The 50,917-nt window shown below is 71.0% G+C and carries 45 protein-coding genes and 2 pseudogenes (1 of these 47 only partly in view); 18 read left to right on the top strand and 29 right to left on the bottom strand.

Annotated features, from left to right (window positions below):
* The 3 genes in view from V8J39_RS03860 to eno are tightly spaced (at most 34 nt apart) and all read left to right on the top strand, a layout consistent with a single transcriptional unit that may run on beyond the window.
* Window positions 1–69: the end of a Fur family transcriptional regulator gene (locus tag V8J39_RS03860; RefSeq protein WP_336459539.1), read on the top strand. The gene continues 360 nt to the left of window position 1, outside the view; only the last 69 of its 429 coding nucleotides appear in the window; its start codon lies off the left edge, out of view; the stop codon is at window positions 67–69.
* Between the two features lie 34 nt (window positions 70–103).
* Window positions 104–1,027 (top strand): DMT family transporter, encoded by a 924-nt coding sequence (locus tag V8J39_RS03865; protein ID WP_336459540.1) that lies wholly within the window; start codon window positions 104–106, stop codon window positions 1,025–1,027.
* A gap of 19 nt (window positions 1,028–1,046) precedes the next feature.
* Window positions 1,047–2,324 (top strand): phosphopyruvate hydratase, encoded by a 1,278-nt coding sequence (gene eno, locus V8J39_RS03870; RefSeq protein WP_336459541.1) that lies wholly within the window; start codon window positions 1,047–1,049, stop codon window positions 2,322–2,324.
* Window positions 2,325–2,381: 57 nt separating this feature from the next.
* Here the strand turns inward: eno and V8J39_RS03875 are convergent, their stop codons facing one another.
* Window positions 2,382–3,488 carry an NAD(P)/FAD-dependent oxidoreductase gene (locus tag V8J39_RS03875; RefSeq protein WP_336459542.1) on the bottom strand — a complete coding sequence of 369 codons (1,107 nt, stop codon included), beginning with the start codon at window positions 3,486–3,488 and terminating at the stop codon, window positions 2,382–2,384.
* 68 nt (window positions 3,489–3,556) lie between these two features.
* On the opposite strand from V8J39_RS03875, the gene V8J39_RS03880 reads away from it, so the two are divergent.
* Window positions 3,557–3,985, top strand: coding sequence for a cupin domain-containing protein (locus tag V8J39_RS03880; RefSeq protein WP_336459543.1), 429 nt, complete (start codon window positions 3,557–3,559; stop codon window positions 3,983–3,985).
* Window positions 3,986–4,156: 171 nt separating this feature from the next.
* On the opposite strand, the gene phoB is transcribed toward V8J39_RS03880, so the two are convergent.
* The 18 genes from phoB to V8J39_RS03970 all read right to left on the bottom strand — a co-directional run bounded on the left by phoB (window position 4,157) and on the right by V8J39_RS03970 (window position 26,429).
* Window positions 4,157–4,846, bottom strand: a complete 690-nt coding sequence (gene phoB / locus V8J39_RS03885; protein WP_336459544.1) for a phosphate regulon transcriptional regulator PhoB — start codon at window positions 4,844–4,846, stop codon at window positions 4,157–4,159.
* 1 nt (window position 4,847) lies between these two features.
* A complete protein-coding gene (gene phoU / locus V8J39_RS03890; RefSeq protein WP_336459545.1) occupies window positions 4,848–5,573 on the bottom strand; it encodes a phosphate signaling complex protein PhoU in 726 nt (241 codons plus the stop codon).
* 6 nt (window positions 5,574–5,579) lie between these two features.
* A complete protein-coding gene (gene pstB / locus V8J39_RS03895; RefSeq protein WP_336459546.1) occupies window positions 5,580–6,377 on the bottom strand; it encodes a phosphate ABC transporter ATP-binding protein PstB in 798 nt (265 codons plus the stop codon).
* Between the two features lie 21 nt (window positions 6,378–6,398).
* Window positions 6,399–7,760, bottom strand: a complete 1,362-nt coding sequence (gene pstA, locus V8J39_RS03900; RefSeq protein WP_336459547.1) for a phosphate ABC transporter permease PstA — start codon at window positions 7,758–7,760, stop codon at window positions 6,399–6,401.
* Window positions 7,757–9,211 (bottom strand): phosphate ABC transporter permease subunit PstC, encoded by a 1,455-nt coding sequence (gene pstC / locus V8J39_RS03905; RefSeq protein ID WP_442902562.1) that lies wholly within the window; start codon window positions 9,209–9,211, stop codon window positions 7,757–7,759. The genes pstA and pstC overlap by 4 nt, the downstream gene beginning before the upstream one ends.
* Before the next feature lie 155 nt (window positions 9,212–9,366).
* Window positions 9,367–10,383: a substrate-binding domain-containing protein gene (locus V8J39_RS03910; RefSeq protein WP_336459549.1), complete on the bottom strand. Its 1,017-nt coding sequence runs from the start codon at window positions 10,381–10,383 to the stop codon at window positions 9,367–9,369.
* A gap of 462 nt (window positions 10,384–10,845) precedes the next feature.
* Window positions 10,846–11,640, bottom strand: a complete 795-nt coding sequence (gene cobA, locus V8J39_RS03915) for a uroporphyrinogen-III C-methyltransferase (RefSeq protein WP_336459550.1) — start codon at window positions 11,638–11,640, stop codon at window positions 10,846–10,848.
* A gap of 8 nt (window positions 11,641–11,648) precedes the next feature.
* Entirely contained in the window at window positions 11,649–14,315 is a 2,667-nt protein-coding gene (locus tag V8J39_RS03920) for a molybdopterin-dependent oxidoreductase (protein ID WP_336459551.1), read from the bottom strand.
* Between the two features lie 157 nt (window positions 14,316–14,472).
* Complete coding sequence (nirD, locus tag V8J39_RS03925; RefSeq protein WP_336459552.1) at window positions 14,473–14,808, bottom strand: nitrite reductase small subunit NirD; 336 nt, start codon at window positions 14,806–14,808, stop codon at window positions 14,473–14,475.
* Window positions 14,805–17,249, bottom strand: coding sequence for a nitrite reductase large subunit NirB (gene nirB, locus V8J39_RS03930; protein WP_336459553.1), 2,445 nt, complete (start codon window positions 17,247–17,249; stop codon window positions 14,805–14,807). The genes nirD and nirB overlap by 4 nt, the downstream gene beginning before the upstream one ends.
* A 1-nt stretch (window position 17,250) precedes the next feature.
* Window positions 17,251–17,697, bottom strand: coding sequence for a globin family protein (locus tag V8J39_RS03935; protein WP_336459554.1), 447 nt, complete (start codon window positions 17,695–17,697; stop codon window positions 17,251–17,253).
* Window positions 17,697–19,358, bottom strand: coding sequence for an ABC transporter ATP-binding protein (locus V8J39_RS03940; protein WP_336460190.1), 1,662 nt, complete (start codon window positions 19,356–19,358; stop codon window positions 17,697–17,699). Before V8J39_RS03940 ends, V8J39_RS03935 begins: the two co-directional genes overlap by 1 nt.
* 5 nt (window positions 19,359–19,363) lie before the next feature.
* Window positions 19,364–20,437, bottom strand: a complete 1,074-nt coding sequence (locus tag V8J39_RS03945) for an ABC transporter permease (protein ID WP_336459555.1) — start codon at window positions 20,435–20,437, stop codon at window positions 19,364–19,366.
* 128 nt (window positions 20,438–20,565) lie between these two features.
* The gene (locus V8J39_RS03950) at window positions 20,566–21,930 is read right to left on the bottom strand and encodes a CmpA/NrtA family ABC transporter substrate-binding protein (protein WP_336459556.1); all 1,365 of its coding nucleotides are present in this window, start codon (window positions 21,928–21,930) and stop codon (window positions 20,566–20,568) included.
* A 287-nt stretch (window positions 21,931–22,217) separates the two neighbouring features.
* A complete protein-coding gene (locus tag V8J39_RS03955; RefSeq protein ID WP_336459557.1) occupies window positions 22,218–23,399 on the bottom strand; it encodes a CmpA/NrtA family ABC transporter substrate-binding protein in 1,182 nt (393 codons plus the stop codon).
* Entirely contained in the window at window positions 23,396–23,980 is a 585-nt protein-coding gene (locus tag V8J39_RS03960; RefSeq protein ID WP_336459558.1) for an ANTAR domain-containing response regulator, read from the bottom strand. Before V8J39_RS03960 ends, V8J39_RS03955 begins: the two co-directional genes overlap by 4 nt.
* A 99-nt stretch (window positions 23,981–24,079) precedes the next feature.
* Entirely contained in the window at window positions 24,080–24,754 is a 675-nt protein-coding gene (locus V8J39_RS03965; RefSeq protein WP_336459559.1) for a sulfite oxidase-like oxidoreductase, read from the bottom strand.
* A 37-nt stretch (window positions 24,755–24,791) separates the two neighbouring features.
* The gene (locus tag V8J39_RS03970) at window positions 24,792–26,429 is read right to left on the bottom strand and encodes an MFS transporter (RefSeq protein WP_336460191.1); all 1,638 of its coding nucleotides are present in this window, start codon (window positions 26,427–26,429) and stop codon (window positions 24,792–24,794) included.
* 889 nt (window positions 26,430–27,318) lie between these two features.
* On the opposite strand from V8J39_RS03970, the gene V8J39_RS03975 reads away from it, so the two are divergent.
* The gene (locus V8J39_RS03975) at window positions 27,319–27,507 is read left to right on the top strand and encodes a hypothetical protein (protein ID WP_336459560.1); all 189 of its coding nucleotides are present in this window, start codon (window positions 27,319–27,321) and stop codon (window positions 27,505–27,507) included.
* A 323-nt stretch (window positions 27,508–27,830) separates the two neighbouring features.
* Here the strand turns inward: V8J39_RS03975 and V8J39_RS03980 are convergent.
* The 4 genes and pseudogenes from V8J39_RS03980 to V8J39_RS23560 all read right to left on the bottom strand — a co-directional run.
* Window positions 27,831–28,418: pseudogene (locus tag V8J39_RS03980) on the bottom strand (ABC transporter ATP-binding protein); the annotation flags it as partial.
* A gap of 141 nt (window positions 28,419–28,559) precedes the next feature.
* Complete coding sequence (locus V8J39_RS03985) at window positions 28,560–28,700, bottom strand: hypothetical protein (RefSeq protein ID WP_336459561.1); 141 nt, start codon at window positions 28,698–28,700, stop codon at window positions 28,560–28,562.
* A 166-nt stretch (window positions 28,701–28,866) separates the two neighbouring features.
* Window positions 28,867–29,352: an ABC transporter permease gene (locus V8J39_RS03990; protein ID WP_336459562.1), complete on the bottom strand. Its 486-nt coding sequence runs from the start codon at window positions 29,350–29,352 to the stop codon at window positions 28,867–28,869.
* A 265-nt stretch (window positions 29,353–29,617) separates the two neighbouring features.
* Window positions 29,618–29,950 (bottom strand): annotated as a pseudogene (locus V8J39_RS23560) (ABC transporter substrate-binding protein); the annotation flags it as partial.
* A gap of 185 nt (window positions 29,951–30,135) precedes the next feature.
* Here V8J39_RS23560 and V8J39_RS03995 point away from each other — a divergent pair.
* From V8J39_RS03995 to V8J39_RS04015, 5 genes are all read left to right on the top strand, one after another.
* Complete coding sequence (locus tag V8J39_RS03995) at window positions 30,136–31,281, top strand: pyridoxal phosphate-dependent aminotransferase (RefSeq protein ID WP_336459563.1); 1,146 nt, start codon at window positions 30,136–30,138, stop codon at window positions 31,279–31,281.
* A 140-nt stretch (window positions 31,282–31,421) separates the two neighbouring features.
* Entirely contained in the window at window positions 31,422–32,063 is a 642-nt protein-coding gene (locus V8J39_RS04000) for a MarC family protein (protein ID WP_336459564.1), read from the top strand.
* Window positions 32,064–32,094: 31 nt separating this feature from the next.
* Window positions 32,095–32,679: a retropepsin-like aspartic protease family protein gene (locus tag V8J39_RS04005; protein ID WP_336459565.1), complete on the top strand. Its 585-nt coding sequence runs from the start codon at window positions 32,095–32,097 to the stop codon at window positions 32,677–32,679.
* On the top strand, window positions 32,679–33,362 hold the full coding sequence (locus V8J39_RS04010; RefSeq protein ID WP_336459566.1) for a M48 family metallopeptidase: 684 nt from the start codon (window positions 32,679–32,681) through the stop codon (window positions 33,360–33,362). Before V8J39_RS04005 ends, V8J39_RS04010 begins: the two co-directional genes overlap by 1 nt.
* A gap of 162 nt (window positions 33,363–33,524) precedes the next feature.
* Window positions 33,525–33,842 (top strand): hypothetical protein, encoded by a 318-nt coding sequence (locus tag V8J39_RS04015; RefSeq protein WP_336459567.1) that lies wholly within the window; start codon window positions 33,525–33,527, stop codon window positions 33,840–33,842.
* A gap of 161 nt (window positions 33,843–34,003) precedes the next feature.
* On the opposite strand, the gene V8J39_RS04020 is transcribed toward V8J39_RS04015, so the two are convergent.
* Complete coding sequence (locus V8J39_RS04020) at window positions 34,004–34,570, bottom strand: YSC84-related protein (protein ID WP_442902544.1); 567 nt, start codon at window positions 34,568–34,570, stop codon at window positions 34,004–34,006.
* Window positions 34,571–34,894: 324 nt separating this feature from the next.
* Complete coding sequence (hemB, locus tag V8J39_RS04025) at window positions 34,895–35,902, bottom strand: porphobilinogen synthase (RefSeq protein WP_336459568.1); 1,008 nt, start codon at window positions 35,900–35,902, stop codon at window positions 34,895–34,897.
* A gap of 211 nt (window positions 35,903–36,113) precedes the next feature.
* On the opposite strand from hemB, the gene V8J39_RS04030 reads away from it, so the two are divergent.
* Window positions 36,114–36,695, top strand: coding sequence for a component of SufBCD complex (locus V8J39_RS04030; RefSeq protein ID WP_336460193.1), 582 nt, complete (start codon window positions 36,114–36,116; stop codon window positions 36,693–36,695).
* Window positions 36,696–36,743: 48 nt separating this feature from the next.
* Window positions 36,744–40,262 (top strand): transcription-repair coupling factor, encoded by a 3,519-nt coding sequence (gene mfd, locus V8J39_RS04035; protein ID WP_336459569.1) that lies wholly within the window; start codon window positions 36,744–36,746, stop codon window positions 40,260–40,262.
* A 111-nt stretch (window positions 40,263–40,373) separates the two neighbouring features.
* On the opposite strand, the gene V8J39_RS04040 is transcribed toward mfd, so the two are convergent.
* The 4 genes from V8J39_RS04040 to V8J39_RS04055 form a co-directional block, all read right to left on the bottom strand.
* Window positions 40,374–41,618, bottom strand: a complete 1,245-nt coding sequence (locus tag V8J39_RS04040) for a multidrug effflux MFS transporter (protein WP_336459570.1) — start codon at window positions 41,616–41,618, stop codon at window positions 40,374–40,376.
* Window positions 41,608–42,255, bottom strand: coding sequence for a DsbA family oxidoreductase (locus V8J39_RS04045; RefSeq protein ID WP_336459571.1), 648 nt, complete (start codon window positions 42,253–42,255; stop codon window positions 41,608–41,610). Before V8J39_RS04045 ends, V8J39_RS04040 begins: the two co-directional genes overlap by 11 nt.
* Window positions 42,256–42,356: 101 nt before the next feature.
* A complete protein-coding gene (locus V8J39_RS04050; protein ID WP_336459572.1) occupies window positions 42,357–43,955 on the bottom strand; it encodes a class I adenylate-forming enzyme family protein in 1,599 nt (532 codons plus the stop codon).
* 76 nt (window positions 43,956–44,031) lie between these two features.
* Complete coding sequence (locus tag V8J39_RS04055) at window positions 44,032–45,117, bottom strand: PQQ-dependent sugar dehydrogenase (protein WP_336459573.1); 1,086 nt, start codon at window positions 45,115–45,117, stop codon at window positions 44,032–44,034.
* Window positions 45,118–45,337: 220 nt separating this feature from the next.
* On the opposite strand from V8J39_RS04055, the gene V8J39_RS04060 reads away from it, so the two are divergent.
* From V8J39_RS04060 to V8J39_RS04085, 6 genes are all read left to right on the top strand, one after another.
* On the top strand, window positions 45,338–46,522 hold the full coding sequence (locus V8J39_RS04060) for an ABC transporter substrate-binding protein (RefSeq protein ID WP_336459574.1): 1,185 nt from the start codon (window positions 45,338–45,340) through the stop codon (window positions 46,520–46,522).
* Window positions 46,523–46,625: 103 nt separating this feature from the next.
* Window positions 46,626–47,408: an ABC transporter ATP-binding protein gene (locus tag V8J39_RS04065; protein ID WP_336459575.1), complete on the top strand. Its 783-nt coding sequence runs from the start codon at window positions 46,626–46,628 to the stop codon at window positions 47,406–47,408.
* Window positions 47,401–48,111: an ABC transporter ATP-binding protein gene (locus tag V8J39_RS04070; RefSeq protein ID WP_336459576.1), complete on the top strand. Its 711-nt coding sequence runs from the start codon at window positions 47,401–47,403 to the stop codon at window positions 48,109–48,111. Before V8J39_RS04065 ends, V8J39_RS04070 begins: the two co-directional genes overlap by 8 nt.
* 3 nt (window positions 48,112–48,114) lie before the next feature.
* Window positions 48,115–48,519, top strand: a complete 405-nt coding sequence (locus tag V8J39_RS04075; protein WP_336459577.1) for a hypothetical protein — start codon at window positions 48,115–48,117, stop codon at window positions 48,517–48,519.
* Window positions 48,516–49,529: a branched-chain amino acid ABC transporter permease gene (locus V8J39_RS04080; protein WP_336459578.1), complete on the top strand. Its 1,014-nt coding sequence runs from the start codon at window positions 48,516–48,518 to the stop codon at window positions 49,527–49,529. Before V8J39_RS04075 ends, V8J39_RS04080 begins: the two co-directional genes overlap by 4 nt.
* Entirely contained in the window at window positions 49,526–50,851 is a 1,326-nt protein-coding gene (locus V8J39_RS04085) for a branched-chain amino acid ABC transporter permease (protein ID WP_442902545.1), read from the top strand. Before V8J39_RS04080 ends, V8J39_RS04085 begins: the two co-directional genes overlap by 4 nt.
* Window positions 50,852–50,917 lie beyond the last annotated feature (66 nt).

The following is a 50,917-nucleotide window of genomic DNA, read 5'->3' on the forward strand; positions in this document are numbered from 1 at the left end:
CGCAAGCTGGGCTACACGCTCACCGGCCACCGGATGGAGCTGTACGGCGTGCCGCTGAAGCGGCGCTGAACCCCACCCATCCGACGCCTGTCACGGACACATCATGGAAAACCTGCGCGGCATCCTGTTCATGGTGGCCTCGATGGCCGCCTTCGCGATCGAGGATGCCTTCCTGAAGGCCGCCGCCGCCGACCTGCCGGTGGGCCAGCTGATCTTCGTCAACTGCGCCTTCGGCACGGTGATCTTCGGCGCGATCGCCCGCGCGCAGGGCCACGCGCTGTTCGCGCGCGGCGCCTGGGGCGGGATGGCGCTGGTGCGCAACCTGTCGGAAATGTTCTCGACGCTGGGCTATGTCACGGCGCTGGCGCTGATCCCGCTGTCGCTGGCCGCCGCGATCATCCAGGCCTCGCCGATCCTGCTCACCCTCGCCGCGGCGCTGTTTCTGGGCGAGACGGTGGGGTGGCGGCGCTGGGCGGCGGTGGTCGTGGGGGTGATCGGCGTCTGGGTGATCCTGCGCCCGGGCGCCGAGGGCTTCGATCCCGACGCGCTCTGGGCGGTGGCGAGCGTCCTGGGCCTGACCCTGCGCGAGATCGCCACGCGCCGCGTCGCGGCCTCGGTCGGGGGGATGCAGCTTGCGTTCTCGGCCTGCGTGATGCTGACCGGCCTCGGGGTGGCGATGATGGCGGTCGAGGGCGGACCGGTGATGCCCGACGCGGGCGGCGCGGGGCTGCTGGCCGGGGTCGTGATCTTCGGCACGCTCGGCTATGGCGCGGTGATCGCGGCCGCGCGCACCGGCGAGATCGCGGTCGTCACCCCGTTCCGCTACACCCGGCTGCTGTTCGCGCTGATCATCGGCGCCGCGATCTTCGCCGAACGCCCCGACGCCGCCACGCTGACCGGCGCCGGGCTGATCATCGGATCGGGGCTCTACACGCTCGCCCGAGAGCGCAAGCGCCGGAAACTGCTTGCGCAAACAGCCATTCCCACCACTTCCCCTGCCGCGCCGGTCAGGCTAGACAACCCCTGACCCTTACGGAGGACGGCCCATGAGCACGATCATCGACATCCACGCCCGCGAGATCCTCGACAGCCGCGGCAACCCGACCGTCGAAGTCGACGTCACGCTGGAGGACGGCACGATGGGCCGCGCCGCCGTCCCCTCGGGCGCCTCGACCGGCGCCCACGAGGCGGTGGAGAAGCGCGACGGCGACAAGAGCCGCTATCTCGGCAAGGGCGTGCTGGAAGCCGTCGAGGCGGTGAACGGCGAGATCGCCGAGAACCTGGTGGGCGAGGACGCGACCGAGCAGGTGGCGATCGACCGCATGATGATCGAGCTTGACGGCACCCCGAACAAGGGCCGCCTCGGCGCCAACGCGATCCTGGGCGTTTCGCTCGCCGTGGCCAAGGCCGCCGCCGACTTCACCAACCAGCCGCTTTACCGCTATGTCGGCGGCACCGCGGCCCGCATCCTGCCGGTGCCGATGATGAACATCATCAACGGCGGCGAACATGCCGACAACCCGATCGACATCCAGGAATTCATGATCATGCCGGTCGCGGCGGAGAACATCCGCGACGCCGTGCGCATGGGGTCGGAAGTGTTCCACACGCTGAAGAAGGAACTCTCGGCCGCGGGCCTGTCGACCGGCATCGGCGACGAGGGCGGCTTCGCGCCGAACATCTCCTCGACCCGCGCCGCGCTCGACTTCATCCTCAAGGCGATCGAGAAGGCCGGCTATGCCCCGGGCGAGGACATCTACCTCGCGCTCGACTGCGCCTCGACCGAGTACTTCAAGGGCGGCAAGTACGAGATGAAGGGCGAGGGCCTGTCGCTGACGGCGGCGGAAAACGTCGACTACCTGGCCAAGCTCTGCGCCGACTACCCGATCATCTCGATCGAGGACGGCTGCGCCGAGGATGACTGGGATGGCTGGAAGCTCCTGACCGACACGATCGGCGACAAGGTGCAGCTGGTGGGCGACGACCTGTTCGTGACCAACCCCAAGCGCCTGGCCGAGGGCATCCACCGCGGCGTCGCGAACTCGATGCTGGTCAAGGTCAACCAGATCGGCTCGCTGACCGAGACGCTGCAGGCCGTCGACATGGCCCACCGCGCCCGCTACACCAACGTCATGTCCCACCGCTCGGGCGAGACCGAGGACGCGACCATCGCCGACCTCGCCGTCGCCACGAACTGCGGCCAGATCAAGACCGGGTCGCTGGCGCGCTCGGACCGGCTCGCGAAGTACAACCAGCTGATCCGCATCGAGGAAATGCTGGGCGAGACCGCCGAGTACATGGGCCGCGGCATCCTGAAGGCCTGAGCCGTCCCGTCATCCCGGAAAGGGGCGCCCCGGCGGCGCCCCTTTTTCATGGCCGCCTCAGGCGAAGCGGTCGGCGCGATAGGGCGCCAGCAGCGGGTCGCGCACCCCCCCGAGGATCTCGGCGGCCAGCATCTCGGCCAGCACCGGCGCCAGCGTGACGCCCGAATGGGTGCAGGCCACCGACAGGCCCGGCGCGATCTCGCCCACCGCCGGATAGCCGTCGGCCGGCATCGGCCGGATCCCCAGCATCGCGGCCAGCGGCACGACCGGCACCCCGGGCAGCAGCGCGCGCAGCGCGTCTAGCAGCAGCCCGGTCAGCGCGGCCGGATCCTCGGTGATCAGCCGCGCGTTCGGCCCCTCGCCGAAGAACACCTCGCCCGCGACCAGCCGCCCGTCCGGCTCCTGCCGGACATGGACATCGGGCGACAGCAGGATGTGCGACAGCACCGGCGCCACCGGCTGGCAGTGCAGGATGAACCCGGGGCGGTTGTCCATCGGCAGCGCCAGCCCCTCGGGTGCCAGCAGCGCGCCCGTGGCCGTGCCGGCGGCCAGCAGCAGGTGATCGGCCTCGAACCGGCCAAAGCCGGTCTCGACGCCCGTGACGCGGCCGCCGCGCTGCACCAGCCGTTCGACCCGGGCGCCGATCATCACCCGCGCGCCCCGCGCGGCCGCGGCCGACAGCAGCCGCCGCGCCGCGATCCGCGCGTCGACCGCCGTCTCCTCGGTGGTCAGCAGCGCCTCGGCGGGCGGCGCGGCCAGCGCGGGCTCCAGCGCCGCGATCTCGTCGCGCCCGATCACCCGGGCGCCGTACTCCCCGAACCGGGTCACCGCCGCCTGCTCGTCCGCCGCGCGCCAGTCGCCGCGCTGCCAGCTGATCGCGCCCCGTGCCGTCAGTCCAAGGCCCTGGCCCAATCCCTGCCCCGCGCCCGCGCCGCCGATCTGCCGGTCGAGCCGCCGCCAGGCCGCGATCGCGGCCTGGCGCAGCGCGAAATAGGCGGGCGTCGCCGGCGCATTGGCATTGATCCAGCCGAAGGACCGCGCCGAGGTGCCGCTGCCCGGCGGCGCGCCATCCAGCACCACGACCTCGGCCCCCGTCTCGGCCAGCCGCAAGGCGCTGGCCGCGCCGATGATGCCGGCACCGATGACGAGGATTTTCAGTGGCATGCCCGGCGCTCCTTCGCGATGATGGCCCAGACTGCCGCGCTGCGGCGCCGAACGGAAGGCCGGAAACGATGCGTGACGACGCCCGCGCCCTGATCGCCGCGCTCGACCTCGCGCCCCATCCCGAGGGCGGCTGGTACCGCGAGACCTGGCGCGCCGAGGCCGCCCCCGGCGCCCGCGCCGCCGGCACCGCGATCCTGTTCCTGCTGATGGCGGGCGAGCGCAGCCACTGGCACCGGGTCGACGCCTCCGAGGTCTGGCTCTGGCACCGCGGCGCGCCGCTCGCGCTCTCGGTCGCCGAGACCGCGGCCGGCCCCGCCCTCACCCGCCGGCTCGGCCCCGACGTGATCGCGGGCGAGGCGCCGCAGCTCGTCGTGCCCGCGACCCACTGGCAGGCGGCGGCGACGACGGGCGCCTTCACCCTCGTCTCCTGCGTCGTCGCCCCCGGCTTCGACTTCGCCGGCTTCGAGCTCGCCCCCGCCGGCTTCGACATCCCCTGACAGCCGAAGGGCGCAGCCCCTGCGCCGCGCCCCTCCTCGACTTTGCTGAAATATCCCGGGGGGAGGAGCGGCACGCTCCCGGGGGGCAGCGCCCCCCGTCCCCGCTCACCATCCCCGCTCACGGTCCCGAGGCCGACCGGACCTGTCGCGCCGCCCGACCGCCGCCCGGGCTCAGCCCAGCGCGTAGCCCGCGCCGCGCACGGTCCGGATCGGGTCCTCGCCGCCATGCTGCGACAGCGCCTTGCGCAGCCGGCCGATATGGACGTCGACGGTGCGGGTGTCGACGTAGATGTCGCGGCCCCAGACCCGGTCCAGCAGCTGCTCGCGGCTCCAGACCCGGCCCGGCTTCTCCATGAAGGTCGAGAGCAGCCGGAACTCGGTCGGCCCGAGCTTGAGCGTGTTCTCGCCGCGATAGACGCGGTGGCTTTCGGCATCCAGCCGGATGTCCTCGAATTCCAGCGTCTCGCCCTGCGTCGCGGGCCGGGTGCGGCGCAGCTGGGTGCGCACCCGCGCCATCAGCTCGTTCACCGAATAGGGCTTGATGACATAGTCGTCGGCGCCGATCTCGAGGCCGCGGACCCGGTCGCCCTCTTCGGAGCGGGCCGAGAGCATGATGATCGGCACGTTGCGCGTCTCGGTGCGCGACTTCAGCCGCCGGCAGACCTCGATCCCCGAGACGTTGGGCAGCATCCAGTCCAGCACGATCAGGTCCGGCGTCTCCTCGGCGACCAGCAGCAGCGCCTCCTCGCCGTTCTCGGCCATCGCGACCCGGAAGCCCTCGGCCTCGAGGTTGTAGGCCAGCACCTCGCGCTGGGCGGGTTCGTCCTCGACGACGAGGACCGAAGGGGTGTCGGCGGACATCTCAGTCCTCCCCGGCGCCCAGGTCGGCGGGCATCACGCTCTCGCCCTTGGGACGGGTGTCCCCGGGCAGCGAGCCGGTGACGAGGTAGATCACCTGCTCGGCGATGCCGGTCGCGTGATCGCCCATCCGCTCGATGTTCTTGGCGATGAAGTGCAGGTGCATGCAGGCGGTGATGTTGCGCGGGTCCTCCATCATGTAGGTGAGGAACTCACGGAACAGCGCGTTGTACATCTGGTCGATGTCCTTGTCGCGCGACCGCACGTCCTGCGCCAGCTGCACGTCGCGCTGGATGTAGCTGTCGAGCGCATCCTTCAGCAGCACCTCGACCGATTTCGACATCCGCCGCAGCGCGCCCGCCGCGCCCGGCACGTTGGTCATCTGCGCCAGCACGTCCGAGCGCTTGGCCATGTTCTTGCAATAGTCGCCGACCCGTTCCAGCGCCGCGGCGATCTTGATCACCGACAGCGCCGTGCGCAGGTCCGAGGCCTGCGGCGCCCGCAGCGCGATCAGGCGCGCGGCCTCCTCGTTCACCTTCAGCTCCATCTCGTCGATGGCGCGGTCGGCGCGGCGGACCTTCTCGGCCAGCTCGGGGTCGCGGGTCTCGAGCGCGAGGGCGGCATCGAGGATCTGCGCCTCGACCAGCCCGCCCATCTTCATGATCATCGCCTGCACGCCCTCGAGATCCCGGTCGAAGGCCGAGGCGATATGCTGTTTCATCGTGCTCATGTCAGGTCACCCGATCCGGCCGGTGATGTAGCTTTCCGTGCGGGGGTCGCGCGGATTGGTGAAGATCATCCCCGTCTCGCCGTATTCGACGAGGTTGCCGAGGTGGAAGAAGGCGGTGCGCTGGCTGACGCGCGCGGCCTGCTGCATCGAGTGGGTGACGATCACCACCGAATAGTTGGCGCGCAGCTCGTCGATCAGCTCCTCGACCTGGGCGGTCGCGATCGGGTCGAGCGCCGAGCAGGGCTCGTCCATCAGCAGCACCTCGGGGCTGGTCGCGACGGCGCGGGCGATGCACAGGCGCTGCTGCTGCCCGCCCGAAAGGCCGGTGCCGGGCTTGTCGAGCCGGTCCTTGACCTCGTTCCACAGCGCGGCCGAGCGCAGCGAGCGTTCGACGACCTCGTCAAGCTCGGCCTTGTTGCGGCACAGCCCGTGGATCTTCGGGCCATAGGCCACGTTGTCGTAGATCGACTTCGGGAACGGGTTCGGCTTCTGGAACACCATGCCGACCTTGGCGCGCAGCTGCACCGGGTCGACACGCTTGTCATAGATGTTCTCGCCGTCCAGCAGGATGTTGCCCTCGACCCGGCACGAGGCGATCGTGTCGTTCATCCGGTTGAGGGTGCGCAGGAAGGTCGACTTGCCGCAGCCCGAGGGGCCGATGAAGGCCGTGACGGTCTTGTCGAGGATGTCGACATCGACATCCTTGATGGCATGGGCGTCGCCGTAGAAGACCTGGACCTTCTCGGCCCGGATCTTGATGTCGGAAGCGGTCACGTCTCTCTCCACGAGTCTCATGTCGTTCATGGTGGGGCTCCTCCCGAACAATTACCAGCGGCGCTCGAACTTGCGGCGCAGCACGATCGCGACGGCATTCATCGCAAGCAGGAACACCAGCAGCACGATGATCGCGCCGGAGGCCCGTTCCACGAAGGCGGGGTCGGCGCGCTGGGTCCAGTTGTAGACCTGCACCGGCAGCGCCGAGGCGGGGTCGAACAGCCCCGAGGGCGGCGCCGCGGGGAAGTCGCGCACGAAGGCGACCATGCCGATCAGCAGAAGCGGCGCGGTCTCGCCAAGCGCCTGCGCCAGGCCGATGATCGTGCCGGTCAGGATCCCGGGCATCGCCAGCGGCAGCACGTGGTGGAAGATCGACTGCATCTTCGAGGCGCCGACGCCAAGCGCCGCGTCGCGGATCGAGGGCGGCACCGCCTTCAGCGCGGCGCGGGTCGGGATGATGATCTTGGGCAGCGTCATCAGCGACAGCACCAAACCGCCCACGATCGGCGCCGACATCGGCAGCCCCGCGAAGTTCACGAAGATCGCAAGGCCGAGAATGCCGTAGACGATCGAGGGCACCGCCGCGAGGTTCGAGATGTTGACCTCGATCAGGTCGGTCCAGCGGTTCTTCGGCGCGAATTCCTCGAGATAGATCGAGGCCGCGACGCCCACCGGCAGCGACAGCACCAGCACCACCACCATCATGTAGAGCGATCCCAGGATCGCGACGCCCAGGCCCGCGGCCTCGGGCCGCTGGTCCGAGGCGTCGGGGGCGGTGATGAAGGACCAGTTGAAGCTGAGCCCCATCGCGCCCTTCTCGCGCATCAGGTCGACAAGCCGCAGCTGCCCGACCGAGACGTTGGAGTCGGTCTCGGCCGAGGCCATCGAGACGCGGCCCTTGAGGTAGCCGTCGATGCGGCCGTTGGCCAGCATCCGCGTCTCGACCGTGGTGCCGATCAGGTCGGGGTCGGCCAGCACGCGGTTGCGCAGCTGGGCCGCGGCCTCGCGCGAGACGATGTCGCCCGCGTCCTTGGGATCGAGCCCCTCGACCGAGGCGATGCCGTTCGCGGCCATCCAGTCGGTGATCGCGGCGTCGATGATCTTGGCGTAGCCGATGGTGGTGACCTTGGCGAGGTCGGCGGGGTCGCGGGTGCCCTTCTTGTCCAGCACGGCCGCGTCGAAGGTGACGGGCACGGTGACGAAGGCCTGCCGGAACGACGAGGCGCCGCCGCCGAAGATCGAGACCAGCAGCACGATCAGCGCGATGACCCCGGCCGACACGGCGGCCAGCCCGTAGGCGCGGAAGCGACGCTCGGCGGCGTTGCGCGACCGGGTGCGCGCGTCAAGTTCGAGAAGCGAGCTTTTGCGGGCGGGACGCGCGGCGCCCGCGTGGGGAAGGCTGGCGTCGGTCATTCGTACTGCTCCCGGTATTTGCGCACGATGATGAGGGCCACGATGTTCAGCATCAGCGTCATCACGAACAGCGTCAGGCCCAGCGCGAAGGCGACCAGCGTCTCGGGCGTGCCGAAGTTGGTGTCGCCGGTCAGCTGGCTGACGATCTTGACGGTGACGGTTGTCATCGCCTCGAACGGGTTGAGCGACAGCCGCGCGGCGGCGCCGGCGCCCAGCACCACGATCATCGTCTCGCCGATGGCGCGGCTGGCGGCCAGCAGCACCGCGCCGACGATGCCGGGCAGCGCGGCCGGCAGCACGACCTTCTTGATGGTCTCGGACTGGGTCGCGCCCAGCCCGTAGCTGCCGTCACGCAGGGACTGCGGCACGGCGTTGATGATGTCGTCGGACAGCGACGAGACGAAGGGGATGATCATGATCCCCATCACCAGCCCCGCGGTCATCACCGACGACCCCGACGAGCCAAGGCCCATCGGCTGCGCGATCCAGTCGCGCAGCAGCGGGCCCACGGTGACCAGCGCGAAGAGGCCGTAGACGATGGTGGGGATGCCCGCCAGAAGCTCGATCAGGGGCTTCGCGACCGAGCGGACGGCCGGGCTTGCGTATTCCGACATGTAGATCGCGGCGAAGAGCCCGATCGGCACCGCGACGGCCAGCGCGATCAGGCTGACATACATCGTGCCCCACAAGAGCGGCAGCAGGCCCAGGTCGCTGTCGCCCTGGAAGCGCGGCGACCAGGTGGTGCCGAAGAAGAACCGCGTCCAGTCGTACTGGTGGAAGAAATGCGCGGTCTCGAACAGCATCGACAGCACGATCCCGATCGTGGTGAAGATCGCGATGACCGAGGCGGCGATCAGCAGATAGCGCACGCCGGTCTCGACCGTGTTGCGCGCGCGGAAGTCGCGGTCGGTGCGCGCGACGGTCCAGGCCAGCAGCCCGAGCGCGAGGCCCAGCACCACGACGGCCTTGGCGATGTTCAGCAGGCCGCGCCGCGACTGGAAGCGTTCGGCGGCGACGGCGGTCTGGGGATCGCCGACCTCGATCCCGGCGGCGGTCAGCCGTTCGGCCAGCGCCTCGGGGCTGTCGGCCAGGCGGCGGATCTCGGCGGCGTCAAGCGTGCCCTCGGCCTCGGCGGCGGCGATCCGGTCGGCGACGCCGCCCAGGTTCTGCAGCGCGATCGTGGTCCCGGCCGAGGTTTCCAGCGCCGAGGCCGGAAGATAGGGCGTGACCGCGGCCCGCAGGTAGAGCGGCTGGGCGATCATCCAGACCGCCAGCAGCAAGAGCGGCAGCGCGAAGGTGAACATCGCCACGTGCCAGCCGTAGAAGCCGGGCAGCGAATGCAGGCGCCGCCCGTCGCCGCCGGCCGAGGCCAGCGCGCGGGAGCGCCCGATGACGAAGCCCAGGACCGCGAGAACGGCCAGCAGGGCAAGGATCCAGGTTGCGGGCATCAGCTCTGTTCCAGGACGGGAAGGACGGACGGCAAAAGACGGACGGCGGGAAACGGGATCGGCGCGGGGCGGTGGGGAACCGGCCCCCGACATGGGCCGGGCGGCACCGTGGTCGGCGCCGCCCGGCAGGCTTGCTCAGGGCCGCACGGGCGGCAGGATCAGTTCATCACCTGCTCGTCGGCGACGGCGGTCTGGGTCTCGGCCAGCTCGGGGTCCGACACCAGGCCGTACTGGGCCAGCGGACCGTTCGCGCCGGCCATGTCGTCCGAGACGAAGAACTCGACGAATTCCTTCAGGCCGGCGACTTCGCCGATATGGGCCTTCTTGACGTAGAACTGCAGCGGGCGCGACACCGGGTATTCGCCCGAGGCGATGGTCTCGGTCGAGGGGGTGACGCCCGACATGGTCGCGACCTGCAGCTTGTCGGTGTTGTTCTCGAAGAACGACAGGCCGAAGACGCCGATGCCGTTCTTGTCCGAGCCGATGCGCGCCAGCGTCTCGGTGTAGTCGCCGTCGATGTCCACGGCCACGCCGTCGGTGCGCAGCGCGGTGCAGCCCTTGTCGTTGCCCGCGGCCTTGAACAGGTCGGCGGCGCCGGCTTCCTTGCAGCCGTCGGCGATCACCTTCTCTTCGAACACTTCACGGGTGCCGTGCTTGGTGCCGGGGATGAAGGCCAGGATCGGCTGGTCCGGGAACTCGGGGTTGATCTCGTTCCACGACTTGTAGGGGTTGGCGACCAGCTTGCCGTCGACCGGAACCTCGGCGGCGAGCGCCTTGAACCAGTCTTCCGGGGTGAAGGCGAAGGACTTGCCGGCGATGTCGCTGGCGAAGACGATCCCGTCATAGCCGATGCGGACATACATGATGTCGGTGACGCCGTTGTCGTGGCAGGTCTTGACTTCCGAGTCCTTCATCTTGCGCGAGGCATTGGCGATGTCGATCGTGTCGAGGCCCGCGCCCTGGCAGAACTGCTGGATGCCCGCGCCCGAACCGCCCGACTGCACGACCGGGGTCTTGAAGTCGAAGTTCTCACCGAAGGCCTCGGCAACGATGGTCGCGTAGGGCAGCACGGTCGAGGAACCGGCGACCTGCACCTGGTCACGGGCCTGGGCGAAGGCACCGGTGGCGGCGACGGTCAGCGCGAGCGCCGAAACGGCAAGCTTGGCGGTCTGCATGGGAGTATCTCCTGCTTCTGAAACCTGGCGAGCAGCACGGTCCCCGCCTGCCCTCGGACGTCGGTCTAGGAGGGCACGGCCAAGCTTTTGCGACAGTTGTGTAACAGAAACATGACATGCCGCGATTTTCAGCCGGCGGGGAAATTCTTCCATCGCCACAACCACTTGGCGGCCATGTGGACAAGTCTACGGAAATGTCGGCTTTCCAGCGGGTTAGCGCGCCCCCGGCCCCGGTCCGCCACGGCCCGCCCCCGCGGGACGCGCCGATCGCAGGTGCCGCGGCGGCAGCCGGCGCGGGGCGGCGGTGTGCGGCGGGCGGGCGGCGGGGAATCATGCATCCCGGTCGCAGGATAGGAAACGCCCGGCGCCTCGCCCCCACGCGGCGCCGGGCGTCCCGTGCCCCGGGGTCGGGTCGCTCGGCCCAAGCCGATCCGGTGCCGAACCGGTCCGGGCCGGGCGCCGTCAGCCCGCGGCGAGCCGCGCGGTCTCGGCCAGGCCCGCGGCGAGCGCGGGCTTGGCGATGCGGATGAAGACGATCGCCGGGTTGCCGATGCCGGCGGCGGCGACATCCTCGCAGACGCACTCGAGCCGGGTCGCGAGCATCCGCTGGCGCCGGGTCTCGGCCCCCGAGACGATGTCGATGGCGGTGTCGGGCGCGATGCCGTCGGCCAGAAGCTCGTCGCGGATCAGGTGCAGCCGGTGCATCGCCATGTAGAGCGCCAGCGTCGTGCCCGGCGTCAGCGATGCCGCAAGCCGCTGCGGCTGCTCGCCGGGGCGGCAGGTGGCGGTGGCGATCACCAGCCGGTCGGTCTGGCCGCGCTCGGTCAGCGGGCGCAGCATCTGCGCGGCGGCGGCCGAGGCGGCGGTGACGCCCGGCACGATCTCGACCGGCAGGCCCGCGGCGCGCGCGGCCTCGATCTCCTCGCAGGCGCGGCCGAAGACGGACGGGTCGCCCGATTTCAGCCGCACGACCCGCTTGCCCGCCAGCGCGGCGGCGACGATGGCGGCGTCGATCTTCTCCTGCGGCCAGGAATGCAGGCCGACCTCCTTGCCGACGAAGACCGTCTCGGCCCGCGGGCCGGCCATCGCCACCACCTCGGGCTCGACCAGGCGGTCGTAGAAGACGACGTCGGCCTCCGCCAGGCGGCGCACGGCGCGCAGCGTCAGCAGGTCGGCGGCGCCGGGACCGGCCCCCACCAGGCAGATGTGGCCGGTCGCGGGCAGCCCCGCGGCCAGAAGCGTCGGATCCAGGCTCATGTCGCAGCTCATTCCGCCGCCTCCCGTTTCGTGGTGCCGAAGCGGTCGATCAGCGCCTTCAGTTCGGGCCGGCAGGAGCCGCAATTGGTTCCCGCGCGCAGCGCCTTACCCAGCGCCTCGACGCTCATCAAGCCGTCCTCGTGGATCGCCCGCGCGATGGTGTTCACGCCGACGTCGAAGCAGACGCAGACCGTGGCGCCGGGATCGGGCCGGTCGGCCCCGGGCCGCCCCGCCAGCACGTCGCCCGCCGCGGGCTGGCCCAGAAGCCCGGGCATGTGCGCCCGCGCCACCCCGACCGGGTCGCGCGCGACGAACAGCGCCGCCACCAGCCGCCCCGCCCTGACGAAGGCCAGCCGCACCACGCCGCGCTTCGCATCCTCGACCGACACCGCCTCGACCTCGCCGCCAAGGCCGAACAGCGCCCGGCCCCAGGCGGTCCAGTCCGCGGGCGCGGCCAGCGCGGCCAGCTCGGCCTGCATCCCGCCCGCGACCCGCGCCAGCGTCCAGTAGTCGGTGTCCGGGCGCAGATCGCCCGCGGTCACGGCATAGCCGTACCATGCCGCCGCGAACGGCCGGACCGAGACCGCGGCCGCCTTGCTTTCCGGCTGGCCCGAGACCGGGTCGGTCACCCCCGCGACCAGCGCGTCGATCCGGCCCGTCGGCGCGGTCTCGCCCGTCCAGTGGATCGGCGCGAAGACCTCGCCGCGGCGCACGCGGCTGGTGACCAGCACCCGCAGCACGGCCCGCCCGAGATCGGTCGCGACCTCGGCCAGCATCGCGGGCTTCAGCTCCAGCGCCGCCGCATCCTCGGGGTGGATCTCAAGGAAGGGCTCGGCCAGGTGCTGGCTCAGCCGCGGCGACAGGCCGGTGCGGGTCATCGTGTGCCAGTGATCGCGCACGCGCCCGGTCATCATCCGGAACGGCCGCTCCGCGCTCAGCTCGGCGGCCGGGCTCTTCGGCGTGACCGCCACCATCCGCCCGCGGCCGTCGGGGGTGTGGAACCGCCCGTCGCCGAAGAAGCGCCCGCCCTGGCGGCGCGCGCTCAGCGGCCAGACGAAGGGCGCCAGCGCGTCATAGCCCGACTGCGACAGCCCCGCGAGCGCCGAGATGTCGAAATCCGACCCCAGCCGGCCCGCGACGCCCGACAGCGCGGCATATTCCGCGAAGATCTCGTGCGCGCCGGCATAGTCGAAGGCGCGCGCAAAGCCCATGCGCCGGCCCACCTGCGACAGGATCCACCAGTCGGGCATCGCCTGCCCCACCGGCGCCAGCGTCGCCCGCTGGCGCGAGATCCGGCGCTCGGAATTGGTGACCGTGCCCTCCTTCTCGCCCCAGCCCTGCGCGGGCAGCAGCACATGCGCCAGCCGCGTGGTGTCGGTCTTCTCCATGATGTCCGAGACGACGACGAAGTCGCAGCCCGCGATCGCCTTCGCGACCCGGTCGGCCTCGGGCATCGACACGGCGGGGTTGGTGCAGATGATCCACAGCGCCTTGATCCGCCCCTCCTCGACCGCGCGGAACATGTCGACGGCCTTGAGCCCCGGCGCCGTCGGCATCTCGGGCGCCTGCCAGAACTCCTTCACCGCGACCCGGTGCTCGGGGTTCTCGATGTCGAGATGGCAGGCCAGCATGTTGGCCAGCCCCCCCACCTCGCGCCCGCCCATCGCGTTGGGCTGGCCGGTGACCGAGAACGGCCCCATGCCCGGCCGGCCGATGCGCCCGGTCGCCAGGTGGCAGTTCAGGATCGCGTTGACCTTGTCGGTCCCGCTCGCCGACTGGTTCACGCCCTGGGAATAGACGGTCACGACCTTCTCGGTGCCGATCCACAGGTCGAGGAACCGCGCGATCGCCTCGGGCGCAAGGCCAAGCCCGGCCGCGCCGGTCGCGCGCGCCGCCGCCAGCGCCGCGTCATAGCCCGCGACATGGGCGAGAAAGTCCGCATCGGCGGCGCCGCGCGCCTCGATCTCGGCCAGAAGCAGGTTGAACAGCGCCACGTCCTGGCCCGGCGCGATCGGCAGGTGCAGGTCGGCCCCCTCGCAGGTCGCGGTGCGGCGCGGGTCGATCACCACGACCTTCATCGCCGGGCGCGCGGCCTTGGCGGCCATGATGCGCTGGTAGATCACCGGGTGGCACCAGGCCAGGTTCGACCCGGTGAGCACCACGAGGTCGGCCTGCTCCAGGTCCTCGTAGAGACCGGGCACGGTGTCGCTGCCGAAGGCGCGCTTGTGCCCGGCGACCGAGGACGACATGCACAGCCGCGAATTCGTGTCGATGTTGGCCGAGCCGAGAAAGCCCTTCATCAGCTTGTTGGCGACGTAGTAATCCTCGGTCAGCAGCTGGCCCGAGACGTAGAACGCGACCGAGTCCGGCCCGTGCGTCGCGACCGTGTCCGCGAACCGCCGCGCCACGAGGTCGAGCGCCTCGTCCCAGCCGGCGTCGACGCCGCCGATGCGCGGATGCGTCAGCCGCCCCGCGGCGTGCACGGTCTCGCCAAGCGCCGATCCCTTCGAGCACAGGCGCCCGAAATTCGCCGGGTGCTGGCCGTCCCCGGCGATGCCGAGGCCGCCCTGCCCGTCGGGCGTGGCGAGGATGCCGCAGCCGACGCCGCAATAGGTGCAGGTCGTGCGGATCGGCGCGGTCGTGGCGCGGGTGGTCAGGTCAACGAGGCTGTCCATGGCGATCGTGCTCCGTCGGCGCGGCAGGGCGCGAAGGTCGGGGCGGGCCCCCTGCGGGGCCCCGGCGGGGGGTGGGTCGGACCCGGCATGGGGTGCCGGGTCCGGCCCGGAGACGGGACCTCTCGGGAGATCGGTTCCGGCCGGGCGTCCGGGCGGCTCAGGCGGCGCTGCGCCGCTTGAGCAAGGCAGCATCCAGAAGCACGCGGCCGTTCTCGACCTTGGCGGGATAGCTGCGGGTCACGTAGTCGTCCGCGCCCTGCGCCTGCCCGGTGGACAGGTCGAAGACCGCGCTGTGCAGCGGGCAGGTCACGTTGCGCCCGTGCACGATCCCCTCGCTCAGCGGCCCGCCCTTGTGCGGGCAGCGGTCGTCGAGCGCGAAGACCTCGTCCTCCAGCGTGCGGAACACCGCGACGCAGCCCTCGGTGGTCTTGACCACCCGCGCCCCCTGGCGCGGGATGTCCTCGAGCGATCCGATGTCGACGAACAGCGTCATTCCGCGGCCTCCTTGGTGAAATCGGCGAGGGGCGCCCATTTCGGGCGGTCTTCGGGCCGGGCCCGCTCGGCCCAGGGGTCCTTCTGGTAGACCGACTGGCTGATCAGGAACCGGTCATACAGCGCGCGGCGGCTGTCGATGTCGGCCACGACCCGCTCCTTGACCCAGTCGAGCCCGACCTTCGCCACCCACTTGTAGGGCCGGTCGAGGTACTTGGCGTTCTCGCGGTAGAGCTGGATGAAGGCGGCGGTGATCTCCAGCACCTCGTCCTCGGAGGCGACGTCGCACAGCCGCTCGGTCTCCTTCACGTCCATGCCCGCGGCGCCGGCGACACCGATCTGATAGCCGCTGTCGACGCAGATCACGCCCACGTCCTTGCAGGTGGCCTCGGCGCAGTTGCGCGGGCAGCCCGACACGCCAAGCTTGACCTTGTGCGGCGTCCACGACCCCCACAGCAGCTTTTCCAGCTTGATCCCGAGACCGGTCGAGTCCTGCGTGCCGAACCGGCACCAGTCCGAGCCGACGCAGGTCTTCACCGTGCGCAGGCCCTTGGTGTAGGCGTGGCCCGAGACCATGCCCGCGTCATTGAGATCGGCCCAGATCGCCGGCAGGTCCTCTTTCTTGATGCCCAGCAGGTCGATCCGCTGGCCGCCGGTCACCTTCACCGCCGCGCCGTATTTCTCGGCCGCGTCCGCGATCGCGCGCAGCTCGTTGGCGTCGGTCATCCCGCCCCACATCCGCGGCATCACCGAATAGGTGCCGTCCTTCTGGATGTTGGCGTGGTTGCGCTCGTTCACGAACCGGCTCTGCGGCTGGTCCTGATAGTCGAGCGGCCAGTCCGCCAGCAGGTAGAAGTTCAGCGCCGGGCGGCAGGAATGGCAGCCGTCCTTGGTCTTCCAGCCCAGTTCCTGGAAGACGGCGGGCTGCGACTTCAGCTCCATCGACTTGATCAGGCGGCGCACGTCCTCATGCGTGTGGTCGGTGCATTTGCACATCGGCAGATGCGTGGGCATGACGAAATCGTCACCCAAGCACACCGCCATCACCTGCTCCACCAGCCCGGTGCAGGTGCCGCAGGACGAAGACGCCTTGGTCTGCGCCCGCACCTGGTCGAGCGTGGTTGCCCCGCCCTTGATCGCCGCCTCGATCTTGCCCTTGCACACGCCGTTGCAGCCGCAGATCTCCGCCTCAGGCGGCAATGCTGCAACGGCCGCCATAGGGTCCAGCGCGGCCCCCCCCTGGAAGGCCGGCCCGAAGATCAGCGTCTCGCGCATCTCCGAGATGTCGGTGCCGTCCTTCATCAGGCCGTAGAACCAGTTGCCGTCGGCCGTGTCGCCGTACATCACCGCGCCGATGATCCGGTCGCCCTTCAGCACCAGCCGCTTGTAGACCCCGCGCGAGGGGTCGCGGAACACGATGTCCTCGCGGCCCTCGCCCTCGGCGAAGTCGCCCGCGCTGAACAGGTCGCACCCGGTGACCTTCAGCTTGGTCGAGACCTCGCGGCTGACGAAGACCGAATGCTCGCCGTTCAGCGTCGCGGCCACGACCTTGGCCTGGTCGTAGAGCGGCGCCACGAGGCCGAAGATCGCGCCGGCATGCTCGACGCATTCGCCCAAGCTCAGCACGTCGGGATCCGAGGTGACCATGTGGTCGTCGACCACGATGCCGCGCGCGACCTGCAGCCCCGCCTCCTTGGCCAGCGCGACGTTCGGGCGGATGCCCACCGCCATCACCAGCAGGTCGCAGGGGAGTTCCGTGCCGTCGGCCAGCGCCAGCGCGCGGACATGGCCGGTCTCGTCCCCGAGAATTTCCTTCGAGTTGGCCTGGCACAGGACGTGGATGCCCTTGTCGTTCAGCGCCTTGCGCAGCAGGTAGCCCGCGCTTTCGTCCAGCTGGCGCTCCATCAGGTGGCCCATGATGTGCACGACCGTGACATCGACCCCGCGCGCGGCCATGCCGGCGGCGGCTTCCAGACCCAGCAGGCCCCCGCCGATGACGACGGCCTTCGCGCCGGGCTTGGCGCCCAGGTCGATCATCGCCTGGGTGTCTTCCAGATCGCGGTAGGCGATCACACCCTTCAGGTCCTTGCCCGGCAGCGGGATGATGAACGGGTTCGACCCGGTGCCGATCAGCAGCTTGTCATAGGCCACTTCGCCCTTCTCGCCGACGACCACCTTCCGCGCGCGGTCGATCGACACGACCTTCTCGCCGAAGCGGCAGTGGATGCCATGCGCGGCATAGAAGCTGTCGTCATGGGTGACGATCTGCTCATAGGTCTTCTCGCCCGACAGCACCGGCGACAGCATCAGCCGGTTGTAGTTGCCGCGGGGCTCGGCGTTGAACAGCGTGACGTCCCAGTCGGCGGTCGCGTGCTCGAAAAGGTGCTCGATCGCCCGACCGGAGGCCATGCCTGCACCGATGATGACGAGTTTCTTTTTCATGTCAGTCACCTTGAGTGTGGGAGGTTTCGGTGGTCCCGCCCAGGTAGGCGGCACGGATCATCACTTGGCTCAGGCCCAGATAGGCGGCTTCCCAGGCCTCTTTGGTCTCGTCGGACCACGCGGCCCCCATCGCCTGGTCGAGCGTCCACAGCAGCGCCGCGCCGACGGGCGGGTAGTGCTCGGGCTCGACGCCGAAGGCGACATGCTCGCGCGCAAGCTTCTCGGCCGCGGGCATCAGGTGCTGGGGCTGGTCGAGCATCTCGACGATCCGGCCCAGCATCGCCCACAGCTTGCCCGACTGCTGCAGCATGTCGGTCCGGGCGAACAGCGACCGAAGCTCGGGCGCGATCGAGAACAGCCGCCCGTAGAACATCCCCGACGCCTGCCCCTTGACCTGGTCCAGCAGGTGGAAGCTCGCGCGGACCAGCACGATCTGGTCCGGGCTCATCAGGCGGCATCCTTCTTCTTGTGGGCGCCATGCTCGTATTCCTCGAGGAAGCCGAGGATCTCTTCGCGGTAGCGCCAGTAGTCCGGATGCTCGAGCAGCGCCTTGCGGGTGCGCGGCCGCGGCAGGTTCACCTCGGTGATCTTGCCGATCGTGGCGCGGGGCCCGTTCGTCATCATCACCACGCGGTCGGCCAGCAGGATCGCCTCGTCGACGTCGTGGGTGACGCAGACGGCGGTGACGTTGGTCCGGCTCCAGACCTCCATCAGCACCTCCTGCAGCTCCCACCGGGTCAGGCTGTCGAGCATCCCGAAGGGCTCATCCAGCAGCAGCAGCTTCGGCGACAGCGCGAAGGCCCGCGCGATCCCCACCCGCTGGCGCATGCCGTTCGACATGTCGCTCGCGGGCTTGTCCATGCTGTCGCCCAGGCCCACGCGCTCGAGATAGTATTCCACCACCTCCTGCCGCTCGGCCTGGCTGGCCTTGGGATAGACCTTGTCGACACCGATCGCGACGTTCTGCTTCGCGGTCAGCCACGGGAACAGCGAGGGCGACTGGAACACCACCGCGCGCTCGGGGTCCGCGCCCTCGACGTGGTAGCCGTCAAGCTTGATCGCGCCCTTGGAGATCGAGTTCAGCCCCGCGGTCATCGTCAGCACCGTCGACTTGCCGCAGCCCGAATGGCCGATGAGGCTGACGAACTCGCCCTTCTTCAGGGTCAGGTTGAAATCCTCGACGACGGTCAGCGGGCCCTTCGGGGTCGGGTAGATCTTGTGCAGCTGCGAATACTGCAGATAGCGCTCGTCGGTCGCGCTTTCCTGCGCCTTGGCGACGGCCGAGGGCAGCGCGTGGCGCGGGGTGACGTTCGGAAGGCTCCGGGTCTCCTCGGCCTTGCCGGCGATGCCCACGTCCATCAGGTACGAGGTGACGTTGGCGCGCAGCTCCTTGAACACCTCGTCGTGGTTCATCGCGGCGCGGTCGCGCGGCCGGGCGAGCGTGACCGGGAATTCCTGGCCCAGCGTGCCGTCGGGGTTCAGGCAGATGATGCGGTCCGCCAGCACGATCGCCTCGTCGACGTCGTTGGTGATCAGCACCACCGTGCGCTTGTCCTCCTCCCAGATCGCCTCGATCTCGTCGGCGAGGTTGGCGCGGGTCAGCGCGTCCAGCGCCGACAGCGGCTCGTCCATCAGCAGCACCTCGGGCTCCATCGCCAGGGTCCGGGCGATGCCGACCCGCTGGCGCATGCCGCCCGACAGCTCGGCCGGCCGACGCTCGGCCGCGTGGCCCAGCCCCACCATCGAGACGTACTTGGCCACCATCGCCGCGCGCTCGGCCTTCGACTTGCCCTTGTGCACCGCGTCGACCGCCAGCGCGACGTTGCCCGCCACCGTCAGCCAGGGCATCAGCGAGTAGGACTGGAACACCAGGCCGCGCTCGGGGCCCGGGCCGTCGATCGGCTGGCCGCGGAAGGTGACCTCGCCCTTCGACGGGGTCTCGAGGCCGGCCATCAGGTTCATCAGCGTGGATTTCCCGGTGCCGGAAAATCCGAGGATCGCCAGGAATTCGCCGTCGCGCACCTCGAGATTGATGTCGCGCAGCACATCCGCTTTCTGAGCACCTTCGCCGAAGGTCTTGAAGACGTGCGAGAACTTGAGGATGCTCATGTCGGTCACCGGGTCTTCGAGAAGGTGAAGAGCGACTGCAGGGCGAACATCACGCGATCCAGCATGAAGCCGATGATCCCGATGGTGAAGACCGCGACCATGATCCGGGCGAGCGAGGAGGCCGAGCCGTTCTGGAACTCGTCCCAGACGAATTTGCCCAGGCCCGGGTTCTGCGCCAGCATCTCGGCGGCGATCAGCACCATCCAGCCCACGCCCAGCGACAGCCGCAGCCCGGTGAAGATCAGCGGCAGCGCCGAGGGCAGCACCAGCTTGGTGATCTTGGTCCAGGTGCCCAGCTTCAGCACGCGGCCGACGTTCACGAGGTCCTTGTCGATCGAGGCCACGCCCAGCGCGGTGTTGATCAGCGTGGGCCAGAGCGAGCAGAGCGTCACCGTGACGGCCGAGATGATGAAGCTTTTCGCCATGTCCCCGGCGTAAAGCGCCGAGACCACCATGGTCACGATCGGCAGCCAGGCCAGCGGCGAGACCGGCTTGAAGATCTGCACGATCGGGTTGATCGCGGCATTGGCGGTCTGGCTCAGGCCCGCGGCGATGCCCAGCGGCACGGCGACCGCGGTGGCGATCAGGAAGCCGAAGAACACGGTCTGGATCGAGGTCCAGATCTGGCTGTAATAGGTCGGCTTGCCGGTATAGACGCGCTCGCGGACCCGCTCGGGATGGCCGTCGGCGACGAACTTGGCGTTGCGCTCGTCCTGCTGGGCGTAGAATTCGGACGCCTTGGCGCGCTCGGCCATGGCGTCGTCGTGCAGCACGACGGCCTGCTCCCAGACCTGCACCGGGCCGGGAATGGCACCGAGCGAGGTCTGCACCTGCGGCGCCAGCGCCGCCCAGGTCCCGACGAAGATCGCGATCGCGACCAGCGGCACCCCGGCAAGCTGCCAGAGCTGCTTCATCTGCGCCTTCGGGTTGTCGCCGGCGGCGGCGCGCAGGATCGGGGTGACCCAGGGAAGGCCCAGCACCCGGAACCAGGCGTCGAGCTTGTTGATGCGGCTAAAGCGGCGTTCGCGGCGGGCCTCGCGGGCCGGATCGGGCATCGCGGCGGGATCGATGGCGGTCATGGCGGCGCTCCTTCGGGGGGCAGGGCGTGGCTTGGAAGGGTTCAGGCAGTATCCCGCCGGGCGCGCGGTCCTCGCGGGCCGCGGCGGGAGGCAGTCAGGCAGTCAGGCAGTCAGTCGGGCGTGGCGGGTCAGTTGGTGACCTGGCCGCCAACGACCTTCTGGTCGTCCTTCAGCCCGATGGTCAGGCTGTCGATATAGGCGTTGGGTTGCTTGCCGTCGTAGCTGACACCGTCGAGGAAGGCGCTGGTCGGCTCGCGATAGCCGTCCTCGTCGAAGTCGAACATGTCGGCGGTGACGACGCCCTCTTCGACCAGCGCGTTGGCGGCGGCCTCGTAGAGGTCGGGGCGATAGACCTTCTTGGCGGTCTCGTCATACCAGGCGTCGGTCTGCGCTTCGTCGATCTGGCCCCAGCGGCGCATCTGGGTCAGGTACCAGACCGCGTCCGAGTAGTAGGGGAAGGTCGCGTTGTAGCGGAAGAAGACGTTGAAGTCCGGCGCCGGGCGCTTGTCGCCCTTCTCGTATTCGAAGGTGCCGGTCATCGAGTTCGCGATCACGGCAGCATCGGCGCCGACATATTCGGGGCGCGACAGGATCTCGACCGCCTCGGCGCGGTTGGCGTTGTCGTTCTCGTCCAGCCAGATCGCGGCGCGGATCAGCGCCTTGGTGACGGCGAGAACGGTGTTCGGGTTCTCTTGCGCGAATTTCGCGGTGAAGCCGAAGACCTTCTCGGGGTTGTTGTTCCAGATGTCGTGATCCGTGATCACGGGAACGCCGATGCCCTTGGCGACCGCGGCCTGGTTCCAGGGCTCGCCCACGGAATAGCCCAGGATCGTGCCCGCCTCCATCGTCGCCGGCATCTGCGGCGGCGGGGTGACCGAGATCAGCACGTCACCCGCGATCTGGCCCGAGACGTCCTCGGGCGAGTAGAGGCCGGGGTTGATGCCGCCGGCGGCAAGCCAGTAGCGCAGTTCGTAATTGTGGGTCGAGACCGGGAAGACCATGCCCAGGTTGAAGGGCTTGCCCTCGGCGCGGTACTTCTCGATCACCGGCTTCAGCGCGGCGGCCGAGATCGGATGCTCGGGCTTGCCGTCGGCGCCCATCGGCACATTGGCCTTCATCTCGTCCCAGACCGCGTTCGACACCGTGATCGCATTGCCGTTCAGGTCCATCGAGAACGGCGTGATCACATCGCCCTGGGTGCCGTAGCCGATGGTCGCGGCGATCGGCTGGCCGGCCAGCATGTGCGCGCCATCCAGCTCGCCCGAGATCACCCGGTCCAGCAGCACCTTCCAGTTCGACTGGGCCTCGACGGTGACCGACAGGCCCTCGTCGTCGAAGAAGCCCTTTTCCTTGGCGATCGCGATCGGCGCCATGTCGGTGAGCTTGATGAAGCCGAGCGTCAGCTCGTCCTTCTCGATGCCGTCGGTCCAGGCATGGGCTGCACCGGCGGTCAGGATGGAGGTCGTCAACAGAAGCGAAGCGAAGCGTTTCATTCCAGATCCCTCATACTGGCGGCTCGACTGACAAGAGCAGGTTGGGAGCCGCGCAAAGAAAAAAGGCCGCAGGACGCGCGTCATCTCTTTCGAGGATCACGCGGGTCGAGCGGCTTTGCTCGGTTCCCAAAACTTTGGGGAATGGATGTCGGAACGCCCTTGTTCCGGTACCTCAGCTATGCCGCAGGTGCAGCCTGCCTGTCAAAGGTCATCGGCCTGTTAAGGGTCGTTTCCGCAAGATTGTCCCGTAACCGGCGATTTCCACGCAATTTATGCACAGAAATTTGTCAAACTTCCGCCGCAGGGTCGAAAATCGCGCCATCGAAGAAACGGTTGCGGCACAGAATCAGCCGCCCCTGCGAGGCGCCGACCCCGACCGGCCCGTCGGTCGCACCCTCGATCTTCTCCGAGGCGCCGGGCATCGGCGCGCCGGTGTCCTTCAGGAACTTGCGGTAGAGATCGGGGCGGAACACGGCCTTGCCGGTCTCGGCCGCCATGGCCGGGTCCAGCCCGTGGCGCAACGCCAGCCGGTGCGCGATCCAGCCCGCCTGGCTGCGCCAGGGAAAGCTTGCGCCGCCGTCGTGGAACTCGATGAAGCGCTCGGTCGCGGCCTCGGTCCCGCCGGGCGCGATCAGCAGCCGGCCTTGCAGCGCCCGCTCGATCACCTCGGGCGAGAGATCGAGATAGGAGCTGCGTGCCAGCAGCTCGGAGGCGGTCGCCCGGTTGCCTGGCACCGCAAGCCAGCGCCCGGCGCGCCAGACCGCGCGCGACAGCCGCCCGCCCAGCTCGTGGTTGGTCTCGGCCCAGGAGTGACGCACCGCCAGCACCTTCTCGGGCGCGAAGGACCAGATCGCGGCCCCCGGCAGCAGCAGCTCGGCCGCGCCGCGCTCGACCCCGACCGAGCCCCAGGGCTCGCCCACGCAGAAGGCGTCGATCTCTCCGGCCTCGACCGCCTCGGCCATGCGCGGCGGCGGCACCGTGCGCACGATCAGCCCGCGCGCGGCATCGAAGCCCAGCGCGTTCAGCCAGTAATGCACCAGCTCGGCCTGCATCGAGAACGGGAACGGCACCCCCAGGCGCAGCCCCCCGTCCCCGGCCGCGGCGATCATCGCCCGCCCGGCGGCGGCGGCATCGGTGAAGTCGAAGACATGCCCGCCCAGGCGCAGCGCGTCGGCCAGGCCGCGCGACACGCCGATCACGGTGCCGTTCACCGACAGCACCTGCAGCGCGTCGATCCGCGGCACCGCGCCCCCAAGGCCCAGCGCGGTCGCGATCGGCACCGGCGCCAGCAGCTGCGCCGCGTCGATCTGCCCGAAGGCCAGCATGTCGCGCAGCATCGACCAGGACGGCGCCCGCCGCAGGTCGAGCCGCAGCCCCTCCTCCTCGGCGAATCCCAGTTCCTCGGCGACGATCAGGGGGCCCGCGTCGATCAGCGCGACGAACCCGATGTGCAGCGTCTCGACCGTCATTTCAAAAGCTCCGCTGCCGTCACCAGCGCCTGCGCCACGTCGGCGATCTTGCGCCCCTGGTCCATCGCCGTCTTGCGCAGGAGGGCATAGGCCTCGTCCTCGGAAATCCCGCGCGCGCGCATCAGCAGGCCCTTGGCGCGGTCGACGACCTTGCGTTCCTCGAGCGCGGCGCGCGTCGCGGCAAGTTCGGCGCGCATCTTCGAGAACATGTGGAAGCGCGCGATCGCGGCATCCATCACCGGCTTGATCCGCTCGGGGCGCAGCCCGTCGACGACATAGGCCGAGACGCCGGCCTCGATCGCGGCCTTGGTCAGCCCCTCGTCCGAACGGTCGACGAACATCGCCACCGCCCGCTCGGTCGGCCCCGAGGCGAGCGCGAGTTCCTCGAGCTGGTCGCGTGAGGGGTTTTCCATGTCGATCAGCACCAGGTCCGGCCGACGCTCGGCGATGCGGCGGGCCAGGCCGACCTCCTCGCCCAGCACCTGGATCGAATGGTTGCCCGAGGCGCTGAGCGCGTCGACGATGCGCAGGGCGCGGTCGCGGTCCTTCTCCACCACGATGATCGACAGACCCTCGGCCATGTGCGCCCCTTCCGTCCCGGCGACAGGCCGGCAGGATCTAGCTGTACCGCTCCCGCCGCAGCGCGGCAACATCCGCGACGCGGCGCGGCACGACCGGGCTCAGCCATAGCGTTCCTCGGCCCAGGGGTCGCCGCGCATGTGATAGCCGTTGCGTTCCCAGAACCCGGCCTGATCGGTGCCGATCACCTCGATCCGGGTCAGCCACTTGGCGCTTTTCCAGAAATAGAGATGCGGCACCACCGCCCGCAGCGGCCCGCCATGCGCCCGCGTCAGCGGCGCGCCCTGCCAGTGCGTGGCCAGCAGCGCCCCGGGCGCGGCGAAATCCGCCAGCGGCAGGTTGGTGACATAGCCGTCCGCGCCGTGCAGCAGCACGTGGCCCGCGATCTCCATCACCCCCGCGCGGGCCAGGATCTCGTCGACCGCGATGCCCTGCCAGTCGTTGTCATAGCGCGACCAGGTGGTGACGCAGTGGATGTCGCTGCGCCGCGCGACCTGCGGCAGCGCCATCAGCGCCGGCCAGTCCAGCGACAGCCGGGTGTCGACGAAGCCCGTCACCTCCAGTCGGAAGCGGGCCAGGTCGATCTCGGGCTCGATCCCCAGGTCCAGCACCGGCCAGTCGGTGACGAGGTGCTGGCCCGGCGGCAGCCGCGTGGCCCCGTCACGGTTTCCGTCACGGTTCCCGTCCCCGTCCCGCGCCGCCCCGGTCAGGAACCGGCCCGCCGCCGCCCAGGCCCGCTTGGTGCGCGTCAGCTTGGTCTCGTCCGGTTCGGCCATGGGATCCCCTTTCGCGGGCGATCCTGCCACCGAAAGGTTACTGCTGCAATTCCGTCGGCGAGGCGGGCTTGGGCGCCATGTCGTCGTGCAGCGGCACGGTCTGGCGCTCGATCATCCGGTGCACCCGCGGCCGGCCCGGGCCGCGGTGCAGCGCCAGCAGCCGCTCGAAATTCTCGAGGTCGGCCTTGGTGCGGCGCTCGTTGTGGCGCACGTAGTCGGTCCAGGTCGGCACGTGATAGGTCTCGGTCCAGATGTCGGGCGTCTCGAGATCGCGCAGCAGGCCCCATTGCCGGGCGCCGTCGCGGATCCGCACCCGGCGGCGCAGCGTCATCTCGGCCAGGAAGGCGTCGGTGTCCTCGGCCGCGATCACGTAGTCGACCATGACCATGATCGGCCCCGACCGGGCGCGGATGTCGAGCGCCAGCTCGGGCTCGCGGAACCGGCCGGCGGGCGCGAGGTCGAGGTTGCCGAACTCGGCCAGCGGCAGCCAGCGCCCGACGACGGCGCCGGTGACCAGAAGCGCCGCGGCGGCGAACAGCGCCGGGCTGACGCCGTGGCTGTCGGCGAAGACGCCCCAGATCCAGGACCCGGCGGCCATGCCGCCGAAGGTGGCGGTCTGGTAGAAGCTGACCGCGCGGCCCACGACCCAGCGCGGGGTCGACAGCTGCACGGTGACGTTGAACAGCGACAGCGCCAGCACCCAGCAGGCGCCCCCGACCAGCAGGAAGGGCGCGGCCATCCACAGCGCGTGGCTCAGCCCCAGCCCGGCCGCGCCGAAGGCGAAGCCGAGGAAGGCGCCGGTGACGATGTATTCGTTGCGGAACCGCGCGCGCAGCCGGGCATTGGCCATCACCCCGCCGATCGCGCCGAAGCCGAAGAAGCCCAGGCACAGCCCGAAGGTCAGCGCCGATCCGCCCAGCAGGTCGCGCGCCACGATCGGCATCAGCGCCATCGCCGAGGAGGCGGCGAACCCGAACACCGCCGCCCGCCCCATCACCCGCATCAGGTTGGGCGACATCGACACGTAGCGCAGCCCCGCCCCCAGCGCCTGCGGCAGCGCCTCGCGCGGCAGCCGGTTCGGCGCCCGCTCGGGGCGCCACATCCACAGCGCCCAGATGTTGGGGATGTAGCTTGCGGCGTTGACCGCGAAGGCCGCCGCCGCGCCCGCGATCGCGACGAGGATCCCCCCCAGCGCCGGCCCGACCGAGCGCATCAGGTTGAACCCCATCGAGTTCAGCGAGACCGCGGCCGACAGGTCCTCGCGCGCGACGATGTCGCCCATCGAGGCCTGCCACGACGGGTTGTAGAGCGCGACCCCCGCGCCGATCGCGAAGGTGAAGCCCAGAAGCCCCCAGGGGGTCAGCAGCCCCGCCCAGGCACAGAGCGCGAGGCCGATCGAGACCGCCAGCATGAACGCCTGCGCCGCGATCAGGATCGTGCGCCGCTCGAAGCTGTCGGCCAGCGCGCCCGCGACCAGCGACAGCACCATGATCGGCAGCGTGTTCGAGGCCTGCACCAGCGCGACCATGTCGGCCGAGGACGACAGCGAGGTCATCAGCCAGCCCGCGCCCACCGTCTGGATCAGCCCGCCGAGGTTCGAGGTCTGCGAGGCGAGCCAGAGCCGCCGGAAGGCGGGATTGGCGAAGGGGGCGAAGGTGGGCGAACGGGGCTCGATGACAGTCTCCTCGGGCGCCGCTCCGGCGCCGGCGGTTCCCGTCGCGAACCGCCCATGCCCATTTCTGGCATTCGCGACCGGAAAGACAAGGCCGCGCCGGCGTTTCCCCCCGCCGCTGGCGCGACGGCACCCCGGCCCCACCCCCGCCGACCCCGCCGCCCGCTGCCGTCCCCCGGCCCCAGCGCCCGGCCCCAGTCCCCGGCCCGATTGCCCGGCCCGGGTGCCCGACGCAGTCCCCTGTTCAGTCCTCTGCGCTGTCCCCGGCCCCCGGCCCAATCCCGGCCTGCCCCGTCGCACCTGTCTGGCCAGCCTATCTGGCCCGACCCGTTTCAGCACGCCCAAGCCCAACCGGCTGCCGCGCGGCCCGCAGCAGCCCAGCCCGCATTCCCCGGCCCGTCCCGACGCGCTTCGGCCAGCCCGGCCTCCGCCCTGTTTTGCTCAGCTCCCGGCCCGGGCCGCCCGCCCGGCCCCATTCCGGGCCCGTCCCAAGCCCATGCCCGTCCCACGCCCATTGAGGCATTTCCAAAGCCGATTGTCCCGACCCCTGCCCGCGCCGCCAGCCCCGCCCGGTACCCCCGAGGCACCTCGGTTCCCGAGCTTTCCTCCAAGGGTCTCCCGGCCCCACCCCCCGCACACCCGCGGGCCGGAGACCGCCCCCGCTCCCGCCGCCACTGGAGCCACTGGTGACCCCCGGCGATCCGCGCGCGCCTTGGGCGGATCGTGCCAAGGCGGCGCGTCCGACCACCCGGAGCGTGATCGGCTGTAACCGGACCGGCAAAGCCTTGCCGGCTGCAGTGCGGCATCACCGATCGGTGAGTTGCGGGGGGATGGCGGGCGGGCGCAGGCTGCCCATATCGCCCACACCAACCGTGGCAACCGGAGCATCGCGATGACCCGCAGACCCAGCCCCGCCCTGGCGCTCAGCCCGCTCGCCTTCGCGCTCGCTATGGGCGCCTATGCCGATCCCGGCACCCGCGCGCTCGACCGCGACCTGCGCGCCCCCGCCGAGGACAGCGCCATGATCCTCGAGGAGGCCGTCTCCCCCGCGCCCGACGCCGCCGCGATCCCCCGCGCCTGACCGCCCCGCCCGCAGGCGACCCTCCGCACGAGACCGCCCGACAGCCCCGTGGTCCACCACCACCCCGCGACCCTGCCGTGGCCGGGGCGCGGCCCGCGCTGCCCGCCCTTTCGACTTGGTCGAAATATCCCGGGGGACGGCCGCAGGCCGCGGGGGCAGCGCCCCCGTCCGCCCGTCCCGCCGAACGCCGCCCTCTCCTCCCGGCCCCGGCACTCAGGCGCTTATGGGAGAGACGGCGTCAGGCCGTCAGCCACGACACTGTCGCATCAACATGGGCACCAACGCCGTTTCGGCCCCTCAGGCGGCGCGCTGGCGGTCGTGCATCAGTCCCGGGATCGCGCCTTGTCGCCCATGAAGGCCGCGTCGGTCAGCACGTCGAGCGCGCGCGGGCGGGGAATGCCGATCGTCAGCGTCTCGCGGATGCGGCCGGGCCGGGCGCTCATCACCTGGACCTCGTCGCCAGGGAAGATCGCCCCGTCGATGTCGTGGGTGATGAAGAGCACGGTCTTGCGCTGCGACTGCCAGACCTCGAGCAGCAATTCCTGCATGTGCTGGCGGGTCTGGCTGTCGGGCGCGCCGAAGGGCTCGTCCATCGGAAGGATGCGCGGCTCGTTGGCCAGCGCCACCCGCTGGCGCATGCCGCCCGACAGCTCCTTCGGGTAATGATCCTCGCCCCCCTTGAGATGCACGAGGCCGAGCAGCCGGTCGGCGATCTCCTCGCATTCGGCGCGGGGCAGCGTCTCGAGCTTCGGGCCGAACATGACGTTCTCGCGCAAGGTGAGCCACGGAAACGGCGTGTGGGACTGGACCACCATGCCGCTGTCGGCCGAGGGGCCGTCGAGGGTCATGGTGCCGGCGGTCGGTGCCTCGAGCCCGGCGGCCAGCCGCAGCAGCGTGGACAAGCCGCAGCCCGAGGGGCCGGCGCTGACCGAGAGGGTGTTGTCGGTACCCTCCGCGACACGCCGTCTAGCGCGGTGACCGCGGGCTTGCCCTAAGGGGGGTGAAGCGCAGGGTGATGTCCTGCATGTCGAGCAGGCTCATCGGAGCCCCTTTCAGAAATCGGCCGACCAGGGCAGACGCCGCCGGCGCATCCCCTTGAAGAGGAAGTCGGTCTTCACCCCCGGCAGGCCGAGGGTGAAGACGCCCAGCAGGATCACGTCGGAAAAAAGCCCGCGCATCGCGTTCAGGATCATGTAGCCAAAGCCGGCCCCGCGGCCACCGGCTCGGCCACGACGGGACAGGTCCGGGCACAGCCCATGCTGACGCGCAGGCTGTCCGTCACGCCGGGCAGGCAGGCGGGCACCACGACGTTGGCCACCACCGCCGTGCGCCGCGCGCCCAGCGTGCAGGCGCAGTCGATCAGGGCGTTGTGGCGCGGGCCGGGACGCCGGCGATCAGGATCGGCTGCTGAAAGAAGGTGCCAAGGAAGATCACCATGATCTTCCGCTCGATCCCGATGCCGATCCACAGGATCGGCAGCGGGGTCAGCGCCGAGACGGGGATGTGGTGCACGAAGCCGGTCACCGGCCCGATCACCGCCTCGACCGCCGTGACGCTGCCCATCGGGATCCCGAGCGGCACCGCGCGGATCGAGGCCGGCACGACCCCCGACAGGATCACGACGAGGCTCGCCCAGATGTTTTCGAACAGCGACAGGGCGGCGATGCGCTTCAGGGCGGCGACGACTTCCTCGCCCGGCGTGGCGAGGAAGTCGGGGGGCGTGATCCCCCCGCAGGCCCGCAGGCACCAGAGGGCGAAGATCGTCAGCGCCGAGGCGAGCGACAGCCCCACAGAGGCGGCGCGCGCGATCTCGACCTTGGGGCTCGGCAGCGATCGGGTCCACACCGGGCCGGCCTTCCCGTCCCTCGACGATGCCGGGCGCCAGCATCGCGGCGGGCTCCGGCGTCAGGGCGAAGAGACCCGCGGCGGTGCCCAGCGCTTCGGCGTTGGCGATGGTCTTCAGGGTCCCGTCCGGGTGCGACGGGTCCATGAAGGCCGCGGTCATCGCCGCGTCGCAGAAGGCGATGCCGGCACGCGTCTCGGCGAAGACCTTCGGATCGTCGAGCCAGCCGCCCACGCCCCTGGCCATCACCGCGTCGGCCGTCTCGGGGCTGGCCTTCTGCCATTCGACGGCCCTGGTCCAGGCGCGGCAGAGCGCCCGCATCCGGTCCGGGTTCTCCTCAGCCGCGGCCTTCGTGGTCACCAGTGTGATCAGGCCGGCGAGGTGGCGCTGTCGACGAGGATCTTGCCGCCCTTGGCCATCTTGCCGCGGGTCCCAGGTGACGGCGGCATCGACCTTGCCGGCGTCGAAGGCGGCGCCCGCGGTCATCTTAAGCGCGTCGACATCCCCGAGCGTCATGCCCGCCTCCTTCAGCATGACGCCCAGGTAGAACTGCGGGACCGAGCCCTCGGCGGCTTCGAGAGGAGCGCGCTCCACGCCCACTCTGAGGCAGGCCGAGAGGCGCCCGAGGGCACAAGGTCAAGCGCCGTGGCGCTGGGACCCGTTGACGATGACGGTGGCCGCTCCGTCGCGATGCGCGGACGACCGTGAGGCCGGGCCCCCGTCCTTCCCTGCCGCCCGCCGCCGCGGCCCTTGCCGTGCCCGTCGAAATCGGCTTTCTGTCGGCCATGACCCAGGACAGCCGCGCCCCCGCCCCCTCGCTTCTCACGCCGCTCGTCGCGTCGCTGCCCGCGACCGTGCCCTTCGTCGGGCCCGAGGCGCAGGAGCGCGCCCGCGGCGCGGCCTTCGCCGCCCGGCTCGGCGCGAACGAGAACGTCTTCGGCCCCTCGCCGCACGCCATAGCCGCGATGCAGGCGGCCGCGCCCGAGGCGTGGATGTACGCCGACCCCGAGGCGCACGCGCTGCGCCACGCCATCGCCGAGGCCAACGGCTGCGCCCCCGGCCACGTGATGATCGGCGAGGGCATCGACGGCCTTCTGGGCCTGCTGGTGCGGCTGACGGTGACCGAGGGCACGGTGGTCGTGACCTCGACCGGCGCCTATCCCACCTTCAACTACCATGTCGCGGGCTTCGGCGGCCGGCTCGAGACCGTGCCCTACCGCGACGATGCCGAGGATCCCGAGGCGCTGCTGGCCCGCGCCGCCGCGACCGGCGCCCGGCTGGTCTACCTTGCCAATCCCGACAACCCGATGGGCTCGGTCCATCCCGGCCCCGTCATCGAGGCGATGATCGCGCGGCTGCCCGAGGGCTGCCTGCTGGTGCTCGACGAGGCCTATCTCGAATTCGCGCCGCACGGGGCCGCGCCCTCGGTCGACCCCGACGATCCGCGGGTGATCCGGATGCGCACCTTCTCGAAGGCCTACGGGCTCGCGGGGGCGCGGGTCGGCTATGCGCTGGGCGCGCCGGCGCTGATCGCCGCCTTCGACCGGGTGCGCAACCACTTCGGCATGGGCCGCGTCTCGCTCGCGGGCGCGCTGGCGGCGCTGCAGGATCAGGACTGGCTGGCCCATGTCCGGGCCGAGGTCGCGACCGCCCGCGCCCGCATCGGCGCGATCGCGGCCGAGAACGGGCTGACGGCCCTGCCCTCGGCCACCAATTTCGTCACCGTCGACTGCCATGCCGACGGCGGCTTCGCCCGCGCGCTGGTGGCGGCGCTGTCGGCGCGCGGCGTCTTCGTGCGGATGCCCTTCGTCGCGCCGCAGGACCGCTGCATCCGCATCAGCTGCGGCCGCCCCGCCGATCTCGACGCGCTCGCGGCCGCGCTGCCGCCGGCGCTGGCCGAGATCCGCGCCGCCCGCGCCGCCGCCGAGTGACCCGCAGCGCCCCCCGGGGCGCCCCCGTGGCACGGCCCCCACGCGGCGCAGGCCCCGCGCCGCGCAGGCGACGCCGCAGATGACAGGACGCCCGGGCCGCGGCTAGGCTGGGGCGACCCTTCCCAAGGCCACCGGACCCGATGACCGACCTCGTCACCGCCTTCGTCACGCTTTTCGTCGTCGTCGACCCGATCGGGCTCGCGCCGCTGTTCATCGCGCTCACCCGCGGGATGGACGCGCGCCGCCGCCGGGCCGTGGGCCTGCGCGCCTGCCTGATCGCGGCCGGGCTGATGACGCTCTTCGGCCTGTTCGGCGAGCATATCCTGTCGGGCATCGGCATCTCGATGCCCGCCTTCCGCATCGCCGGCGGCGCGCTTCTGTTCCTCACCGCGCTCGACATGCTGTTCGAACGGCGCACCCAGCGCCGCGAGGGCCAGTCGGCCGAAAGCGCGGCGGATGCCGAGGACGACCCCTCGATCTTCCCGCTCGCCACCCCGCTGATCGGCGGCCCCGGCGCCTTCGCGACGATGATCCTGCTGGCGGGCGAAGGCGGCGGCCAGTGGCGCCACGTCGCGGCGATCCACGGGGTGATGCTGGCGGTGCTGGCCTGCGTGATGGTGATGTTCCTGCTGGCCGGCCCGATCGAGCGGCTTCTGGGGCGCACCGGCACGCTGGTGGTCACGCGGCTGCTGGGGATGCTGCTCGCGGCGCTCGCGGTGCAGTTCATGCTCGACGGGCTGCGGGGCGCGGGGGTGGTGCCGATGCTGCCGCGCGGGCGGTGACATCGCGCGCGGCAATGCCTAGATTGGTCCCATGCTCTCGCCCGACGACACCGCGCGCCTGATCTACCTGGGACTGCTGGCGCTGGCCGTCGGCGGCGCGGTCTTCGCGATGCTGCGCGCCAATTTCGGCCGGGTGATGGCGCAGGCGCTGACCTGGGCGCTGCTGTTCCTGGGCGTCATCGCCGCGCATGGCCTGTGGCAGGACATCCGCCAGGACGTGATGCCGCGCCAAGCGGTGTTCGACGCCGGCGCGCGCATCGCCGTCCCGGTCAGCCCCGACGGCCACTACTACCTGACGCTCGAGCTGAACGGCGTGCCGGTGCGCATGGTGGTCGACACCGGCGCGACCGACATGGTGCTGGCGCGCGCCGATGCCGCGCGCGCCGGCATCGACACGCAGGGGCTGGCCTACATCGGCCGCGCCACCACCGCCAACGGCCGCGTCGCCACCGCGCCCGTGCGCATCGACAGCGTCGTGCTGGGCGGCGTCGAGGACCGCCGCGTGCGCGCCACCGTCACCGACGGCGCGCTCGAGGATTCGCTGCTGGGCATGGGCTACCTGTCGCGCTTCTCCAGCCTCGAGATCCGCGGTGGCGAACTGGTGCTGACCCGCTGATGCTGAAGCTGCTGCCCCTGGTGCTGATGCTCGGCTACGGGCTGGTGATGTGGCATCTCTCGGCGATCCGCACCCGGGCCGAGCTGCGCCGCAACTCGGTCCCGCTCGAGGAACCCGCGCTGGCCCCGGTGCTCGACCGGCTCGCGCGGGCGGCGGGGGTCGCGCGGATCCCGGTCCGGCTCTACCGGATCCCGGCGGTGAACGGCCTTGCCGCGCCCGACGGCCGCATCTTCCTGACCGAGGGCTTCGTCGCCCGCCTGCGCGACGGCAGCGTCACCCCCGAGGAGATGGGCTCGGTCATCGCGCATGAACTCGGGCATGTCGCGCTGGGCCACGCGCGGCGGCGGATGATCGACTTCTCGGGCCAGAACGCGGCGCGCGCGCTTCTGGTGCCGCTGCTGGGCCGGCTGCTGCCGGGGCTGGGCACGCTGGTCGCCGACACTCTGGTGCGGCTGGTGGCGGCGCGGCTGTCGCGCGGCGACGAATACGAGGCCGACCGCTACGCCACCGCGCTGATGCTGAAGGCCGGCCTCGGGGCCGAGCCACAGATCTCGCTGTTTCGCAAGCTCGACGCGCTGACCGGCGCCCGCCACTCGGCCCCGGCCTGGCTGCTCAGCCACCCCGCGACCGACGACCGCATCGCCGCGATCCGCGCCCGCGTCGCGCGCTGGCAGGACGGCTGATCCGCCCGTATTGCAGAAAATCCGAACGATCCCGGCTCTTTGCGCGGCGCCCCGCCGGCGCGAGGATCGGCGGGTGAAAACCTGCGGCGGCGCCGGGAACGTTTGGGGGCCGCTTGCCGTTGATGGCCAAACATCAGAGGCAGACCAAGGAGGGCCCCCGCGATGAAATGGCAGCATGTGAGCGACAACTGGGCCGCGTTCTTCGATGCGATCAGCGACCGCTGGCCCGGGGCCGACGAGGCCGAGCTTGAGGACATCGACGGCGACCAGCGCGCCTTCGTGGCCTATATCGCCGAGCTGACCGGGCAGGAGACGTCGGAGGCCGCGCAGGAGATCCGCGAATGGCTCTCGGGCGAGTTGCCGTCGGACGTGGTCATGGACCCCCGCCACGACGACCACTCGCTGAAGGTCTCGGGCAAGTACCTGCCCGACGGCGAGGATGTCTATGACGACGACGAGCGCTACGGCGACGACGGCTGACCCGCCCGCCCGGCGCCCCCCGCACGGTCTCCGGCGCGCCGGAGACCAAGGCGCGCGCCCGCCCCGGGCCGACGTGCCCCCCGGCGACGGCGCCAGACGGCGCCTCCCGGCGACGGTGCCAGACGGCGGCGCCAGACTGCGGCGCCGGACGCCGGTTCCGGTCAGGGAATGATCCGGGTGTACTTCGTGCCCTCGACCGTGGCGCCCGCGATCAGCCCGGCCTGGCCGAAGACCATGGCGATGACCGGGGTCATCGTCGTGGTCGTGTCCGCCCCCAGCGAGCCGCCGTCCTGCGGCGTGGCGTATTTCGCATCCGCCCCCGCGACCCAGCCCGGGCTCGACCGGAACTGCGCCAGCGCCTCGGGCGTCATGAAGAACAGCGCATGGGCATATTGCTGCGCCCCGATCTGCAGCCCGAAGCTCGCCTGGGTCGCGGAATAGAAGTCGACGGTGACATCGTTGATCCGCAGCGCGCCCTGGCCATAGGCGCCGCCGATCCCCAGCCCGGCCTCGGTCATCAGCGGCATGTAGAGGATGCCCGAGGCGCGGCTCATCAGGTCGGCCGTGCCCGGATAGCGCTGGCGCAGGTAGTCGCGCGTCGCGTCGACCCGCGCATCGAGCTGCAGGCCCCGGCTGCCCCCGACACCGTTGCCGCAGGCCGCCAATCCCAGCAACGCGCCCCCGCCCAGCACCAGCCCGCGGCGCGACACCACCCGATCAACCATCATCCGGATCCCTTGCTCGGCCCCGCGGGGCACACCTCACACATTGGGCCTTCACGGCCTCTGGCCACAAACCCTAGGCCAAAGCGCGGCCCCTGTCACGCGCCTGCGGCGCCGGCCCCGGCGGAAACCCGCGGCCGCCCGCGCCGGCGCGCGCCACTTTCGCATTGGTGAAAATATCCCGGGGGGCGGCGCAGCCGCGGGGGCGGAGCCCCCTCCCGCGCCCCGGCACCCTGAACCCGCCCGGCTGCCCGTGCCCGGCCGCGTGCCCGGCCCCAGTCCTGCCCCTGCCCCCGCCCAGCGATCCTCCGGCCCGCGTCCGGCCGTCGCTCAGCCCCGCAGCGCCTCGGCGACCTCGGGCGCGTAATAGGTCAGCACCCCGTCGCAGCCCGCCCGCTTGAACCCGACGAGCGTCTCGGCCACGACCTTGCGGTCCAGCCAGCCATTGCGGATCGCGCCCTCGAGCATCGCGTATTCGCCAGAGACCTGGTAGGCGAAGACCGGCACCCGGAACCCGTCCTTCACCTGCCGGCAGATGTCGAGATAGGGCATCCCCGGCTTGACCATCACCATGTCGGCGCCCTCGGCAAGGTCGCGCGCGACGGCGCGCAGCGCCTCCTCGGCATTGCCGGGATCGATCTGGTAGGTCTTCTTGTCGCCCACCAGCCGTCCCGAGGCGCCGACCGCGTCGCGGAACGGCCCGTAGAAGCCCGAGGCGAACTTGGCGGCATAGCTCAGGATCGCCACCTCCTTGTGCCCCGCCGCCTCGAGCGCCGCGCGCATCGCCCCGATCCGGCCGTCCATCATGTCCGAGGGCCCCAGGATGTCGGCCCCGGCATCGGCCTGCGCCAGCGCCATCCGCACCAGCGCCTCGACCGTCTCGTCGTTCACGATCACCCCGTCGCGCACCAGCCCGTCATGGCCGTTGATGTTGTAGGGATCCAGCGCGATGTCGGTCATCACCATCACCTCGGGCACCGCGGCCTTGATCGCCCGGATCGCCCGGTTGGTGATGTTCTCGGGGTCCCAGGCCTCGGCGCAGGCCTCGGTGCGGCGGGCGGGGTCGGTGAAGGGGAACAGGCACAGGGCCGGGATCGCCAGCTCGGCCGCGCGCTCGGCCGCGCGCACGGCGCCCTCGACCGTCAGCCGCCGGACGCCGGGCATCGAGGCGACCTCGACATCGGCGCCGGGCACGTCGGTCACGAAGATCGGCCAGATCAGGTCGGCGGGCGTCAGCACCGTCTCGGCCACCAGCGCCCGAAGCCCCGGCGTGCGTCGCAGCCGCCGCGGCCGGCCCGAGGGATAGGCGGCGACGATCGGCGGAACGGTACGGGACATGATGACCTCGACTGGTTCTGGGCGGCTGGCTGTGGGCGACTTGCACTTGGCGCGCACGTTCCAAGCGGTTACACGGAACGGACGAGAATGATCAAGCCGCCCCCCGCTCCGACCGCCGCGACCTGCCGCCGCGGCACGGCCGCCCGGGGCGCCTTCCAGGGACCGGCGCTTCCGCGTGAACCTCTTCGACACGATATCCTCTGTGATCGACATGCGGTCGTTCTCGAACCTGTGGTACTGGATCGCGCTCGCCGTGACCTGGAGCCGCGTCGCCCATACCGTCGCCGGCGTGCCTTGGGACATGGTCAGCCGCGCCCGCCGCCTGCATGGCCAGGCCGAGACCGACCTGGTGGCGATGCTGCGCATCAGCCTCAACCGGCTGCTCTACATCCACCGCACCGCCGGCACGCTGGTCGTGGCGGTGGTCGCGGGCCTGCTGACCTCGACCGCGATCCTGGGCTTCGGCTACGGGCTGCAGCTGGGCCAGGCGCTGTTCCTGATCTTCCTGCCGCTCAGCGTGGTGGGGGCGCTGACGCTGCGGCTCGCGCAGCTGCTCGATTCCGACTGGTACGCCGAGGGCGGCCCCGCCCAGGCCAGCGCCCAGGCCCAGGCCCAGGCCCAGGCCCAAGCCCACGCCGCCGCCAACGCCGAAACCGGCGACACCGAGGCGCTGGCGCCGATGTACCAGCGGCTGATGACCCACCGGCTGGTCGTGCAGATCATCGCCATGCTCTCGATCCTGCTCACCGCGATGTGGGGCATGCTGCAGAACCTCAGCCTGCGCGTGCTCTGACCCCGGTTCGCAGTTGACAACCCCCGCGCCAGCGCCGACTTCACCGCCATGACCCAGTCCTCCCGGATCCTGCTCTCGGGCGCGCCCGAGGGTTTCGACGCCCGCCTCCTCGCCCGCGAGCTTGCCCGCGGCGCGCCCGTCATCCATGTCGCGCGCGACGAACGGCGGATGGAGGCGATGCGCGCCGCCCTCGCCTTCATGGCACCCGAGGCGCCGGTGATGCGGCTGCCGGCCTGGGACTGCCTGCCCTACGACCGCATGTCGCCCAATGCCGAGGTCGCCTCGCGCCGGATGGCGGTGCTGGCGGCGCTGGCGGCGGGGCTGCCCGCGCCGGTGATCCTGCTCACCACGCTCAACGCGGTCTCGCAGCGCCTGCCCGCGCGCGAGGTCATCGCCGGCGCCTCGTTCTCGGCCCGCGTCGGCGGCGCGCTCGACGAGGGGCGGCTGAAGGACTGGCTGGTGCGGATGGGCTTTTCCCAGACCGCGACCGTGTCCGAACCGGGCGATTTCGCCGTGCGCGGCGGCATCATCGACGTCTTCGCGCCGGGGATGCCGGGGCCGGTGCGGCTTGACCTGTGGGGCGACGTGCTCGACGGCGCGCGGCTCTTCGACCCCGAGACACAGAGGACGGTCGAGAAGCTGACCCGGATCGACTTCGCCCCGGTCTCAGAGGTGATCCTGGACGAGCCCTCGATCACCCGGTTCCGGCAGAACTACCGCATCGAGTTCGGCGCCGCCGGCACCGACGACCCGCTCTACGAGGCGGTGAGCGCGGGGCGCAAGCACGCGGGCATGGAACACTGGCTGCCGTTCTTCCACGACCGGCTCGAGACGCTGTTCGACTACCTGCCGGGCGCCTCGGTGATGCTCGACGACGGGGTCGAGGCGCTCAGGACCGAACGCTGGAGCCAGATCGCCGACCAGTACGAGAACCGGCGCGAAGCGATGAAGCGGCGTGACCGGGTCGACGCGGTCTACAAGCCCTGCCCGCCCGATCTTCTCTACCTCGACGATGCCGCCTGGGAGGCGGCGCTGTCGGGGCAGCGGCGGATCCAGCTGTCGGTGCTGCCGCAGCCGACCGGGCCCGGGGCGCTGGATGCCGGCGGCCGGATCGGGCGCAACTTCGCCCCCGAGCGCCAGGTCGAGAACCTCAGCCTGTTCGCGGCTTTGTCGGACCATGTGAAGGCGCGGCTTCAGACCGGCAACGTCGTCATCGCCTCGTGGTCCGAGGGCGCGCGCGAACGCCTGAAGGGCCTGCTCGAGGACGAGGGCACCGGCGGCGCGACCCTGATCGCCGACATCCGCGACCTGCCCGAGAAGGGGCGCAAGCTGCACCTGGCGATCTGGCCCCTGGATTCGGGCTTCGAGGCCGACGGGCTGACGGTGGTGTCCGAGCAGGACGTGCTGGGCGAGCGGCTGATCCGCCCCTCGCGGAAGGCCAAGCGGGCCAAGGACTTCCTGACCGAAGCTCAATCGCTTTCCCCGGGCGACCTGGTGGTGCATGTCGACCACGGCGTCGGGCGCTACAAGGGGCTCGAGACGCTCACCGTCACCGGCGCCACGATCGAATGCGTCTCGCTGGAATACCAGGGCGGCGACCGGCTGTTCCTGCCCGTCGTCAACATCGAGCTTCTGAGCCGCTACGGCCACGAGGAGGGCATCCTCGACAAGCTCGGCGGCGGCGCCTGGCAGGCGAAGAAGGCGGCGCTGAAAGAGCGCATCCGCCAGATCGCCGAGCGGCTGATGCGCGTCGCGGCCGAGCGCCACCTGCGCGCCGCCCCGATCATGGAGGCCCCCGGCCACGACTGGGAGGCGTTCTGCGCCAAGTTCCCCTATCAGGAGACCGACGACCAGCTGAGCGCGATCGGCGACGTGGTCGAGGATCTGGAACGCGGCACGCCGATGGACCGGCTGATCGTCGGTGACGTCGGCTTCGGCAAGACCGAGGTCGCGATGCGCGCGGCCTTCGTCGCCGCGATGTCGGGCGCGCAGGTCGCGGTGATCGCGCCGACGACGCTGCTGGCGCGCCAGCACTACCGCAGCTTTGCCGAGCGCTTCCGCGGCACGCCCCTGACCGTGAAGCCGCTGTCGCGCTTCGTGTCTGCCAAGGACGCGCAGGCGACGCGCGACGGGCTGGCCGAGGGCACGGTCGACATCGTCATCGGCACCCATGCGGTGCTGGCGAAATCGGTGAAGTTCCGCAACCTCGGCCTGCTGGTCATCGACGAGGAGCAGCACTTCGGCGTCACCCACAAGGAACGGCTGAAGGAGATGCGCAGCGAGATCCACGTGCTGACGCTGACCGCGACGCCGATCCCGCGCACGCTGCAGCTGAGCCTCACCGGGGTGCGGGACCTGTCGATCATCGGCACGCCCCCCGTGGACCGGCTGGCGATCCGCACCTATGTCAGCGAGTTCGACGCGGTGACCGTGCGCGAGGCGCTGCTGCGCGAACACTATCGCGGCGGGCAGTCGTTCTATGTGGTGCCGCGGGTCTCGGACCTGGCGGAGATCGAGAGGTTCCTGGCAGAGCAGGTGCCCGAGGTCAGCTTCGTCACCGCCCATGGCCAGATGGCGGCGGGCGATCTGGATGACCGGATGAACGCCTTCTACGACGGGCGCTACGACGTGCTGCTGGCCACGACGATCGTCGAATCCGGCCTCGACATCCCGACCGCCAACACGATGATCGTTCACCGCGCCGACATGTTCGGGCTGAGCCAGCTTTACCAGATCCGCGGCCGGGTCGGCCGGGCGAAGACCCGCGCCTATTGCTACCTGACCACCAAGCCCCGCGCGCCGCTGACGCCTGCGGCCACCAAGCGGCTGCGGCTGCTGGGCAGCCTCGACACCCTTGGCGCGGGCTTCAACCTGGCGAGCCAGGACCTCGACCTGCGCGGCGCGGGCAACCTTCTGGGCGAAGAGCAGTCGGGCCACATCAAGGAGGTGGGCTACGAGCTCTACCAGGCGATGTTGGAGGAGACGATCGCGCGGCTGAAGGCGGGCGATTTCGGCACGACGCCCGAGGACGACGGCCAATGGGCGCCGCAGATCAACCTCGGCGTGCCGGTGCTGATCCCCGAGGACTATGTCCCCGACCTCGACGTGCGGCTGGGGCTTTACCGGCGGCTCAGCGGGCTGACGAAGAAGGTCGAGCTCGAGGGCTTCGCGGCCGAGCTGATCGACCGGTTCGGCGAGCTGCCGCGCGAGGTGAACACGCTGATGCTGGTGATCCGCATCAAGGCGATGTGCAAGCGCGCGGGCATCGCCAAGCTGGACGCGGGCCCGAAGGGCGCCACGGTGCAGTTCCACAACGACAAGTTCGCGGCCCCCGCCGGGCTGGTGGAGTTCGTCCATGCCGAGGGCGGTGCGGCGAAGATCAAGGACAACAAGATCGTGCTGGCGCGCGACTGGTCGACCGAGGCCGAGCGGATCAAGGGCGCCTTCGCGATCGCGAAATCGCTGGCCGAGAAGCTGATCGAGGCGAAATCCGGGACCACGCCGCCCGCCGCGCCGAAAGCGGTCTCGCGCCCGGCGCCGCCGGGCAAGGCCAAGGGCAAGCGGTGAAAAAAGAGGGGGCGCTGCCCCCTCGCCCTGACGGGCTCACCCCCGGGATATTTGTGCAAAGTCGAAATCGCAGGGGGTCAGGGGGAGGCGCGCCTCCCCCTGTTCTTCCTCTCACCCGTTCGAGACGGTGCGGCGCATCAGGATCAGCGCGAGGCCCGAGCAGGCGAGCGTCGCCAGCACCAGCGGCCGGTCGGTGCCGTCGAAGGCCAGGCCGATCGGGATCGCCAGCACCACGGCGCAGACCGTCGAGAGGCAGCCGACGACCGAGGCCGCCATCCCGGCGAGATGGCCCATCTTCTGCAGCGCGAGCGCGTTGAGGTTGCCGAAGGTGACCCCGATCATGAAGAAGAGCGAGGTCATCCAGACGAAGAACAGCGCAAAGCCCCAGCCGGCCTCGGCCCCCGCGAGCGCGCCCGAGAAGGTCAGCGCCACCATCGCCATCGAGACCACGGTCTGCATCGCATAGGCCCAGATGACGATCCGCCGCATCCCCAGCCGCACCACGAAGCGCGCGTTCAGCATCGAGCCGACGCCGGCCAGGAGCGCCATCACCGCGAACCACAAGGGGAAGCTTGCCGCGCGGTCGTAGGTTTGCGAGAACAGCTGCTGCGCCGAGGAGATCGTCGCGAACATCTGCGCCTGGCCCAGCGTCAGGGTCAGCGTGTAGATCCGCACCTCGCGGTCCGAGAGCACCTCGCGCGCGCCGGCCGCGAGGGCGCCGAGGCGCAGCGGGCGGCGGCGGGCGGGCTCCAGCGTCTCGGCCTGGCGCAGGTTCAGCCAGGCCGCGCTGCAGGTGGCGAAGATCACGAAGGCCAGGAAGATGCCGCGCCAGCCGGTGACCGCCATGATCGCCGCCCCGAGCGAGGGCGCGATCGCCGGCACGAGGATGAAGATCATCATCACGAGCGAGGTGACCCGCGCCATCTCGCGGCCCTGGTAGAGGTCGCGCACCATCGCCACCGCGACGATCCGCGGCCCCGAGGCGCCGATGCCCTGCAGGAACCGCGCGGCCAGCAGCATCTCCAGGCTTTCGGCGCGCCAGGCGGTGAGCGCGGCCAGGATGTAGATCGCGATGCCGCAGGTGATCGTCACCTTGCGCCCGATCGCGTCCGAGATCGGGCCGGCGAACAGCGTGCCAAGCCCCATGCCCAGCATGAAGATGGTGATCACCAGCTGCACCCGGTTCGGGTCCTGCGGCGAGAGGTCCCGGGCGATGCTCGGGAACGAGGGCAGCATCGAGTCGATCGAGAAGGCGATGGTGGCAAACAGCATCGCCAAGAGACCGATGAACTCGGGCAGCGGCAGGCGCTTGACCGGGCCGGCGCCGAGCGCCGCGGGGCTGGTGTCACTCGGCATCGGGCGCGTCCTTTGCGAGAAGCTCGTCGATCACCTGCAGCCAGAGCGCGGGCGGCTGCGCCCCCGCGATCGCATGGGTGTCGGCGACGATGAAGGACGGGACCGAGCGCACGCCGCGTTCGGCGGCATGGGCGATGCGCTTGCGCACCTCCTCGACATCGGCCTCGCTTGCCAGCAGCCGCGCGACCATGTCGCGGTCCATGCCGGCGGCGCCGGCGATGCGCGCCAGCACCTCGGGGTCGCAGATGTCGCGCCCCTCGCGCCAGAACGCGCGGTAGAGGCCCGAGACCACCGCCGCCTGCCGCCCCTCGATCCCGGCCCAATGCGCAAGGCGATGGGCGTCGAGCGTGTTCGGCTGGCGTTCGATCGCGGGCAGGTTCAGCTCGACCCCGGCGCGCTCGGCCTCGGCCAGCAGCGGCTCGTGCACCTTCAGGATCTCGTCGACCGAGCCGAAGCGGGCCTTGACGTAGTCGATCCGGTCCATGCCCTCGCGCGGGAGGCCGGGGTCGAGCTGGTAGGGATGCCAGGCGACGGCGAAGGGGTGGTCGGGGCGCGCCTCGAGCGCGCGGTCGAGCATCGCCTTGCCGAGGTAGCACCACGGGCAGGCGAAATCGGCGATGATGTCGAGACGGATCATGGGTCTTTCCGAGAATGCGGGCCGGGGGCGGCCCGATGTCCTGCGGCCGGTCCCGGGCCTGGCCGGAAGCGGTCGCCGCTGGGGCCCGTGGCCCCGGGTCGTCACGGCGCGGGGTCGGCGCTGTGGTCTTTGTCGTCTTCGGTGTCGGGGCGCCGGGCAGGCGCGCGCCAGCCGTCGCGCAATGCGCGGCGGTTGGCCTTGCCATTGGCGTTTTTCGGCAGCGCGTCAACCGCGATCCACAGCCGCGGCTGCTTGTAGCGCGCGAGACAGGCCTGTGCATGGGCGCTCAGCTCCGCCTCGGTCACCGGGGCGCGGGCGACGTAGAAGGCTGCGATCACACGCACGCCGTCCTTCACCGCCACCTCGGCGCAGGCGACCTCGGCCACCGCCGGGTGCCGCGCGACCGCCGCCTCGACCTCGAGCGGGCTGACCCGGAAGCCACCCGCATTCATCATGTCGTCGTCGCGCCCGAGATATGTGATCGCACCGTCGGCCGCCATCGTGGCCATGTCGCCGGTCAGGTACCACCCGCCCGCGTGCCGCGCCGCGGTCTCGGCCGGTGCATCCAGATAGCCGAGGAACAGCCCCGGATCCGCGCGGTCCACCGCCAGAACCCCGGGCGTGCCGCGCGGCACCGGCTGGTGGTCGGGGCCCAGCACCGCGACCCGCCGCCCCGGCTGCGGCCAGCCGGTCGCCCCCGGCGGCGCCGGCCGCGACGGCGAGGCCGAGACGAAGGTCGAGATCTCGGACATCCCCAGCGCCTCGTGGATCTCGGTCCCGGTCGCGGCGCGCCAGGCCTCGCGCAGGCTCTCGGGCAGCGCTTCGCCGGCCGAGAGGCCGTGGCGCAGCTTCGGCAACGACAGCGCCGGCGCCGCGCGCAGCACCTGCCGGAACACGCCCGGCGCCGCGGCGAACAGCGTCGCGTCGAAGCGGCGCAGGTAGAGCGCGATCTGCGCCGGGGTCGAGCCGGGCGCCGGGATCAGCGCCTGGGCCCCCACCGTCCAGGGGTCCATCAGCCCGGTGCCCAGCGTGTAGGTCCAGTTGAACGCGCCCGCGTGCAGCAGCCGGTCGGCGGGCGTCAGCCCGTACCAGCCCTGGTGCATCATCGCCCGGGCCAGGATCGCGCGATGGGCATGGACCACCCCGCGCGACTGCCCCGAGGTGCCCGAGGTATAGACGATGTAGCCCGGGCGGTCGGGCGGGCCCATGTGCCAGCCGTCGTCCCAGCCATCCGGCCCGCCCTCGGCGGACAGCGCCCAGTCGGCAAGCCGCGTGGCCGTGATCACGGGGTGGCCGCCCTCGGGCACGGCGACGCCCGCGCCCGTGATCACGACCGCGGGCCGCAGGCCCCGGGCGATCGCGGTGATCTCGGGCACCGTCAGCCCGGCCGGGGTCGGCACCGCCACCATGCCGCCCGCGATCGCCCCGAGGAAGGCGAGCGGAAACTCCACCGAATTTTCCAGACGCAGCAGCACCCGGTCGCCCGGCACCAGCCCCTCGGCCCGCAGGCCCGCCGCGACGCCGCGCACCGCGGCGATCAGCCGGCCATAGCTCCAGCGCTCGGCACCCGAGGGGCGCAGGATCTGCAACGCGATCCGGTCGGGCGTGGCCGCGCCCGCGGCCAGCACGTGGCGCGCCATGTTGAAGGCGGCGGGCGGCTCGGGCGGCGCGCCCTCGGCGTGAAGCGACGGATCGGACATGATGGCATCGCCCCTATCGCGCCGCGGCCGGCCGGGCAAGCGCGCCGCTGCGTTCGCGCCGCCCCGCGCGCGGGGCTCAGCCCTCGGGCGCCATCCGGTAGACCGCGCCGTCGTCGACCGACAGGAACCAGACCGCGCCGTCCGGCGCCTCGCGCAGGTCGCGCACCCGGCCGGTCTCCGGCGCCTCGATCCGCTCCTCGGACCAGTCGTCGGGGTCCATCCGCGCGATGTAGTCGAACTTGAGCGAGCCGAGGAAATGGTCGCCCCGCCACGCCGCGATGCCGGTGCCGGAATGCACCATGTGCCCCGAGGGCGCGATCGAGGGGTCCCAGTAATGCACCGGCTGTTCCATCCCGGGCCGGGCCGTGCCCTCGCCGATCCGGCTGCCGTCGTAGTTCACGCCATGCGCGATCACCGGCCAGCCGTAATTCGCGCCCTCGCGGATCAGGTTGATCTCGTCGCCGCCGCGCGCGCCATGCTCGGAGACCCAGAGCCGGCCCTCGGCGTCGAAGGCCAGGCCTTGCGGGTTGCGGTGGCCCCAGCTGACCACCTCGGCGCCCGAGCCGTCGCGCGCGACCCGCATCACCGCGCCGATGCCGCTCTCGGGGTCCTGCGCCGGCGCGCCGAGGCCGCGCTCGCCGGTGGTGAGATAGATCGCGCCGTCCGGCCCCTCGGCGATCTTGCCGGCGAAATGCTGCCCGGCGCTGCCGCCGCCGCGCATCTGCCACAGCACGCGCAGGTCTTCCAGCGCGTCCTCGCCCAGCCGCGCCGCGGCGATCGTGGTGCCCGCGCCGCCCTCGCCCTCGGCGGCATAGGAGATCAGCACCTCGCCCCGGGTCGCGAAATCGGCCGGCACCATCACCTCGAGCAGCCCGCCCTGCCCGGCGACCCGCAGCGCGGGCAGCCCGCCGATCGCGGTGCCGCTGCCGCCGCCGGCCGGATAGCGGGTCAGCGCGCCGCCGCGCTCGGTCACCAGAAAGCCGCCGTCGGGCAGGAAGGCCAGCGACCAGGGCTCCTCGAGCCCCTCGGCCATCGGCGCGATCCGCATCGGCCCGGCCGATGTCTCGACCACCGAGGCTGTCGCCAGCCCCGGCGCCAGAAGCGGCAGCGCCGCCAGCGACAGCCGCAGGGCAAGGGGGGCAAGGCAGTGGGATCGGGTCATCTCGGTCGCTCCTGTCGCGGGGTCCGGGCGCCGCGCGGCGGCCCTGACCGGGGATCGGGGGATCGGGTGGCGCCGATGCGGGCACCCTGCTTTCAAGCTAGGCATCGGCGGCCGGATCGGAAGGTGGCCTCGCGTCACGGCGGCGGCGCGACGCTTCACAACACGGTCAACGCACCGTAACCTTTCGCCCGGGACGGATGTCCTCACAGGGAGAAAACTGATGAAAAAGCTGCTCTTGGCCAGCACCGCGGCCATCTTCACCGCCGGCGTCGCAGGCGCCGAGGAGATCAAGCTGGGCGTGTCGCTGGGCTTCACCGGGCCGCTGGAATCGATGGCGCCCGACATGGAGAAGGGCGCCGAGCTCGCCATGAGCGAGGTGACGCAGTCGGGCAAGCTGCTGGACGGCTCGACCGTGACCGGGGTGCGCGCCGACAGCACCTGCATCGACGCCGCCGCCGCCACCGCCGCCGCCACCCGCATCATCACCCAGGACGGGGTGAAGGGCATCGTCGGCGGCATGTGCTCGGGCGAGACGATCGCGACGCTGCAGAACGTCGCCATGCCGAACGGCATCGTGATGATCTCGCCCTCGGCCACCTCGCCGGCGCTGTCGTCGATGGAGGACAACGGGCTGTTCTTCCGCACCTCGCCCTCGGATGCGCGCCAGGGCGTGGTGATGACCGAGATCATCAAGGAGCACGGCATCGACTCGGTCGCCGTCACCTACACCAACAACGACTACGGCAAGGGCCTGGCCGAAAGCTTCGAGGCCGCCTTCAAGGAGGCCGGCGGCACGGTGACGATCAACGCCCCGCACGAGGACGGCAAGGCCGACTATTCGGCCGAGGTCGGGGCCCTCGCCTCGGCCGGCGGCGAGGCGCTGGTGATCGCGGGCTACATCGACCAGGGCGGCGCGGGCGTGCTGCGCGCGGCGCTCGACACCGCCGCCTTCGACACCTTCGTCTTCCCCGACGGCATGATCGGCTCGACGCTCGAGGACCAGTTCGGCCCCGAGATCGAGGGCTCCTTCGGCCAGAACCCGGCCTCGGCCGGGGCGGGCCGCGACGCCTTCCTGAAGATGGCCACCGACGCGGGCTTCGACGGCACCACCTCGTTCGCGGCCGAAAGCTACGACGCGGCGGCGCTGATCCTGCTGGCGATGGCCAAGGCGGGCTCGTCCGACCCGGCGAAATACAAGGAGGCGGTGATGGACGTCGCCAACGGCCCCGGCGAGCCGATCCTGCCCGGCGAGCTGGGCAAGGCGCTCAACCTGATCGCAGCGGGGACCGATGTCGACTACGTCGGCGCGACCTCGGTCGAGTTCATCGGCGGCGGCGAGAGCGCGGGCTCGTACCGCGAGCTGTCGTTCGAGGGCGGCAAGATGGTCGAGGTCGGCTATCGCTGAGACCTCCGGCCCGGGCGGCAGCGCCCGGGCCGACATGTTCCAGAACAGGCAGCCGATAACGGCGCGTTCTTTGCGCATCGCGTGAAGACCAGGGGGTAAGACATTGATCCAGGTCCAGAACCTGCATCGCCATTTCGGCGGCTTCCGCGCCGTCGACGGCGCCAGCCTGACGATCGCCACCGGGTCGATCACCGGGCTGATCGGACCGAACGGGGCCGGGAAATCGACGCTTTTCAACGTGATCGCGGGTGTCCTTCCCCCGACCTCGGGACGGGTGACGATGGATGGCGAGGACATCACCGGCCTGCCGCCGCATGCCTTGTTCCACAAGGGCCTGCTGCGCACCTTTCAGATCGCGCATGAATTCCCGACGATGACGGTGCGCGAGAACCTGATGATGGTGCCGGGCGCGCAGACCGGCGAGTCGATCCTGAGCGCCTGGTTCGCCCGCGCCCGCATCCGCGACGAGGAGCGCGCGCTGAAGGCCCGCGCCGACGAGGTGCTTGAATTCCTGACGATCCCGCACCTGGCCGAGGAGAAGGCCGGCAACCTCTCGGGCGGGCAGAAGAAGCTGCTGGAGCTGGGCCGCACGATGATGGTCGAGGCCAAGATCGTCTTCCTCGACGAGGTCGGCGCCGGCGTGAACCGGACGCTGCTGAACACGATCGGCGACGCGATCGTGCGGCTGAACCGCGAGCGCGGCTATACCTTCTGCGTGATCGAGCACGACATGGATTTCATCGGCCGCCTGTGCGACCCGGTCATCGTCATGGCCGAGGGCAAGGTGCTGGCCGAGGGCCCCGCCGCCCACATCATGGAAAACGAGGCGGTGATCGAGGCCTACCTGGGCACCGGCCTGAAGAACAAGGTCAAGGCCGATGGCTGAGCCGTTCCTGATCGCGAAGGAGATGACCGGCGGCTACGGCGCGGCCGACATCCTGCATTCCTGCACGCTCGCCGTCGAAAAGGGCCAGATCGCGGTGATCGTCGGCCCGAACGGCGCCGGCAAGTCCACCGCGATGAAGGCCGTCTTCGGGATGCTGCCGCTGCGCGCGGGCACCGTGACGCTGGACGGCACCGACATCACGACGCTGTCGCCGCAGGCCCGCGTCGCCGCCGGCATGGGCTTCGTGCCGCAGGTGCGCAACGTCTTCCCGACCATGAGCGTCGAGGAGAACCTCGAGATGGGCGCCTTCCTGCGCCGCGACGACATCGCGGCGACGATCGAGGAGGTCTATGCCCTGTTCCCGATCCTGAAGACCAAGCGCCGCCAGCCCGCGGGCGAGCTGTCGGGCGGCCAGCGCCAGCAGGTCGCGGTCGGGCGCGCGCTGATGACGCGCCCGAAACTGCTGATGCTGGACGAACCCACCGCCGGCGTCTCGCCCATCGTGATGGACGAGCTGTTCGACCGCATCATCGAGGTCGCCCGCACCGGCATCTCGATCCTGATGGTCGAGCAGAACGCGCGCCAGGCGCTCGAGATCGCCGACATGGGCTATGTGCTCGTGCAGGGCGCCAACCGCTACACCGACACCGGGGCGCGGCTGATGGCCGATCCCGAGGTGCGCCGCACCTTCCTGGGGGGCTGAACCATGCGTTTCCTGATCACCCTGGCCGCGATGGCCCTGCCGCTGCCCGCCCTGGCCGAGGGCGCGCGCCTCACGCTCGACTGCGCGATCGAGCGGGTCTGCGACACGCAGAACACCTGCACCCCGTCCTATGGATCGCTGCGCGTCACGATCGCCCCGGTCAGCACCGACGCCGCCGGCGCCGGCGACTACACCGTCACGGCCGAAGACGGCTCGGCCACCGTCACGCCCTCGCCCATGCCCGCGCGCGCGCCGGCCCGCACCGGCCCCTGGGTCTGGCTGGAGGCGGGCGAGGTGCTGGTCACGCTGGCGCTGACCAGCGAGACCACGGCGCTGCGGATCCGCCAGCCGGTCGCGACCGGCGTCGCGCCGGGGATCGACATGATGACCTGCGAGGTGACCGCGTGACCGACTGGATCAACGCGATCGTCGCCCTGCTGAACTTCGTCGTCATCCCGGCCACGGCCTATGGCGCGCAGCTGAGCCTGGGCGCGCTGGGGGTGACGATCATCTACGGCATCCTGCGCTTCTCGAACTTCGCCCATGGCGACACCATGGCCTTCGGCACCGCCTGCGTGATCCTTGTCACATGGGCGATGCAGTCCTGGGGCCTGTCGATCGCGCCGCTGCCGACGGCGCTGCTGGCGCTGCCCTTCGGCATCCTGGCCTGCGTGGGCCTGGTGCTGGGCACCGACCGCGTCGTCTACCGCTTCTATCGCCGGGTCCGGGCGGCGCCGGCGATCCTCGTCATCGTCTCGCTGGGGGTGATGTTCGTGATGAACGGCCTCACGCGGCTTCTGATCGGGGTCGACGCGATCACCTTCGCCGACGGCGCCCGCTTCGTCATCGCCGCGCGCGACTTCAAGGAGGCGACCGGCCTTGACGAGCCGCTGGCGCTGCGCGCGACGCAGGTGGTGACGGTGGTGACCGCGATCGCGGTCGTGGCCTGGCTGTTCTGGTTCCTGAACCGCACCCGCACCGGCAAGTCGATGCGGGCGTTCTCCGACAACGAGGATCTGGCGCTGCTGTCGGGGATCAATCCCGACCGGGTGGTGCGGGTGGCCTGGATCATCGCCGCCAGCCTCGCCACGATCGCGGGCACGCTCTACGGGCTCGACAAGGCGTTCCGGCCCTTCGACTACTTCCAGCTGCTGCTGCCGATCTTCGCCGCCGCCATCGTCGGCGGCCTCGGCAACCCGGTCGGCGCCATCGCCGGCGGCTTCGTCATCGCCTATTCCGAGGTCGCGGTGACCTATGCCTGGAAGAAGGTCGCGGGCTACGTCCTGCCGGCGGCGCTGCAGCCCGAGGGGCTGGGGCAGCTTTTGTCGACCGAGTACAAGTTCGCGGTCAGCTTCCTGATCCTGATCGCGGTGCTGCTGGTGCGGCCCACCGGCCTCTTCAAGGGGAAATCGGTATGAGCGGACATGTCGCAACCCGTCCCGCCCAGCCCTGGCGGGGGCCGCTGCTGTTCGCGGCGATGATCGCGCTGCTGCTGGTCGAGGGGCTGACCGGGTCCTGGAACTCGGCGCTGGGGATCCTGAACATGGGGCTGATCTCGGCAGTGATGGCGCTGGGGCTGAACATGCAGTGGGGCTATGCGGGGCTGTTCAACACCGGCGTCGTCGGCATGGTGGCGATCGGCGGCCTCGCGCCGGTGCTGATCGCGATGCCGCCGGTGGGCGCGGCCTGGGCCGGCGGCGGCGCGCGCATGGCGCTGGCGCTTGCCTGCGCGGTGGCGGTGGTGGCGCTGGCCATCCTGGTCGCGCGGCGGATGGCGCGGGGCTGGGCGCGCACGCTCGCGGTGATCGCGGTGCTGGTCGGGGGCTTCTTCCTCTACCGCGCGCTCTTCGACCCGGCGGTGGCGGCGATCGAGTCGGTGAACCCCGCGGCCGAGGGCTATCTGGGCGGGATCGGCCTGCCGGTGCTGCTGGCCTGGCCGGTGGGCGGGCTGCTGGCGGCGGGCGCGTCCTGGATCGTGGCCAGGACCGCGCTGGGGCTGCGCTCGGACTATCTCGCGATCGCGACGCTGGGGATCGGCGAGATCATCACCTCGGTGCTGAAGAACGAGGACTGGCTCGCGCGCGGGGTGAAGAACGTGACCGGGATCCCCCGCCCGGTCCCCTACGAGGTGGCGCTCCAGCAGGACCCGGCCTTCGTCGCGCGCGCGGACGGCTGGGGGCTGACGCCGGTGCTGGCCTCGACGCTCTGGGTGCAGCTGTGCTGGGCGGGGCTGTTCCTCGCGGTGCTGGTGGTGCTGGTGGTGCTGATGGAGCGGGCGCTGCACTCGCCCTGGGGGCGGATGATGCGCGCGATCCGCGACAACGAGACCGCGGCCGAGGCGATGGGCAAGGACGTCCGGCGCCGGCACCTGCAGATCTTCGTGCTGGGCGGCGCGGTGATCGGGCTGGCGGGGGCGATGATGATCACGCTCGACGGGCAGATGACGCCCGGCAGCTACAACCCGCTGCGCTTCACCTTCATCGTCTGGGTGATGGTGATCCTGGGCGGCTCCGGCTCGAACTGGGGCGCGGTGCTGGGCGGGGTGCTGACCTGGTATCTCTGGGTGAAGGTCGAGCCCTGGGGCAACTGGCTGATGGCCTGGATCGCCGCGCCGCTGCCCGAGGGCGCGCTGAAGGCGCATCTGGCCGGCTCTGCCGCCAACATGCGCCTGCTGACCATGGGGCTGATCCTGCTCGTGGTGCTGCGCCTCTCGCCGCGCGGGCTCCTGCCCGAGAAATAGCCCCGACCGCGGGACGGTGCGCCGGGCGCAGGGGGGTGGGGGGGGGGGGGGAGGACCCCCCCCACC

Source organism: Frigidibacter sp. MR17.24 (genome assembly GCF_037095655.1).
GTDB lineage: Bacteria > Pseudomonadota > Alphaproteobacteria > Rhodobacterales > Rhodobacteraceae > Frigidibacter.

Bases quoted from the DNA above. Each gene is read 5' to 3' on its own strand.
- V8J39_RS03865 (WP_336459540.1), top strand. From the start codon at position 104: ATGGAAAACCTGCGCGGCATCCTGTTCATGGTGGCCTCGATGGCCGCC.
- eno (WP_336459541.1), top strand. From the start codon at position 1,047: ATGAGCACGATCATCGACATCCACGCCCGCGAGATCCTCGACAGCCGC.
- V8J39_RS03875 (WP_336459542.1), bottom strand. From the start codon at position 3,488: ATGCCACTGAAAATCCTCGTCATCGGTGCCGGCATCATCGGCGCGGCC.
- V8J39_RS03880 (WP_336459543.1), top strand. From the start codon at position 3,557: ATGCGTGACGACGCCCGCGCCCTGATCGCCGCGCTCGACCTCGCGCCC.
- phoB (WP_336459544.1), bottom strand. From the start codon at position 4,846: ATGTCCGCCGACACCCCTTCGGTCCTCGTCGTCGAGGACGAACCCGCC.
- phoU (WP_336459545.1), bottom strand. From the start codon at position 5,573: ATGAGCACGATGAAACAGCATATCGCCTCGGCCTTCGACCGGGATCTC.
- pstB (WP_336459546.1), bottom strand. From the start codon at position 6,377: ATGAACGACATGAGACTCGTGGAGAGAGACGTGACCGCTTCCGACATC.
- pstA (WP_336459547.1), bottom strand. From the start codon at position 7,760: ATGACCGACGCCAGCCTTCCCCACGCGGGCGCCGCGCGTCCCGCCCGC.
- V8J39_RS03910 (WP_336459549.1), bottom strand. From the start codon at position 10,383: ATGCAGACCGCCAAGCTTGCCGTTTCGGCGCTCGCGCTGACCGTCGCC.
- cobA (WP_336459550.1), bottom strand. From the start codon at position 11,640: ATGAGCCTGGATCCGACGCTTCTGGCCGCGGGGCTGCCCGCGACCGGC.
- V8J39_RS03920 (WP_336459551.1), bottom strand. From the start codon at position 14,315: ATGGACAGCCTCGTTGACCTGACCACCCGCGCCACGACCGCGCCGATC.
- nirD (WP_336459552.1), bottom strand. From the start codon at position 14,808: ATGACGCTGTTCGTCGACATCGGATCGCTCGAGGACATCCCGCGCCAG.
- nirB (WP_336459553.1), bottom strand. From the start codon at position 17,249: ATGAAAAAGAAACTCGTCATCATCGGTGCAGGCATGGCCTCCGGTCGG.
- V8J39_RS03935 (WP_336459554.1), bottom strand. From the start codon at position 17,697: ATGAGCCCGGACCAGATCGTGCTGGTCCGCGCGAGCTTCCACCTGCTG.
- V8J39_RS03940 (WP_336460190.1), bottom strand. From the start codon at position 19,358: ATGAGCATCCTCAAGTTCTCGCACGTCTTCAAGACCTTCGGCGAAGGT.
- V8J39_RS03945 (WP_336459555.1), bottom strand. From the start codon at position 20,437: ATGACCGCCATCGATCCCGCCGCGATGCCCGATCCGGCCCGCGAGGCC.
- V8J39_RS03950 (WP_336459556.1), bottom strand. From the start codon at position 21,930: ATGAAACGCTTCGCTTCGCTTCTGTTGACGACCTCCATCCTGACCGCC.
- V8J39_RS03955 (WP_336459557.1), bottom strand. From the start codon at position 23,399: ATGACGGTCGAGACGCTGCACATCGGGTTCGTCGCGCTGATCGACGCG.
- V8J39_RS03960 (WP_336459558.1), bottom strand. From the start codon at position 23,980: ATGGCCGAGGGTCTGTCGATCATCGTGGTGGAGAAGGACCGCGACCGC.
- V8J39_RS03965 (WP_336459559.1), bottom strand. From the start codon at position 24,754: ATGGCCGAACCGGACGAGACCAAGCTGACGCGCACCAAGCGGGCCTGG.
- V8J39_RS03975 (WP_336459560.1), top strand. From the start codon at position 27,319: ATGACCCGCAGACCCAGCCCCGCCCTGGCGCTCAGCCCGCTCGCCTTC.
- V8J39_RS03985 (WP_336459561.1), bottom strand. From the start codon at position 28,700: ATGATCCTGAACGCGATGCGCGGGCTTTTTTCCGACGTGATCCTGCTG.
- V8J39_RS03995 (WP_336459563.1), top strand. From the start codon at position 30,136: ATGACCCAGGACAGCCGCGCCCCCGCCCCCTCGCTTCTCACGCCGCTC.
- V8J39_RS04000 (WP_336459564.1), top strand. From the start codon at position 31,422: ATGACCGACCTCGTCACCGCCTTCGTCACGCTTTTCGTCGTCGTCGAC.
- V8J39_RS04005 (WP_336459565.1), top strand. From the start codon at position 32,095: ATGCTCTCGCCCGACGACACCGCGCGCCTGATCTACCTGGGACTGCTG.
- V8J39_RS04010 (WP_336459566.1), top strand. From the start codon at position 32,679: ATGCTGAAGCTGCTGCCCCTGGTGCTGATGCTCGGCTACGGGCTGGTG.
- V8J39_RS04015 (WP_336459567.1), top strand. From the start codon at position 33,525: ATGAAATGGCAGCATGTGAGCGACAACTGGGCCGCGTTCTTCGATGCG.
- V8J39_RS04020 (WP_442902544.1), bottom strand. From the start codon at position 34,570: ATGATGGTTGATCGGGTGGTGTCGCGCCGCGGGCTGGTGCTGGGCGGG.
- hemB (WP_336459568.1), bottom strand. From the start codon at position 35,902: ATGTCCCGTACCGTTCCGCCGATCGTCGCCGCCTATCCCTCGGGCCGG.
- V8J39_RS04030 (WP_336460193.1), top strand. From the start codon at position 36,114: ATGCGGTCGTTCTCGAACCTGTGGTACTGGATCGCGCTCGCCGTGACC.
- mfd (WP_336459569.1), top strand. From the start codon at position 36,744: ATGACCCAGTCCTCCCGGATCCTGCTCTCGGGCGCGCCCGAGGGTTTC.
- V8J39_RS04040 (WP_336459570.1), bottom strand. From the start codon at position 41,618: ATGCCGAGTGACACCAGCCCCGCGGCGCTCGGCGCCGGCCCGGTCAAG.
- V8J39_RS04045 (WP_336459571.1), bottom strand. From the start codon at position 42,255: ATGATCCGTCTCGACATCATCGCCGATTTCGCCTGCCCGTGGTGCTAC.
- V8J39_RS04050 (WP_336459572.1), bottom strand. From the start codon at position 43,955: ATGTCCGATCCGTCGCTTCACGCCGAGGGCGCGCCGCCCGAGCCGCCC.
- V8J39_RS04055 (WP_336459573.1), bottom strand. From the start codon at position 45,117: ATGACCCGATCCCACTGCCTTGCCCCCCTTGCCCTGCGGCTGTCGCTG.
- V8J39_RS04060 (WP_336459574.1), top strand. From the start codon at position 45,338: ATGAAAAAGCTGCTCTTGGCCAGCACCGCGGCCATCTTCACCGCCGGC.
- V8J39_RS04070 (WP_336459576.1), top strand. From the start codon at position 47,401: ATGGCTGAGCCGTTCCTGATCGCGAAGGAGATGACCGGCGGCTACGGC.
- V8J39_RS04075 (WP_336459577.1), top strand. From the start codon at position 48,115: ATGCGTTTCCTGATCACCCTGGCCGCGATGGCCCTGCCGCTGCCCGCC.
- V8J39_RS04085 (WP_442902545.1), top strand. From the start codon at position 49,526: ATGAGCGGACATGTCGCAACCCGTCCCGCCCAGCCCTGGCGGGGGCCG.